Below are 57,671 nucleotides of genomic sequence, written 5' to 3' on the forward strand. Positions count from 1 at the left end.
CGTAGTGTCGATTGATCGAAGCGCAAGCGGAGATCTTAGCGACACTAGAACGCGACTAACAATCAGGGGATAAGGCGTCCTGATTGAATTTTCACTTTATATTCGAGGAGGATGGGAATGACTACTGCAAAGACATTAACTGAGACGCTCCAGGAAAGAAGCAGGGTAATAGAAGCGGGCGGACATCCAAAATATCATGAAAAGAACGAAGCACAAAATAAACTATTTGTCAGAAGACGGCTTGAGCTTTTGTTTGATGACGGATTCTATGAGGAAGATGGAAAATTTGCGAACTGCCAGGAAAATGACCTTCCTGCAGATGGAGTTGTTACTGCAGTTGGAAAGATAAACGGACAGACTGTTTGCGTAATGGCGAATGATTCAACGGTAAAAGCCGGCTCCTGGGGTGCGAGGACGGTTGAAAAGATCATCCGTATTCAGGAGACAGCAGAGAAGTTGAAAGTTCCGATTCTATACCTGGTTGACTCTGCCGGTGCCCGTATTACGGATCAGCTTGAAATGTTTCCGAATAGACGCGGAGCAGGAAGAATTTTTTATAACCAGGTTAAGCTTTCAGGCATGATACCGCAGATTTGCCTCCTTTTTGGACCATCTGCGGCCGGCGGAGCTTATATACCTGCATTTTGTGATATTGTTATTATGGTAGATCAAAATGCTTCTATGTATCTTGGATCACCAAGGATGGCAGAAAAGGTTATCGGGGAGAAGGTAACCCTGGAAGAAATGGGCGGCGCCCGCATGCATTGTTCTGTCAGCGGATGTGGTGATGTCCTTGCTTATAGTGAGGAAGAGGCTATTGAGTCAGCAAGAAGGTATTTGGCATATTTCCCGGCAAGCTTTAAAGAAAAACCTGCGAGGCTGGAAGCCGTCATGCCAAAATCCGGCCGTGCCCTAGAAGAAATCATCCCAAAAAATCAAAATGCCCCATTTGACATGTATGAGTGTATTGATTCCTTGATTGATGAAGGCAGCTTTTTTGAAATTAAGAAGCTTTTTGCTGCGGAACTGATTACCGGACTTGCCCGAATAGGCGGAAGGCCAGTAGGAATTATTGCCAACCAGCCAAAGGTTAAAGGCGGCGTTTTATTTGTGGATTCTGCGGACAAAGCAGCGAAGTTTATTCAGCTTTGTGATGCTTTCCATATTCCGCTGTTATTCCTGGCGGATGTCCCTGGATTCATGATCGGGACGAAGGTTGAAAGAGCCGGAATTATCCGTCATGGTGCCAAGCTTATTGCTGCCATGAGTTCTGCAACAGTTCCGAAAATCTCTGTTGTTGTCAGAAAGGCATATGGAGCCGGATTGTATGCAATGGCTGGTCCGGCATTTGAGCCTGATTGCTGCATAGCATTGCCAACAGCACAAATTGCAGTAATGGGACCTGAAGCAGCAGTAAATGCTGTTTATTCCAATAAAATCAATGCGATTGAAGATCCAAAAGAAAAGATTAAGTATGTTCAGGAAAAACAGCAGGAATATAAAGAAACAATTGATATCTACAAGCTTGCCTCTGAATTAATTGTTGACGATATTGTTGCACCTTCAGATTTAAGAAATGTTTTAATTAATCGATTTACACTTTATGAGACTAAAGAACTGACATTTAGTGTCCGGAAACATCCGGTTTATCCGGTTTAATACTCATCATTAAAAATCCCTTTTTCGATTTTCGAAAAAGGGATTTTTTTTAAAGGATTTAGCTGATGGAAAATGGAATTAAGAAATAACTATTAGATTTCATTTAAAAATATTCCTTTTTACCCATGAATTTATCTTATTTTGTTAAAATATGTTTAAAAAGTAAAAATGGTGGAGTCTATTATGAAAATAGCTATTATCGGAGGAGGCGCTGTCGGCCTTCTGTTTGCCCATTACTTAAATGAAAATCATGATGTGCGTATCTATGTGAGAAACAGCATTCAGCTGAATAAGCTGCACAAAAACGGACTTACAATCGAGAGAAATGGAATCCGCAGCAGTACCCGCGTTAAGTCATGCCATTTTAGTGAGTGGAAGGGGGAAGAGGATTTAACAATCGTTGCGGTTAAGCAATACAGTATTCCTGATTTGACAATAGATTTATTGAAGATGGATGCTTGCAAATCCGGATCATTTTTGTTTCTGCAAAATGGGATGGGGCACTTGAAGTGGGCAGAAATGCTGGGAGCTGATAACCTTTTTGTGGGCAGTGTTGAGCATGGTGCCTTAAAGACAGCGCCTGACACTGTGATACATACTGGGGTAGGAGTCACAAAAGTGGCAGCATTAAAGGGAGATATGGATTTTTTGAAGAAAATATCCGATTCGTCATCTTGTTTTTTTCCATTTGTTTTCGCTGGGGATTATTTGGAAATGCTAATTCAAAAATTAATCGTCAACAGTCTGATAAACCCTCTCACTGCAGTTCTCCGTGTTAGAAATGGTGAACTGCTTTCGAATAAATATTATTATCAGCTGTTTTTAAAGTTGTTTGACGAAGTAAGTGCCATATTAAATATCACTGATAAAGCAGCTGCTTTAAACCATGTGAAAAGTGTCTGTGAGGAAACAGGGATGAACAGATCCTCAATGCTTAAGGATATTGAAGAAGGCAGGGAAACAGAGATAGATGCTATTTTAGGCTATATCCTCAAGGAAGCTGAAATGAAGAAGATGTCTGCTCCTTATACAGAAAGTCTTTATTGTCAGATTAAAGGCAGGGAGAGGGGGAAATAAGTTGAACACTGTGTTCTCAAGCCTGATTGCAACGCTGGTGACCATACCGCTGCTCGGGTATCTGGCTGTTTTTATTATCAGCAAACAAATTACAAAAAAACATAAAAAGTCGGTACATATTGCCTTGGATGTCAGCACTTTTTTATTTATATTGTCGGTTCACTATTTAATTATCGTTATCTGGGATAAATCTTTTCTATGGATGATTATTCTATCCCTGCTCATTACAGCTGTCATTTTTATTATCATTCATTGGAGAATTAAGCATGAAATTAATATGCGTGTCTTATTTAAAGGATTCTGGAGATTTAATTTCCTGCTCTATCTAACAGCTTATATTATCTTGATGCTAATCGGTCTGGTTCAAAGGGTAACTTCCGTTGTTTTCATACCTTAATAAACAGGTTTATAAATATTATAATTTAACATTTAGAATTGAAGCCTTTAGGTAAGCAAAGTTTTTTTCTTTTCAATTAAGACAATGCTATACTCATAAGATGAAAATCAAAATGATCAGCTATGAGAAAGGAAGTTCATTAATGGAGATTCTTAATCTCTCATTACCGGCAACAAACCGGTTTGCAACAGATTATATTGCACAAACAGAAGAACTTATGCAGTTTTTTCACTATCGTTATAATTCGGATTCTGATTATAAAGCAAGGTTAGCTGAACTAAAGGGCCGTTCGTTTATGAGAAATGAACTTTCTCAATATATTGGAGAGTTTATGGATCGTTTTCCTTCTTCCCCAGCAGTTTATGACTCGCTAAATAAGCTTAAGCAAGACAATAGTGCAGTGATTATCGGAGGGCAGCAGGCAGGGATTTTGACGGGACCTCTTTATACAATACATAAAATCATCTCAATCATTCATCTTGCAAAACAGCAGGAAAGTAAGCTGGGCATTCCCGTTGTACCTGTTTTCTGGATTGCCGGCGAGGATCATGACTATCAGGAAGTAAATCACATTTTTATCGAGAAGAATAATAAAATGGAAAAAATGACTTATCCTGAAAAAGTATTAGAGAAGAAAATGGTTTCAAATATCCCTTTGAACCGTGAAAAGTGCAGGGCATGGGTGGAAGACATCATTGAAACTTTTGGAGAGACCGAACATACAAAAAATCTCCTTTTGATATTGGAAGAAAAAATTATGCATTCCCAAACCTATGTGGATTTCTTTGCCGGCATTATCATGCATTTATTTAAAGAAACAGGGCTTCTTCTGGTTGATTCCGGTGACCCAAGGCTCCGCAAACTTGAAAGCAGTATTTTTGGCAAACAGATTAAAGGCTTTGAAGAAATTACAAACCGTGTGAAAAGCCAGCAGCATAACCTGAAGAATGCGGGATTTCCAAATGCCATTGATTTAAGTGAAAATGCTGCCAACCTGTTCTATTATGACGAAAAGCATAAAGAAAGGGTTCTTTTGGAGTTCAATCAGGAGAAAAAGGTATTTACGGGGAAGGAGTGCTTCCATGAGTTTACCATGATTGAGCTTCTGGAGATTGCTGAAAATCATCCGGAAAGACTGAGCAATAATGTGGTGACAAGACCCATCACTCAGGAATGCCTGTTTCCGGTTCTTGCCTTTATAGCCGGGCCTGGAGAAATTGCCTATTGGGCTGAACTTAAAATGGCATTTGAATGGTTTGGGATGAAAATGCCTCCTATTATGCCACGTTTAAATATAACCTTTTTAGAACGGTCTATAGAAAGTGATTTTGGCGAATTAGGACTTGATTTGCAGTCTGTGCTCATATCAGGAACGGAAGCAATGAAGGAAGTTTATTTAAAGAGTATTAAAAATGAAAGCATAGAAGACCAGTTCCGTAAAACAAAGGATCAGTTAATACAAAATTATAAGCTTATTGAAGAGCTTACATTAAAAGATGTTAGTGCCCTTCTTCCACTGTTGAAAAAAAATGAAGAGCTGTTATTAAAGCAGATAGAATTCATGGAGAATAAAATCCAGAAATCCATACAGCAAAAATATGATGTGGTCATAAAAAAATATGAAAAAGCGGAAAACTCCCTGAGACCGGGCGGAATTCCTCAGGAGAGAGTGTGGAATATTCTGTATTACCTTAATAAATATGGGACAGATTTTCTTGAAGAATTACTCCATTTCTCGTTTGATTTTGATGGGACACACAAAGTCATAAAAATTTAATATTCGCCATTATTCTTCGGACCTTATCCATTTGGATAAGGTCCTTTTTTATATAAAAAAGAAGGTGAAACCTCTTTATCACCTGTGATTTCCCCTTTAAAAAACCATGTGTAAAAACAGTAAAGAGTTTAAAGAAAATGTAATAAAAAGACGAACGGATAAAAAGCAAATATCTTATAGGAAGCAGGATTTTAAATGTAGTGGTAGAATAATTAAAAACATGTGGAGGAAAGTGGGGGATTGTGGTACATTTGAGTTAGAAAGTGGGTGCAGTGGGTATGTTCATGGGTGAGTTCCATCACAACGTTGATAATAAAGGCCGTCTCATCGTGCCATCCAAGTTTCGTGATAACCTGGGTGAAACATTTGTTTTGACACGCGGACTTGATCAATGTTTGTTTGGCTACCCATTGGATGAGTGGAGGCAGCTTGAAGAGAAATTAAAAGGCCTGCCGCTAACTAAAAAAGATGCCCGTGCATTTACCCGTTTTTTCTTTTCAGGTGCCACTGAATGTGAAATAGATAAGCAAGGAAGAATAAATATAGCTTCCCCTCTTCTGCAATATGCAAAATTGGAAAAAGAATGTGTAGTGCTGGGCGTTTCCAATCGGATCGAGATATGGAGCAAAAATCTTTGGGAAGATTATTTTGCAGAATCAGAGGAATCTTTTGCTGATATTGCGGAAAATATGATTGGGTTTGATATATAATGGGAATGTTTTAGTAATATAATTTCCCATGAAACAAAGATACTTGTTTAGCTCCAGATGCTTAAAATGCGTCTTGTGCTTCTCTGATTGGAAAGGTGGATTCTTTCAACAATGTTTGAACATACAACAGTACTATTAAAGGAAACAGTAGAAGGCTTAAACATCCATCCTGATGGTGTGTATGTGGATTGTACACTGGGCGGAGCAGGCCACAGTAAATTAATTCTTTCCCAGCTGTCTGAAAAAGGAAAGCTATACGCATTTGACCAGGATGACACAGCAATCGCACACGCAAAAGAAAAGCTGGCTGAATATGGCGACAGAATCACGATTATCAAAAGTAATTTCAAGTATCTTCAGGAAGAGCTTGAAAACCTTGGCGTTTCTAAAGTGGATGGTGTTTTATATGATCTTGGCGTTTCTTCACCTCAGCTGGATACACCTGAAAGAGGATTCAGCTATCATAATGATGCCCCGCTTGATATGAGAATGGATACTGCTGCTGATATTTCCGCTTATGATGTAGTAAACAGCTGGGAATATGGTGAACTTGTAAAAATCTTCTTCAGATATGGAGAAGAGAAATTCTCAAAGCAAATTGCGAGGAAAATTGAAGCGGCCAGGGAAGTTTCTCCAATAGAAACAACAGGCCAGCTGGTAGAAATTATTAAAGAGGCCATTCCTGCACCTGCCAGGCGAAAAGGCGGACATCCCGCCAAGCGTGTTTTTCAGGCAATTAGAATAGCTGTTAATGATGAACTGGGTGTATTTGAAGATTCTCTGCACCAGGCTATTGACATATTAAATCCCAATGGAAGAATCAGCGTAATTACGTTTCACTCACTGGAGGACCGAATTTGTAAAGCTGCCTTTAAAAAAGCCAGCGAAACACCAAATCTGCCTCCCGGCCTGCCGATTATTCCTGATGAATATAAGCCAATCTTAAAGTTAATTAACAGAAAGCCGATTCTGCCTTCAGAGGAAGAGCTGGAACATAATAATCGAGCAAGGTCCGCAAAGCTGAGAATAGCAGAAAAGCTTTAATCGAATAGAGAAAATAAATTACAGGAGGGGAATTATGAGCAATTTAGCCCGAAAAATACAGGAAGAAAAACAATTTGATGTTCAAACCCAGCCCGTACAGGCCCCGAAGAAATTAAAAACAAAAAAGTCCTGGCTATCCCCCGGCGAGAAAATACTGGGACTTGCTTTCACTGGCATTGTTTGTTTTGGTGCAGTGCAAATGGTTTCAAATCAGGCGGCCATTTACGAAGTAAACAAAGAAATTCAGCAAACAGAAGAAGCAATCCAAACGCAGAACAAAGTGAATACAGATCTTAGTATGCAAGTGAGCGAATTAAGTACATACGAACGCATTAAAGCGAAAGCTGAAGCTATGGGTCTCAAATTCAGCGGAAATAATGTCAAGGTCGTGGAAGATTAATGAAGAAACAGCCAAATATCAATTTTGGAGCAGCGATATTATTTTTAATATTCAGCCTGCTCTTTTTTGTATTAATTTTTCGCTTTGTTTCTATTCAGGCAACAGGTGAGGCAGCAGGTCACGCACTTGCGGCTAAGGCTCAGCAGAAATATGAACGCGAAAAGACCATTCAGGCCAAAAGGGGTACCATTTATGACCGAAATGGAGAAGTCATTGCCGAGGATACTATTTCTTACAAGCTTGTAGCAATCCTGGACAAAAGCATGAAACCTGATTATGTGAAAGACCCCGGAAAAACAGCAGCGGCGCTTTCTAAAGCTATTGACCTGGAAGAGTCAGAGATTTACAGGATTTTAACAAAGAAAACAAAAGATGGAGAAAAACCATTCCAGGTTGAATTTGGAAAAGAGGGCCGCGATCTTCCGCTAAAGACAAAAAGAGAAATAGAAGATATGAAATTGCCCGGGATTACATTCATTACAGATTCCAAGCGGTTTTATCCAAATGGAGTCTTCGCCTCACATTTAGTGGGATATGTCGAAAAGAAAAAATCAAAAACAAATAAGACCGATACAGTCGGGATGCTGGGCCTCGAGCAGAGCTTAAATAAGGTGCTCACAGGAAAAGATGGGAAATTCAGCTATGAAAGTGATATATGGGGCTATCTGCTTCCTAATGGAGATCAAAAAATCCAGCCTGCTCAAAATGGCAAAGATGTGTATCTGACGATCGATAAGAAGATCCAGACCTTCCTCGAAGATTCTATGAATAAAGTAGACGAGGAATATAAGCCGAAAAAAATGGTTGCAGTAGTCGCTGATGCTAAAACAGGCGAAATTTTGGCTATGGGACAGAGGCCGTCCTTTCATCCGAAAACTAAGGAAGGCATAGAAGACACTTGGCATAATGAAGTGATTGAAAACTCATTTGAGCCCGGATCAACCATGAAGATTTTTACTTTGGCTGCTGCCATTGAGGAGGGTGAGTTTGATCCGAATGAATGGTATAAATCAGGAAGTTATAAAGTGACCGAAAATTCACCGGCTATACGGGACCATAATCAGGGCCGCGGCTGGGGGTCGATTACTTACCTTGAAGGTGTTCAGCGTTCATCGAATGTGGCTTTTGCGAAAATCGTGAAAGAAAAGCTTGGGTATGAAAAATACAGGGAATATATAACAAAGTTCGGATTTGAAAATCCGACGGGAATTGACCTGCCAAATGAAACGGGTGGAAAGATCGCTTATGAGTGGCCGCTTGATAAGGTAACTACGGGATTCGGACAAGGTTCGGCCATTACGCCTATTCAGCAGATACAGGCAGCTACCGCCATTGCGAATGACGGCAAAATGATGCAGCCACATGTCATCAGCAGTATTGTTGATGGCGATAAAAATGAAGTCGTGAAAAAAACAAAGCCGAAGGTGAAGGGAAATCCCATCTCTGCAGAAACGGCAAAGAAAGCCAGGGATATCCTGGAAACAGTTGTGTCATCTGAAAAAGGAACAGGGTATAAAAGGTATAATATCGAAGGCTACGAGGTTGCGGGAAAAACGGGGACTGCCCAGATCCCCGATCCAAATGGCGGGGGATATTTAACAGGTCATGAAAATTTTATCTTCTCGTTTTTAGGCATGGCGCCAAAAGATGATCCTGAACTGATCATCTATGTAGCGGTCCAGCAGCCGGATATTGACCTCAGTACAAATGGTGCAGAACCTGTTGCTAAGATTTTTACACCGGTAATGAAAAGCAGTCTGCAATATTTAAATATAGAACCGGCAAAAGAACTAAAGGCAAACTCGGAACAAGCGCCTGAAGTGGAAGGAAAAACAGTTGAGGAAGCAAAAGCACAATTGAAAAAATCCGGATTTGAAGCTATTGTGCTGGGAAAGGGCACCAAGGTGCAAAGGCAGGTCCCTGGCAATATGTACAATTTGCTTGAAGGCGAACGAGTGATCTTAAAGACGGATGGCGAATTAACAGTGCCTGATATGTCTGGATGGTCGCTAAGGGACGTCATGAAGGTGGCAAAGCTTGCTGACTTAAAGCTTAATACTGTTGGAAGCGGATATGTGGTGAAACAAAATCTAAAAGCCGGTTCTACACTTAGGGAAGGTGACTATTTAATAGTCGAACTTGAGCATCCTGCTGAGAAATATAATGAGGAGAACGTCAAATCAGAAGAGAAGCAAGAAGAAGAGGAAGCAGTGCTTGATTAAATGGAGAACGTACTGCCGGATGTGCGGCAGTGCGTTCTATTCGTTTTGGTACAAGCATATATTGGAACGAGCCATAATTTAAGGAGGTTCGTCCGTACATGCGTGTTTCAAATGTAACCGTTCGAAAACGGCTGACTGCAGCGTTGTTTGTTGGTATTCTCGTTTTTTTTATAATTGATTTGCGTCTGGGATATGTTCAGTTTTTTCTGGGGAATATGCTTACAGATGGCGCAAAGGAGCTCTGGAGCAGAGATATCCCCTTCGAGCCGGAAAGAGGAGAAATCGTTGACCGAAATGGTGTTCCGCTGGCAACGAATGTCAGTGCTCCAACTGTCTATGTTGTACCCAGACAAATCAAGGATCCTGCAGATGCTGCAGAGAAATTGGCTGCAGTACTGAATATGCCAAAAGAAAAAGCCTATGAGCTTATCACCAAAAGGGCATCAAGTGTGAAGATTCCTCAAGGCAGAAAGATTTCCCATGAAAAAGCGAAAGAAATCCGTGCATTGGGTATTGAAGGAGTTTACATTGGTGAAGATTCAAAACGCCACTATCCTTTTGGTAATTACCTATCGCATGTTTTGGGATTTTCGGGAATTGACAATCAGGGTCTTATGGGTCTTGAATTATATTATGATGAAGAACTAAAGGGAAAAAAAGGATCTGTTAAGTTTTATGCGAATGCAAAGGGTGAACGGATGAACGATATGGCGGATGACTACAAGCCGCCAGTTGATGGAATGGATTTAAAGCTCACCATTGATTCCAAGATTCAGACAATCGTAGAAAGGGAGCTTGATATTGCCCAGGCTGAATACAACCCTGATGGAATAATAGCAATTGCCATGAATCCAAATAATGGAGAAGTTCTTGCCATGGCCAGCAGGCCCGATTTTGACCCTGCAAATTTCAGGAATGTACCCCCGGAAATTTACAACCGCAACCTGCCAATCTGGAGTACATACGAGCCTGGTTCTACATTCAAAATTATCACTCTGGCAGCTGCGTTAGAAGAGGGAAAGGTAGACTTGGAAAAGGATCATTTCCACGACCCGGGATCTGTTGAAGTTGGCGGTGCCAGACTGAGATGCTGGAAAAAGGGAGGCCATGGCAGCCAGACTTATCTGGAAGTAGTCCAGAATTCCTGTAACCCTGGTTTTGTAGAGCTGGGTGAGCGATTAGGCAAAGAAAAACTGTTTAAATATATCCGCGACTTTGGGTTCGGCGAAAAGACCGGTATCGACCTGCAGGGCGAAGGGAAGGGGATTCTATTTAATCTCGATCGGGTTGGTCCTGTTGAGCAGGCAACTACTGCTTTTGGACAGGGAGTTTCCGTTACCCCGATTCAGCAGGTAGCAGCCATTTCGGCAGCCGTTAATGGCGGAACACTATATACCCCTTATATAGCCAAAGAGCTTATTAATCCTGCTACCGGGGAAATATTGATGAAAAAATCACCTGATGCAAAGAGAAAAGTAATCTCAAAGGAAACATCTGATGAAATCCGCAAAGCGCTTGAATCAGTTGTGGCAAAAGGATCAGGAAAAAAAGCGTTCGTTGACGGATATCGTGTTGGGGGGAAAACCGGGACTGCACAAAAAGCCCAAAATGGCCGGTACCTGGAAAATAACCATATCGTATCATTCATAGGGTTTGCACCTGCTGATGATCCTCAGCTCGTCGTGTATGTGGCTGTGGATAATCCAAAAGGAACCGTTCAATTTGGGGGTGTTGTTGCCGCTCCGATTGTAGGAGAAATCATGGGGGACAGTTTGCGGGCAATGGGTGTAAAGCCTCGCAAAGATCAAATTGAAAAAGAGCTGACATGGATGGATTCCCCGATGATTGAGGTTCCGGATATGGTAGGTCTGACAAAGAAAGACCTCGGTGAACTATATCTAAACCTGAAAATTGATGCCAGCGGGACAGGAAATACGGTGGTGAAGCAAACGCCTCAGCCGGGCATTAAGTTAAAAGAAGGTTCAACGATCCGCCTTTATTTTGATGACAAATAAGAATAAGAATGAGGGCGGCTTCCTCCTGCGCCGCCTGAATTTTTTTGTTTGTAAGGAAACTGTAACATATTTTCAAGGTTTGGCTTCTATATATTAAATAGCTAAAAAAGTAATTATCCTGTACAATATATATCGCCATCATTTAGAATGTTATTTTGATTATATTTATTTATCGCAGTCTAACGGGCAGTAAGACCCCACTTCAAGACTCAGAGGAATCAATGGTGATAAGCGGGGGTCAAACTGCCCGTATAGGCCCGATTGGTTCAACTAACAATTAGCGGGGAAAAAGCACTCCCCACTAATTGAAGTTTCACTTTATACTGGCCAGCTTCACTAAAAAAGGAATAGTTTGCTCTGTTTAACATGAGAGGAATGGTAAAGATGGAATTACATAAACTGCTGCGATTTTTACAGCCTTATATGACATATAAAGGGGAAAACCCTGAAATCACAGCGATTGTTAACGATAACCGGAAAGTTCTGCCTGGAAGTCTGTTTATTTGCATTGAGGGCTATACGGTGGATGGCCATGACTTTGCAGCTTCTGCTGCCGAAAAAGGCGCAGCAGCTGTAATTGCCCAAAAAGAGCTGGACTTAGATATCCCGGTTATAGTAGTTAAAAATACAAAACGGGCGATGGCCGTGCTGGCTGATGCTTTTTATGAACAGCCGAGCAAGCAGCTTCATCTAATTGGCATAACAGGGACTAATGGCAAAACAACCACAAGTCATTTAATTGAAAAGATTCTTGCTGATGCAGGAAGGAAAACCGGCTTAATTGGCACGATGTATACGAAGATTGCCGATGAAACTTTTGAAGTGAAAAATACTACTCCTGAAAGCCTGACTTTGCAAAGTACATTTAGAAAAATGGCAGATGCTGGTGTGGATTCAGCTGTAATGGAAGTGTCTTCTCATGCACTTGTTGAAGGCCGTGTTCATGGCTGTGATTTTAATATAGCCGTATTTACGAACCTGACACAGGATCACCTGGATTATCATAAAACGATGGATGAATACAGAAGAGCAAAAGGGCTGTTGTTTGCCCAGCTTGGAAGCGCCTATAATCATGGAGAACCGAAGTATGCCATTTTAAATTCAGATGACCCTGCTTCCGCAGAATATGAAGAATCGACGGCTGCTCATGTCATTTCCTACGGAATTGATCAGGAAGCTGATCTGCGGGCCGTTAATATTCAAATGACTGCTGCCGGTACGGAATTTGACTTAATCTCTCCATTCGGAAAGCATAAAGTTTCTTTAAAAATGATAGGAAAGTTCAGCATCTATAATGTACTAGCAAGTATTGGAGCAGGTATCGCTGCAGGCATATCAATCTCTCAAATCATTAAATCTGCAGAAGAAGTTAAAGGAGTAGCCGGCAGATTTGAAACCGTAGACGCAGGCCAGGATTTTTCTGTGATTGTTGATTATTCACATACACCGGACAGCCTGAAAAATGCGCTGGAAACGGTAAAGCAATTTGCCCTGAAGCGCATTTTCGCCATCGTGGGCTGCGGAGGAGACAGAGACAGATCCAAACGACCGTTAATGGCAGAAATTGCCTGCCAATACAGTACAGACCCAATCTTTACTTCAGATAATCCGAGAAGTGAAGACCCGATCCAAATCCTGAGGGATATGGAAGAGGGAGTAAAAGAAGAAAGTTATAAAATAATCGTCGATCGAAAAGAAGCCATTCACTATGCGGTGAAAAATGCCAGTGCAGGAGACGTTATCTTAATAGCAGGAAAGGGCCATGAGACCTATCAGATTGTAGGCAGCCATGTTTTTGACTTTGATGACCGTCTGGTGGCAAAAGAGGCTATAGAGGAGCGATAAAATGTATTTGACTTATCAGGATTTAGCGGGATTGTTTCCGGCTGTCAAAGGAATAAAGGATAATGAGCTGGAATTTCATACCGTGGCATCGTCCTCTTCTGACCTGCAGCCAAAAGGAATTTATATTCCTTACGAGGAAGACGGAAATCTGAAGGAAGCTATTGAAAGAGGGGCTGTTGCTGCTGTCTGGAATGAGAATGCCGAGACTCCGGCATACACCCCAAATCATTTCCCTATTTTTTATACAAACGACTTAACGAAAGGCTTAAAGGATATCATGGAATTATATATTAATAAATTAAGTAAAGCAGAAGAAAAGATGAACACAACTAATTTCCTTATTTCGGATGAAGAAAGTCTTAAAGAAAACGAAACAACATATGATATTGCTGTAATGGCTGAAAGATTAGCGGAAGCTGCGGGTTATGCCAAGCGCGAAAGGAGGGGATAAGTATGATGGAGCAAGTTATTTTTTTCACAATATTGGCAGGTTTTTTAATTACGGTATTGCTGTCTCCCATATTCATTCCCTTCCTGAGAAGGTTAAAATTTGGGCAAAGCATCCGTGAAGAAGGCCCGAAATCCCATATGAAGAAGACAGGTACTCCGACAATGGGCGGGATAATGATTCTTCTTTCCGTCACGATGACCACTTTATTTATGACCGGTAAATTTTCACAGCCTGCAGTAGAAACATATTTGCTGCTTCTGGTTACCCTGGGGTTTGGACTCCTCGGTTTCCTCGATGATTTTATTAAAGTGGTTTTGAAGCGTAATTTAGGCCTGACTTCAAAACAGAAGCTTCTGGGCCAGATTATTATTTCAGTGATTTTTTATTTTGTTTATAAGCAGAATGACTTTTCAACAGAAGTACATATTCCGCTGACAGATATTTCGATTGATTTGGGCTGGGGATATGTTTTATTTATTATTTTCTGGCTGGTCGGATTCTCTAATGCTGTCAATCTGACAGATGGACTTGATGGACTTGTCTCCGGGACTGCCGCAATCGCTTTTGGAGCATTTGCAGTACTGGCCTGGAATCAATCCCAATTTGAAGTATCCATTTTTTCTGTAGCAGTAGTTGGAGCGGTATTGGGTTTCCTTGTCTTTAACGCCCATCCTGCAAAGGTGTTTATGGGAGACACAGGCTCACTGGCTCTTGGCGGTGCTATTGCGACCATAGCCATCCTGACAAAACTTGAAATCATCCTGATCATTATCGGCGGGGTTTTTGTTATTGAAACATTATCTGTTATTCTGCAGGTGGCCTCCTTTAAAACCACCGGCAGACGGATTTTCCGCATGAGCCCGCTTCACCATCATTATGAATTGGTAGGCTGGTCAGAATGGCGGGTTGTTGTTACGTTCTGGACGGTTGGGTTATTGTTTGCAATCTTAGGAATTTATATTGAGGTGTGGGTGTAAGTGAAAGAAGTCAATCGCTATCGACATAAGAAAATATTAGTACTGGGGCTGGCGAAAAGCGGAGTGAGTGCAGCTTCCCTTTTACATAAGCTTGGAGCATTTGTGACTGTTAATGATTATAAGCCGCTTGCAGAAAATCCTGAAGCACAAGGACTGCTTGAGCAGGGGATTACAGTTATTTGCGGTGGCCATCCCATTGAACTTCTTGAAGAGGGATTTGAACTGATTGTAAAAAATCCCGGTATACCTTATCATAATCCAATGATAAAAGGAGCCCTTGAAAAGGGCATACCGGTTATTACAGAAGTGGAGCTTGCCTATCAGGTTTCTGAAGCTCCTTTTATTGCGATTACTGGCACAAATGGAAAAACGACAACCACTACACTTGTGTTTGAAATGCTTCAGGCAGGGAGCAAGATGCCGCTGATAGCTGGAAATATTGGTACAGTAGCTTCCGAAGTTGCCCAGAATGCCGCGGAAGAAAACAATATCGTAATTGAGCTTTCATCGTTTCAGCTGATGGGCATTCAGGAATTCAGGCCGAGAATTGCCATTTTAACCAATTTATATGATGCCCATTTGGATTACCATGGCACAAGAGAAGAATACCATGCAGCCAAAGCAAACATTACGCTGAATCAGACTGAACAGGATTATTTCATTGTCAATGCCGACCAGGATAAAGTAATGGAAGCGGCTGCCCGGTCAAAGGCTCAGATCATTCCTTTTTCGACTTACAAAGTGCTGTCTGAAGGTGCATATGTGAAAGATGGCTGGATTTATTTTAATGATGAACAAGTGATGGAAAGAAAGGATGTATCATTGCCAGGAGAGCACAACCTTGAAAATATCCTTTCCTCAGTGGCTGCTGCCAAGCTGACAGGGGTGGGCAATGAAGCCATCAGCCGGGTCCTGGGATCGTTTACAGGTGTAAAGCACCGCCTGCAATATGTTGGAGAACATCAAAACAGGAAATTTTATAATGATTCTAAAGCAACGAACATCCTTGCAACGAAGAATGCGGTCGCAGCATTTGATCAGCCTGTTCTTCTTCTTGCAGGAGGTCTCGACCGCGGAAATAGCTTTGATGAACTCATTCCATCTCTTAAAAAGGTAAAGGCTCTGGTAACCTTTGGGCAAACTGCTGAAAAGATTGAAAAAGCAGCAATGGAAGCGGGAATAAAAACAATTGAGCGTGTCGATAATGTTGAAAAAGCCGTACCTGCAGCCTTTAAGCTTTCGGAGCCGGGAGATGTGATTCTGCTTTCCCCTGCCTGTGCAAGCTGGGACCAATATAAAACTTTTGAGGTTCGGGGAGACATGTTTATAGATGCGGTGCATAAACTTAGTTAAGGGCTTGTCTGCGGGACTTAGAAACTTTCAGCAAAGGCATTAATCTTCCTCGCGTGGCATTTAAGGCTTTAAAAAGGAACAAAAAACTGCCGGAAAGCGGGTAAGCTTATTTCGGCAGGGCATATTGTTCTACTTGACAGCCCTAAAACTTGCATTCGAGGTGTTTTCGTTGCCGGCTAAAAAAACCACTCCCGATTTTATATTAATGATCGTCACTTTAACGCTGCTTGCTGTAGGATTGACTATGGTATACAGTGCCAGTGCAATATGGGCAGATTATAAATTTGACGATTCTTTCTTTTTTGCGAAAAGGCAAATGCTTTTTGCCGGAGTTGGAATTATTGCGATGTTTTTTATTATGAATGTGGATTATTGGACCTGGAGAACTTGGGCAAAAGTGTTAATCATCATCTGCTTTGTGCTTTTGCTTCTGGTACTGGTTCCGGGCGTAGGCAATGTGAGAAACGGTTCCAGGAGCTGGATTGGCGTTGGTGCATTTTCCATCCAGCCTTCGGAGTTTATGAAGCTTGCCATGATTGTGTTTATGGCAAAATTCCTCTCCGAAAAACAAAAGCTGATCACTTCTTTCCGGAAAGGTCTTGTACCATCTTTAGGACTGGTGTTTTTAGCATTTGGATTAATTATGCTGCAGCCTGATTTAGGGACTGGAACTGTAATGGTGGGTACCTGTGTTGTCATGATTTTCATTGCAGGGGCCAGAATCAGCCACTTTGTCTGGTTTGCCGCTGCAGGTCTGGCCGGATTTGTGGCACTGGTTCTGTCAGCCCCTTACAGAATAAAGAGGATTACATCCTTTCTTGACCCATGGGAGGATCCGCTGGGCAGCGGTTTCCAGATTATCCAATCCTTATATGCAATTGGGCCTGGAGGGCTGTTCGGCCTTGGTCTGGGACAGAGCAGACAGAAGTTTTTCTATCTTCCTGAACCGCAGACAGATTTTATTTTTGCCATTTTAGCTGAGGAACTTGGGTTTATTGGAGGATCTTTTGTCATATTGTTATTTGCCCTTCTCTTATGGCGAGGCATCCGCATAGCTCTTGGCGCCCCTGATTTATATGGGAGTTTTTTGGCTGTTGGGATTATAGCAATGGTCGCTATTCAGGTAATGATCAACATCGGGGTTGTAACAGGTCTGATGCCTGTTACGGGCATCACACTTCCATTTCTGAGCTACGGGGGGTCTTCCCTGACACTAATGCTAATGGCTATAGGGGTTCTGCTTAATATTAGCAGATATGCAAGGTACTAGCGCATTTATAACATGCATTTTAGGAAACCCTGTGAAGCAGGGTTTCTTTTTTGGAAGCAATAACAAATCCGGCACGCTAAATTATCTAACTTGTTTGCAATTTTGCACATTATTACATTTCTTTAACATTATGATGTTCGTTCCTATCTATTTGTTTTGAATATAGTAGAATAGGGAAATGAGGGGGAGTGTTTGCTCTCCAACGCACTATTGCCCTTCATAAATATTTACCGGGGGCACAATAAATGAACACTATAGATTATTACTCTTTTATGAGGTGAAAGAATGAAAATTGCTGTTAGCGGCGGAGGAACTGGCGGACATATATATCCGGCACTTGCGCTTATAAGACAAATTCAGAAAGAACATAAGGATGCTGAATTTTTATATATAGGAACTGAGAAAGGGCTTGAAAACACGATTGTGAATCGTGAAAATATCCCCTTTAAATCAATACATATAACCGGTTTTAAAAGAAAAATCTCTTTGGATAATGTGAAAACTGTTTTAAGGTTCCTGAAAGGCGTTCGTGACAGCAAAAAGATGCTTAAGGAATTTAAGGCGGATGTTGTCATCGGTACAGGCGGATATGTATGCGGACCTGTTGTATATGCTGCATCCAGGCTTGGGATCCCAACCATTATTCATGAGCAAAACAGCGTCCCTGGATTAACCAATAAGTTCCTAAGCAGATATGTAGATAAAATTGCAGTTTGTTTTGAAGAAGCAAAGGCTTTTTTTCCGGAAACTAAAACCCTCATGACAGGGAATCCGCGTGCCTCAGAGGTATTGGGACAGGATGGAATCAGGGGTAGGCTGTCTGCAGGATTAAAGACAGGTGTTCCTGCTGTGTTGATTTTTGGCGGCAGCAGAGGAGCAAGGCCAATAAATGATGCAGTATTAAAAACACTGGCTGAGCTTGGTGAAAAGCCATATCAGGTTCTTTATATTACAGGGGATGTGCATTATGATGATGTACAAAAAGAAGTAGAACTTGTGGGAAATCCCGAAAACGTAATAATCAAACCATTTATTCACAATATGCCAGAAGTGCTGGCAGGAGCAAGCCTTGTCGTATCACGTGCAGGAGCCACCACATTGGCAGAAATAACTTCTTTAGGCATACCAAGCATATTAATCCCAAGCCCATATGTAACAAATAACCACCAGGAGAAAAATGCACGAGCGCTTAGTGACCATGGGGCTGCTGAGCTATTGCTTGAAAAAGAATTAACAGGCAAAAAACTTATTGATAGCATTGACCGAATTATTCTCAATAAAGATAAAATGGATAGCATGAAGGAAGCTTCGAGAAAGCTGGGAATTCGGGATGCATCAAATAGACTTTACAAATTAATGGCAGAATTGGTTTCAGATAGCGGGAAGTAGCCCTGAATCGTAAATTTGCATAGAATAAATAAATTTAGGATGAAATCAATAGAAAGGGAGGTAAATATGGACGAATTTATCAGCAAACTTAGAGAATTAAACATTGGAACAATCAAAGAAAATGAACCAATGGCTAATCATACAACAATGAAGATTGGCGGTCCCGCCGATTTGTTTATTGAGCCTTCTTCCATAGAAAACCTGGCAAAAGCGATGGAATTGATCCGTCAATTTGAATTGAACTGGAGAGCGATTGGAAGAGGATCGAATCTGCTCGTTTCTGATGGCGGCATAGAAGGCGTGGTCATTAAATTGGGCCGCGGCATGGACCACATGGATCTTAATGGAACAGAGCTGAAAGCTGGCGGAGGTTATTCATTGGTAGCCCTCTCCACCATAATCAGTAAAAAAGGCTTGTCAGGACTTGAGTTTGCCAGCGGGATTCCCGGGTCGGTAGGCGGAGCAGTTTATATGAACGCTGGTGCTCACGGTTCAGATATTTCGCAAATTCTGACCAAGGCACATGTTCTTTTTGAGGATGGGAAAATGGGCTGGCTCACAAATGAAGAAATGGAATTTTCTTATAGAACCTCCGTTCTTCAAAAGAAGCGTCCAGGGATTGTTCTTGAGGCTGTTTTTCAGCTTACAGAGGGAGACCGGGAAAAAATATCTTCCGCAATGCAAAGGAATAAGGATTACAGGAAGGAAACCCAGCCGTGGAACTTCCCATGTGCAGGCAGTATTTTCCGTAACCCGCTCCCTGAATATGCCGGCCATCTCATTGAGAAAGCCGGTTTGAAAGGCCACTCTATTGGAGGTGCTCAAATTTCCAATATGCATGGGAATTTCATCGTGAATGCTGGAGATGGAAAAGCGGAAGATGTCTTGGCGCTTATTCAGCATATTAAGGATACAATCTTTGATATGTACGGAGTAAAAATGGAGACAGAAGTGGAAATAATCGGTCGAAAGTAACGGGAAATAATACCTCACAGATACCATTTATTGTGATATAATGATTAATTAGATAATAGTATATGCAGTGTTAACGGCATGTTTCACATGCCGTTCTCTTCCCTATTTTTTTTATTGCATAAATTGTGCTGGACAAGCCATTTGATTAATTTAATTTATTGTCCTTGCGCTTTTCTTGATGGGGTGATAAATGTGGAGAAAAGTAAGGTTGTCTCGCTTGAGGATCGAATCCCGAAGCTTAAGCAGCAAAGAAAAAAGAAAGCGAACAGAAGGCTGATCTTTTTGCTGCTGCTTTTTTTCTCGCTGATTGTTTTAGTTATCTACTTTCAATCGCCCTTAAGCCATATTAAACAAATTATAGTATCCGGCAATTCAATTTATGATAAAGAAGAAATTATCCAAATCAGCGGTGTTACTGAAAAAACAAATATTTGGAAGGTTGATGAAGAGGGTATGGAGGGTAAGCTTAAAGAGCTGCCTGAAATAAAATCTTCATCTGTTAAGATTCAGCTGCCAAGCACAATCATTATACAGGTAGATGAATTAAAGCGCATTGCCTACATAGCGAAAGAGAAGCACTACCTTCCTGTTATGGAGAATGGGAGCATATTAAAGGATGAAAAAGCTGCAGAGATCCCTGTTAACGCACCAATCCTAAATGGCTTTTCTGAGGGTGACATCCTTGATATGATGATCGGAGAACTGGAAACACTGCCCGAAGAGGTATTAAATTCAATTTCCGAAGTCCACCACTCTCCAAAAAAGACAGATTCCAATCATATTACTTTGTATATGAATGATGGTTTTGAAGTCAGCGCTACACTAAGAAGTTTTTCAGAAAAAATGGCACACTACCCTTCTATCATAAGCCAGCTGGATCCCGAAAAAAAGGGAGTCATTGACTTGGAAGTAGGCTCTTATTTTAAAGCTTATGAAAAAGAGGGAGCTGAAGAGATTGAAGAAGAAAATGAAGGTGAAGGGTAATCATGTAATATTCTCCCTGGTCTTTCTCGTGCTGGGTTACATGATGGCTTTTTCCTATCACCTTACACAGGGAGAAGAAAAGCCGGCATTAAACGGGAAGCAATGGGAAAGAGACCTGGAGCTCCGTAATCAGCTTGTTGAACTTGAGGAAAAAAACAGAGCTCTTCAAAAAGAATTAAATCAAAAGCAGGAAAACGTTCTTGATATTGAAAAGGAGCTTTCACAGGAAGCTCAGGTTTATTTTAACCTAGCCGAGGATGCTGAGAAGTACAGGATGCATCTTGGAAAAGTTAAGGTAAAGGGCCCAGGTGTGGAAGTTACTCTTGCAGATGGCGATTACAATCCGGATGAAGATAACATTAATAATTATATTGTACATGAACACCATGTCTTTAAAGTGATTAATGAGCTCTATATTTCCGGTGCTTCCGCAGTTGCCATTAACGGGCAGAGGCTGTCGCACAGTTCATATATTGTATGCAACGGGCCTGTGATAGAAGTAGACGGCTATCAGCACCCTGCACCTTTTGTCATCACTGCCATTGGTGATGCCGAAGTGCTTTCGTCAGCTCTGAATCTGACAGGCGGAGTGAAAGATACATTGGTAGATGAAAACATCCAATTTACTCTAGAGGAAAAGGGCGAAGTTATCATTGAACCATTACTGGGTTCGTAAAGCCAAACCAGCATTCGTATAAAATTTGTCCACAGAATAATTTATTCGGGAAAGCAAGGTGGAATTAAAGTGGACAGCCAAAAGAAGTTCAGCTTTACCTTTATAACAGTTGTAATTGGCTTTATGATTGCCATACAGTTTCAAACAGTTAAGGAACCGGCTGTCCGGGATACGAGAGATACCTGGGAGCTTAGAGCTGACATCCTTAAAGAAAAGGAACTGCAATTAAAACTTTTGCGTGAAATCAGTTCAAATGAAGAAAAGATTGCCCAATATGAAACAAAGCGCAAACAAAGCAAAGAACAAGTGCTCCGTGAGACGCTGGAGGAATTAAAAATGGAAGCCGGTTTAAGTGAAGTGACGGGACCAGGCATAATCTTAACCATAGAACCGGTACATGAGGAGCTGCTCCTGGGCAAGCAGGCTGATTCTGTTTCCCCTGATTTACTCAAGCGGCTGGTCAATGAGTTAAATATGTATGATGCCATGCACATTTCCATTGGAGGCAGAAGGGTCATCAACACTACCGTCATTAGGGACATTAACAGGGAGACCATGATAGACGGCTATGCCTTAAAATCCCTGCCCATTGAAGTGAAAGTAATCACTGAGAATGTTCAATCTGCCGAGAAGCTTTTTAACCGCATGCAGGTATCAAAATCTGCAGAAGAATTTTTCATTGACAATCTTCGGGTAAAGGTGGAAAAATCTGAAGAGCCAATCACGGTCCCTGCATATGACGAGGCATTGAGAATCAGATATATGGAGCCTGTGAAACCTGATGAAGGAGGCAAATCATGATGTGGCTTCCCGTTTTAGGATTGATCATAGGTGTGATACTTGGACTTATGACAGATATAAAAGTGCCGGATGAATACTCGAATTATCTGTCCATTGCTGTTCTTGCTGCATTGGATACTCTATTCGGGGGGATTCGGGCACAGCTTCAAAACATTTATGATGAAAAAGTTTTCGTTTCCGGTTTCTTTTTTAACATCCTGCTGGCAGCAAGTTTAGCTTTTCTGGGTGTGCATCTTGGTGTAGACTTGTATTTAGCAGCAGTATTTGCTTTTGGGGTCAGGCTATTCCAGAATATTGCGGTCATCAGAAGAATATTAATTGCAAAATGGTCTCAAAACAGAGAAAAAACAGAAAAAAATGATATTTAAAAAAGGGAAAATATTAGTTTTGACGAATAATTTTATAGATAAACTAACTTTTTAAAACAAACAACAGCAAAAAATGATTGTTGTTCAATATTCGGGAATAGCAAAAAAAAGGAGGTGCCAGAGAATGAACAGCAATGAAATATATGTTAGTCTTGACATCGGTACATCCAGTGTAAAAGTAATCATTGGGGAAATGGTCAATGACTCTTTAAATATTATTGGTGTTGGCAATGTACATTCAGAGGGGCTGCGCAAGGGCTCTATTGTTGATATAGACGAAACAGTTCATTCTATTAAAAAGGCAATCGAACAGGCTGAGAGAATGATAGGAATGGAAATAAAAAATGTGATTGTGGGAATAACAGGCAATCATGTTATGCTGCAGCCATCCCATGGTGTTGTCGCGGTCTCAAGTGAAAATAGGGAAATAACAGACGAAGATGTTGCTAGAGTTATAGATGCGGCACAAGTTGTATCAATACCGCCGGAAAGGGATATTATTGATGTCATTCCAAAACAGTTTATTGTCGACGGATTGGACGAGATTAGTGATCCCCGAGGAATGATTGGTGTGCGTCTGGAAATGGAAGGCACCATTATTACTGGATCAAAAACGATTTTACATAACACACTGCGCTGTGTGGAACGCGCTGGCCTTGAAATCATGGATATTACACTTCAGCCTCTTGCGGCAGGTGCATTCGCATTATCCAAAGATGAGAAAAACCTTGGAGTTGCTCTTGTTGATATTGGCGGCGGCTCCACAACCATTGCCATTTTCGAGAATGGCTATTTAAAGGCAACCAGTGTCCTTCCTGTAGGAGGAGACCATATTACAAAAGACTTGTCAATCGGACTCCGCACTTCTACAGAAGATGCAGAAACAATTAAAACAAAGTATGGCTATGCCTTCTATGATCATGCATCTGAAGATGAGGTATTCAGTGTGCCTATCATCGGAAGTGATCAGCATCAGCAATTTAATCAGCTGGAAATTTCAGATATTATAGAAGCGCGAATGGAAGAGATTTTTGATCTTATCCAGCACGAAGTGAAACGTCTGGGTGCAAAAGATCTTCCTGGCGGCTATGTACTATCTGGGGGAGTAGCGAACACTCAGGGGATCCTTGAACTGGCACAGGATGTTTTCCAAAACAGAGTCCGCATTGCAATTCCAGATTATATTGGAGTGAGGGAACCGCAGTACACAACTGCTGTTGGATTGATTAAGTTCGCATATAAGAATGCAAAAATACAAGGCAGAAAAATGGAGCAGCCAGTGACTGTCCCTGAAGCAAAAGAAAACCGAGTGCAAAAACCGCAACCGCAACCGAAAACAAAGCCGGAAAAACAGCCGGAAGAAAAGATCACATCAAGAGTTAAAAAGTTCCTCGGATACTTTTTCGAATAACTTGATTTGATTCGCAAGGGTTAGGGAAACGGAATCGAAAGCCAAACGGCGTATATAAAAAGCACTGCAGCCCCATTATGGGAGTGCGTTAAAAAGCGAATCAAATAAAGGTGTTCTTAGGAATGTCGACGAATTAGGAGGATAAGTCATGTTGGAATTTGATACAAATTTGGATTCATTAGCAACTATAAAAGTCATCGGCGTTGGAGGCGGCGGTAACAATGCAGTAAACAGAATGATTGAGCATGGTGTTCAAGGTGTCGAGTTTATTGCAGTTAACACGGATGCACAGGCGCTGAATTTATCAAAAGCAGAAGTGAAAATGCAAATCGGAGGCAAGCTTACAAGGGGACTTGGGGCTGGTGCCAACCCTGAGGTAGGCAAAAAAGCAGCAGAAGAAAGTAAAGAGCAGGTAGAAGAAGCACTTAAAGGTGCGGATATGGTATTCGTTACTGCTGGTATGGGAGGGGGAACTGGAACAGGAGCGGCTCCAGTCATTGCCCAGATTGCACGCGATTTAGGTGCTCTTACTGTCGGTGTCGTTACGCGTCCTTTCACCTTTGAAGGCCGTAAGCGTTCCACTCAGGCAGCCGGCGGAATTGCTGCAATGAAGGAAGCGGTTGATACACTAATCGTCATTCCAAATGACAGGCTATTAGAAATCGTTGATAAAAGCACTCCAATGCTTGAAGCATTCCGCGAAGCGGATAATGTTCTTCGCCAGGGTGTTCAGGGTATTTCCGATTTAATCGCGGTTCCAGGATTAATTAACCTTGACTTTGCAGATGTAAAGACAATCATGTCCAATAAAGGTTCAGCCCTAATGGGAATTGGTGTGGCTGCAGGAGAAAACCGTGCAGCAGAAGCCGCGAAAAAGGCGATTTCATCTCCTTTACTTGAGACATCCATTGATGGCGCACAAGGCGTCTTAATGAATATTACTGGCGGGTCGAATCTAAGCCTGTATGAAGTACAGGAAGCTGCTGACATTGTTGCTTCGGCATCAGATCAAGACGTAAATATGATCTTCGGTTCCGTTATAAATGAAAATCTTAAAGATGAGATCGTAGTGACGGTCATTGCAACAGGATTTAATGAAGAAGTGATCCAGCCTAAGCCTACGAGGCCAACATTTGGACAGCCTAAATCTGCTCCAAATATGGGAACAGCTATGAAGCGTGAGCCAAAGAGAGAGGAAGCTCCACAGGAAACTGTAAGAAGCAGCCAATCTCATCAGCCTGAAGAAACGTTGGATATCCCGACGTTCCTGCGCAATCGGAACCGCAGAAGATAATATATGAATGAAAAAACACCTGGAATCGAGCTGATTCCAGGTGTTTTTTATGGTTGCTTTTTAATTATATTTACTGAGTTGATTGTAGCGGAAGGTGCGAAATCCTCGAAAATGCATTCGCATTTTCTTCGTGCGGTGTTTACTCAAGGAAGCTTATTCAAAGTCCTGCGGGAGTAGCGGGACAGGTGAGACCCCGCAGACGCGCAGCGTCGAGGAGGCTCACCGCCCGCACCGCGGTTCGCTGAGCAGCCTGGAGCGGAAATCAACGGGCAACATTGATAAGCGAAAAACAACAATTTATACGAAAGTAGACCTGAAAGTTTCTACACATTAAAGCATGGCTCAAAATGATGAGCCATGCTTATTAAACTTATCGCAGTCTAACGGGCAGTAAGACACTCACCTTAGGACTCAGATGAATCAAAGGAGAATAAGTGGGGGTCAAAACTGCCCGTAAAGGCCCGATTGGTTCCACTAACAAACAGTGGGGGATAAAGTACGCCCCCCACTGATTGAAGTTTCACTTTATACTGATTGGGTTTCTTTTAATTGCATTGATGGCCCGAAGAATTCATAGCGGATATTTTCATTTTTAAAACCTGCATCAAGCAATGCTTCATACATAGCCTGCATAAACGGAACTGGGCCGCACATATAAACCATACTTTCTTTATTTGGCACGATTGTTTTTAACCACTCAGAAGTAATATAGCCTTCTTTGCTGTAGACTTTTTCCGTTTTATCTTTATCTGTCGGCTTTTCATAGCAGAAATATGTTTTAACTAATGGATTATTCTTTGCAATCTCCTGAACTTCGCCGGTAAATGCCTGTACATTTCCATTAAGTGCAGCATGAATAAAAATAGTTTCATGACTTACTCCTGCTGCATCAAGATGGCGCAGCATGCTGTGCATTGGTGTAATGCCTACCCCGCCGCTAAGCAGAACCACGGGCTTATCCACATTCTCCAGAACAAATTCTCCGGCAGGGGCACTAATCTCTATCTGATCGCCTTCATTAAGGTCATTGTGAAGATAGCTGGAAACCTTTCCGTCTGGCTTTTCAGAGTAGCCTTCTTCTTTCTTTACAGAAATCCGGTAATAAGATTTTTCCGGGGAATCAGACAGGCTGTATTGGCGAATATGTGTGTATTCTTCACCTGGAATCGTTAATTTCACACTAATATATTGACCCGGAAGGTAACCGGAAATATTTCCTCCATCAGCCGGTGTAAAATAGAAAGATGTAATCACATCACTTTCTTTAACCTTTTTGGCCACAGTGAAAGTTCTGAAGTCATCCCAGCCTCCTGGCATATGTGCTGCATCCTCATAAAGGTTTTTTTCCAATCCGATGAATGCATCAGCTATCACACCATATGCTTTAACCCACGCATCAATAATTTCTTCAGTTGCTGCCTCTTGCAGTACTTCCTTAATTGCAAGAATTAAGTGTTCTCCCACAATTGGATAATGTTCAGGTTTAATGCCTAATGATCTGTGCTTATGTGCGATTTGTGTGACAACCGGAATAATAGCTTCGAGGTTATCGATATATTTAGCCGCAGCATATACTGAGTTTGCAAGTGCTTTTTGCTGACGGCCCTGTTTTTGATTGGCATGATTGAAAATGTTCAGCAGTTCAGGGTGATTTGTAAACATCAGTTTATAGAAAGTTTTCGTAATATCTTCACCGTGTTTTTCAAGTACAGGTACAGTGCTTTTAATAATTTCGATTGTTTTTGTGTCTAGCATATCAGCAAAACTCCTTTTTATTATTTTCACTGTCATTATAGTTGATAATGAAAACAAAAAATGTGATATAAATCACACCCTTTGAAATAGGAGGGGCAATGAATAGAAAAATAATGACAAAATCCGTTGGGAATAGGGAAAATTTCTATCTTTTTGCATACAGAAAGCGACACACTTTCTTTACTGAAATGCGCTATACTTTTTTCTAACAGAATCATAGCACTTTAACTATAAAAGAGAATTAGAACCTCACGTCAATCTATCAGATTCTGATTTTATAAAGGAGGAAGATAATTGACGGTCTATTTGGATGTTATCTGGGCATTGAATTTTATGTTTGACAGCCTGCTCCTTTATTTAACAGCCATAATTCTAAAAAGAGAAACTGGATTATGGAGGATTTTTGCGGGCGGCTTCATAGGATCCATCATTATTTTATTAGCATTTACACCTTTTAATGAATATTCAGGTCATCCGTTCACTAAGCTGCTATTCTCGATTGTAATGGTACTGGCTGTTTTCGGCTTTAAGCGTTTGCAATATTTTGTAAAAGCTCTCATGACTTTTTATTTTGCTACTTTTTTAGTTGGAGGCTCCTTAATAGGAATTCATTATTTTATCAATTTTGATTTTAAGCTTTCTTCATCTGTCATGATGGCCAGTATTAAAGGCTTTGGTGATCCAATCAGCTGGCTGTTCGTGGTTATTGGGTTTCCTCTTGCCTGGCATTTTTCAAAGAGAAATGTTGAGGGAATTGAGATGACAAAAATTCAGTATGACTCTTTAATCCTGGTGCGTGTTGTGATCAATGAAACTGAATATTGTTTCAAAGGCCTGATTGACAGCGGCAACCAGTTATACGATCCCATTTCAAAAATGCCTGTTATGTTCATATCCATAAAAGACAGGCTTGATGAGTTTCCGACTGAAATTAGTAAAATGGCAGGAAACCCGGAGGATATCATTATGGGCAGCGAGTCAATTGGAGTGGATTGGGAGCATAAAATGAGGGTCATTCCATGTAAGGTTGTTGGACAAGAACACCAATTAATCATAGGGTTCAAGCCTGACCGGATTCTCTTTGAAAAAGAGAATGAAATAATTGAAGCAGAACGCGGATTAATATCATTTTCCATGCAGCAGCTTTCATCAGACGATTCGTTTCAGTGCATCGTACACCCCAAGATGCTTACAGGCAGAAGTACAATGAAGCCGGATGCAAAAGTAAGTTAATATACTATACTCTGCACGAACTTAATTTAGAAGGAGGACAATTCATGAATAAGTTAAAACTTCGCTTATCCTACTATTGGTATAAATTGTTGATTAAGCTGGGGATCAAAACAGATGAAGTATATTATATAGGCGGCAGCGAAGCATTACCTCCTCCACTCAGTAAGGAAGAAGAAGAAATGCTCCTGATTAAGCTTCCAAAAGGAGATAAAGCGGCAAGGTCCATTTTAATTGAAAGAAATCTTCGTCTTGTTGTGTATATTGCCAGGAAGTTTGAAAATACAGGCATTAATATAGAGGACCTAATCAGTATTGGAACGATTGGGCTTATTAAAGCAGTAAATACATTTAACCCGGAGAAAAAAATCAAACTGGCTACATATGCATCGCGCTGTATTGAGAATGAAATTCTCATGTATTTAAGAAGGAACAATAAAATTCGTTCTGAAGTTTCCTTTGATGAACCACTAAATATTGATTGGGATGGCAATGAACTTCTTCTATCTGATGTTCTGGGCACTGAGGATGACATTATTACGAAAGATCTCGAAGCAAATGTTGATAAAAAGCTGCTGTTAAAGGCATTGCATCAGCTTTCAGATCGTGAAAAACAGATCATGGAGCTTAGGTTCGGCCTCGGATCAGGTGAAGAAAAAACTCAAAAGGATGTGGCGGATATGCTGGGAATTTCCCAGTCCTATATTTCACGCCTGGAAAAAAGAATAATAAAAAGACTTAAAAAAGAATTTAATAAGATGGTTTAGAAGTTTAAAGCCCGGAATATTTTTTACAAAATTTTGCAAGGTGAAAACCTAGTGTTAATGATGCTTTGACCATTTCCCCATCCGGAAGCCCGATTAGCCGGTGCATATTTTTCCTTTCCAAGGAGATACTGTTTTTTGTACAGCAGCTCCTGTGAGGAGGGAAATGGATTGACTCGAAATAAAGTAGAAATTTGCGGTGTTGATACTTCAAAGCTTCCAGTTTTAAAAAACGAAGAAATGAGAGAGCTCTTCAAGCAAATGCATAAGGGGGATATAACCGCACGGGAAAAACTCGTCAACGGCAATTTGCGCCTCGTATTGAGTGTGATTCAGCGTTTTAACAACAGAGGCGAATTTGTTGATGACCTTTTCCAGGTCGGCTGTATCGGTCTGATGAAATCTATTGATAATTTTGATTTAAGTCAAAACGTTAAGTTTTCCACCTATGCCGTTCCGATGATTATTGGAGAAATACGCAGGTATCTGCGTGATAATAATCCGATCCGTGTTTCTCGTTCTTTAAGGGACATTGCTTATAAAGCTCTGCAAGTAAGGGAACGCCTCATGAGTAAAACATCCAGGGAACCTACGGCTGAAGAAATAGCTAAAGAGCTGGATGTGCCTCATGAAGAAATCGTTTTTGCATTGGATGCCATCCAAGATCCTGTTTCCTTATTTGAGCCGATTTATAATGATGGCGGGGATCCAATTTATGTGATGGATCAGCTTAGCGATGAACGGAACAAAGATATTCAATGGATTGAGGAAATAGCGCTCAAAGAGGGAATGAGAAGACTGAATGAACGGGAAAAACTGATCCTCAGAAAACGCTTCTTCCAGGGCAAGACTCAAATGGAAGTGGCAGAGGAAATCGGCATTTCCCAGGCACAAGTTTCAAGGCTTGAAAAAGCGGCCATCAAACAAATGAATAAAAATATTCAAAGCTAGCAGCCAATTTGGCTGCTTTTTATATTTACTGAACATTTTTCTTGTAGAAGCAAACATATATTAAATAAGAACATAAATTGGGAGTGAAGTGTCGATGGTGAAAATATCTGAATTTCAAATGAAGGATGTTGTAAATGTAGCTGACGGCAAAAAGCTTGGAAATATTGGGGATATAGATATTAATATTAATACAGGAAAAATTGAAGCGGTCATTATCGGAGGAGCGGGGAAAGTATTAGGCTTCTTTGGCAGAGACGCAGATATTGTCATTCCCTGGAAAAATATCATAAAAATCGGTGAAGATGTCATACTTGTCCGCTATCAGGATGCGATTGAGCCGAAATATATAGAGGATGAAGCCTAAGAGTTGTTAATGGTGTCATCACTGCCTGCCTTGTGGTAAACTATAGAAAAATAAAATGGGGTTAATCGCATGGAACCATTTTCTTTAAAAAAGGAAGAGTATTTTGTCATAAAAAAGTGGGCGGATCGTTTTCCTAATATAATGGCTGGTTTTACAACAAAAAATGGCGGCTTCAGCCGCAATCAATATGAAACTCTAAATGCAGGATTACATGTAAATGACAGCTATGAAGCAGTCAGCCAAAATCGGCAGCATGTGGCTGACTTGCTTGGCTTTTCAATTGAAAATTGGGTTGGCGCTGAACAAACACATGATGTAAATATAAAAAAAGTTACTGAAAATGATAAAGGAAAAGGTGCTCTTGTTTATGAGGATTCCTTTTCAGGTACCGACGGCTTTTTCACATATTCTAAAGATGTCCTGATGACCCTATGTTATGCCGATTGTGTGCCCCTTTATTTCCTGCATGAAAAGACAGGAGCCATAGGCATTGCCCACGCCGGCTGGAAAGGCACTGTTGGCGGGATTGGCAGGAATATGGCTGAACTGTTTGCAGGTGAAGGCATAGACTTAAGAGAGGTCCAAGCCGTGATTGGCCCTTCCATTTGCGGAAACTGTTATATTGTTGATGATCGTGTTATTTCAAAAGTGCAAAAAATACTAGAAGATGTCGATATAAAGCCATATAATCAAATTAGTGACAATCAATTCCAGCTTGACCTAAAAGAACTAAATAGGAAAATCCTTTTAAACGCAGGGATTCCACATGAAAATATCATAATGACTGATTTTTGCACAAGCTGTCATGCAGACTATTTTTTCTCCCACCGAAGAGATAGGGGGAATACCGGCAGGATGATGAGTTTTATTGGCTGGAAGGAGGAAGCAGGGAACTAAATGAGAGTAGAGGAAAATTTAAATCAAATAGAGACTGCCATCCACGAAGCGTGCATAAAGGCGAACCGCAAGCGGGAAGAAATTACCGTAATTGCTGTTACTAAGTACGTTTCAGCGGAAAGGGCACAGGAAGCCTTTGAAGCAGGTATTCATCATTTAGGTGAAAACAGGGATGAAGGACTTCTTGCTAAATGGGAAGTTTTAGAGGACAGGCCAACCTGGCATTTTATCGGAACACTGCAAACGCGCAAAGTAAAAAATATTATAGATAAAGTTGACTATATTCATTCACTGGACAGGCTATCCCTTGCGAAGGAAATCGACAAGCGGGCGGATCGAAAGATAAATTGCTTTGTACAGGTCAATGTCTCAGGCGAAGCGTCGAAACAGGGAATAAATCCTGAAGAGGCAGGTGACTTTATTTCAAGCCTGGCAGATTATAAAAATCTCAATATCATTGGCCTGATGACAATGGCGCCACATACATCAGACAAGGATTTGCTGCGTGCCTGTTTCCGGAAGCTCAAGGACCTTCAAAAACAGGTTAAAGATCAGGGATTTGATTTTGCTCCTTGCACTGAGCTTTCAATGGGCATGTCCAATGATTTTTCCCTGGCAATTGAAGAAGGTGCCACAATGGTTAGGATTGGGACAGCTTTAGTAGGTCAAGAGGGTCAGGAGGTTTAATAAAATGAGTATAAAATCAAAATTTAAAACATTTTTCTTCCTGGATGATGAATATGACTATAAGGAAGAGGAAATCATCGAAGAAGAAAGAGAGCCGGTGAAGCAGGTGCAGAAACAGCAGCAGCCAGTTCAAAAACAGAACATTGTCAGCCTTCAAAGTGTGCAGAAATCTTCTAAAGTAGTTCTTGTTGAACCGCGGGTATACGCAGAAGCGCAGGATATTGCGGATCAGCTGAAGAACAGAAGAGCTGTTGTAGTCAATCTGCAGAGAATAGAAAAAGATCAGGCAAAGCGCATTGTTGACTTCCTAAGCGGAACCGTTTATGCCATCGGCGGAGACATTCAGAAGATTGGTACTGATATTTTCTTGTGTACACCTGACAATGTTGAAGTATCTGGGAACATCTCTCAGCTGATGAAAGAACAAGAATTAGAAAATACGAGGTGGTAGCACTTAATGGAATTAGTATTTGGAATATTGTCATCTGCAATTTATTATTACTCATGGGCACTGATTATTTATATTCTGCTGTCCTGGTTCCCTAATGCAAGGGAATCGGCTTTTGGCCAATTTCTGGCAAGGATCTGTGAACCGTACCTTGAGCCTTTCCGCAAAATCATTCCGCCGCTTGGAATGATTGATATTTCTCCGATTGTGGCTATCTTAGTTTTGCGATTTGCCACAGGAGGCTTGCAGCAGCTTTTTTATTGGATTTCATAAGACTGACAAAACTGGGCTATCAAAATGGCCCTTTTTTATTTGTGTAAAAGGAGGCCCGCAAAAATTTGTCTATTTATCAGCACTTCCGGCCGGAAGAAAGAGAATTTATTGACCAGGTCCTTAACTGGAAAAATCTTGTGGAAAATACATATGCACCAAAGCTTACTGATTTTCTTGATCCAAGGGAGCAGCAAATCCTAAAAAGCATCATAGGACAGGATTCGGGAATCTTATTTGCTTTATTTGGCGGAACAACAGGTGCTGAGAGAAAGAGAGCACTGATATTTCCGGATTATTATGAAAGCGATGAAGAAGATTTTAACATTCGGCTGTTTGAATTGGACTATCCAAAGAAGTTTGTTACCATTGAACACCCGCAAGTCCTCGGCAGCCTGATGTCACTGGGACTAAAAAGAGGAAAGTTTGGTGATATCCTATTTGAAGAGGACAGAATCCAGTTTTTTGCAGCTCAAGAAATTGAAGAGTACATCAGCCTGCAGCTGCAGTCAATTGGCAGAGCGACAGTATCTTTGAAAAAACAGCCTTTTTCTCAGGCGATTCAATCATCAGAAGTGTGGAAAGAAAGCTCCATCACTTCTTCATCCCTGAGGTTGGACACAGTCATCTCAGCCATCTACAACATCTCAAGACAGAAATCCCAGCTCTATATCCAACAGGGACTCGTTAAAGTCAATTGGACACAAATTGAAAACCCCTCATTTGAATGTCAGCAAAGCGACATCATCTCAGTCAGGGGCCAAGGCCGATCCAAAATCATAGAAATAGATGGGAAAACAAAAAAGGACAAATGGAGAATAATTGCCGGAAGGCAGAGGTAGTAAAGCAGGAGAGGGTTTTAACAAGCCTATATTGAGACTGTTTTTTTAGTTTATTGTTAAAATGCAACATGGTTAATCTGCTGAGTAGATCCTCGCTGTGGGCACTTGATCCTCGTAATGCTGAAGCATTTCCTTCGTGCGGTGTTCATTCGAGGAAGCTTATTCAATGTCCTGCGGGAGCCAGCGCGACAGGTGAGACTCCACAGGTGCAAAGTGCCGAGGAGGCTCACCGCCCGCCCCGCGGAAAGTAAGTGTCCGCAGTGGAAATCAACGGGCAACATTTATGAGCCAAAAATAATTAATAGAGAGTTAAAAGAATTAATTTTATTTGAAGGATTTTGAAACAACCTGTCGAATAAATAATCAAAAGACAGCGGAGTCTGCTATAATTAAAAAGAACCAGCAGGCTCAAACAAATGTACATAAGATCAACAGACCTGGGAGGTGGCACTAATGCCATTAACACCGTTAGATATTCATAACAAGGAATTCAGCAAAGGATTCCGAGGTTATGACGAAGATGAAGTGAACGAATTCCTCGACCAAATCATAAAAGACTATGAAATCCTGATCAGGGAAAAAAAAGAGCTAGAAGAAAAGCTCAATGAAACGAATGACCGCATTGGCCACTTTACCACAATTGAAGAAACACTTAATAAATCTATTGTGGTTGCACAGGAAGCAGCAGAAGAAGTCAAACGCAATGCTCACAAAGAAGCAAAGCTTATCATTAAAGAAGCTGAAAAAAATGCTGACAGGATAGTGAATGAATCCCTATCCAAAGCAAGAAAAATCGCATTGGATATTGAGGATTTAAAGAAACAGTCCAAGGTATTCCGAACACGCTTCAAAATGCTTGTTGAAGCACAGCTTGATATGCTGAATAACGATGATTGGGATCACTTAATGGAATATAAGCTGGACTCCACTGAACTCAAATCATTAAGAGAAGAAGAAGAATCACTGGCTTGACGAAAGCTGGAAATATCGCATATAATTTTAAAACAAAGTAAATACAATGTTTATCAACAATGAGAGGGACAGTACAGTCTTTTCAAATAGCTTATGTTCAGAGCGGCATACTCACTCTGTAAGCGAGCCGGGGATGGTGGAAGCCCGGGTATAAGCAAAAGCTGGAAAATCACCCTTGAGTTCCTTGCCGAACGTTAAGCAATCAGTAGGCCAAGGCGGATCATTCACGTTAAGAATGCTTTGAGCGGATGAAATTTCATTATATTTCATCTACAAGGGTGGTACCGCGGGAGAATAAAACCTTCTCGTCCCTTTTTGGGATGAGAGGGTTTTTTGTATTTTCCCGAGGTTTTTCTAAGCTCTCATTGGCTATCATGGTATTTAATGAGTTACAAACAGGAGGAAAAGGAATGGATTACAAAGATAGTTTATTAATGCCAAAAACTGAATTCCCAATGCGCGGCAATCTTCCAAAGCGCGAACCTGAAATCCAGGAGAAATGGGAAGAGATGAACATTTATGAAAAGGTCCAGGAACGGACAAAAGGCCGTCCGATGTTTGTTCTGCATGATGGCCCTCCATATGCAAATGGTGACATCCACATCGGCCATGCGCTGAACAAGATCTTAAAGGATTTTATCGTCCGCTCTAAGTCGATGACTGGCTATAATGCTCCTTATGTTCCTGGCTGGGATACACATGGTCTGCCAATTGAGCAGGCGCTGACAAACAAAGGCGTAAAGCGTAAAGAAATGAGTGTTGCTGAGTTCCGCGAGCTATGTGAAGAATACGCATATGAGCAGATCGACAGCCAGCGCGGACAATTTAAACGCTTAGGTGTCCGCGGTGATTGGGAGAACCCATACATCACACTTAAGCCGGAATATGAAGCTCAGCAAATTAAGGTTTTTGGGGAGATGGCAAAAAAAGGCTATATCTATAAAGGCAAAAAGCCTGTTTATTGGTCTCCGTCATCTGAATCAGCTTTGGCAGAAGCGGAAATTGAATATAAAGACAAACGTTCGCCATCCATTTATGTTGCATTTAAAGTAAAAGATGGCAAAGAAGTATTGGATCAAGATACTCATATCGTCATTTGGACTACAACTCCATGGACCATTCCGGCAAACCTTGGAATTTCAGTTCATCCGGACCTTTCTTATACTGTAGTTGAGGCAAACGGCAAAAAGTTTATGGTTGCAGAAGATTTATTGGCAGCTGTTGCTAAAGAGTTCGAATGGGAAGGTTATCAAGTTGTCCAGACGGTTAAGGGGACTGACCTTGAGAATGTAATTGCTGAACATCCGCTTTATGACCGTGATTCTCTTGTCATGCTGGGTGAGCATGTTACAACTGATGCCGGTACAGGATGTGTTCATACTGCTCCCGGACATGGGGAAGATGATTTCCAAGTCGGCATGAAGTACGGGCTTGACGTATTATGCCCGGTAGATGATAAAGGAAACATGACAAATGAAGCTCCCGGCTTTGAAGGGTTATTCTATGATGCAGCCAATAAGCCGATTACTGAGAAACTTGAGGAAGCAGGAGCATTATTAAAACTGACTTTTATTACGCACTCTTATCCGCATGACTGGAGAACGAAAAAGCCTGTTATTTTCCGTGCTACTGCCCAATGGTTTGCATCCATTAAGGATTTCCGCAATGAGCTTTTGGAAGCTGTTAAGGAAACAAATTGGTATCCTGCATGGGGTGAGACCAGACTTTTTAATATGGTCCGGGATCGCGGAGATTGGTGCATCTCCCGCCAGCGTGTATGGGGAGTGCCTATTCCGGTCTTTTATGCGGAAAATGGCGAAGAAATTATCACAGATGAGACGATTGAACATGTTTCAAACCTTTTCCGTGAACACGGTTCAAACATCTGGTTCGAGAAAGAAGCGAAAGAATTGCTGCCTGAAGGTTTTACACATCCAGGAAGCCCGAATGGCCAGTTTTCAAAAGAAACGGATATCATGGATGTTTGGTTTGATTCCGGTTCTTCCCACCAGGCAGTTCTTTTAGAACGCGATGATTTACAGCGTCCAGCAGATCTATACCTTGAAGGTTCTGACCAATACAGAGGCTGGTTTAACTCTTCACTTTCAACTGCGGTAGCAGTGACAGGGAAAGCGCCTTACAAAGGAGTGCTGAGCCACGGTTTCACCCTTGATGGTGAAGGAAGGAAAATGAGTAAATCAATTGGAAATGTAGTTGTTCCGGCAAAAGTTATGAACCAGCTTGGTGCGGACATTTTGCGTTTATGGGTGGCTTCAGTTGATTATCAGGCTGATGTCCGGGTATCTGATGCAATTCTGAAGCAGGTTGCAGAAGTGTATAGAAAGATTCGCAATACTTTCCGCTTCTTGCTTGGAAATCTGGATGATTTTAATCCGGCAGCAGACTTGGTATCCTTTGAGAATCTGCGTGAAGTAGATCAGTTTATGCTAGTGAAGCTGAACAAGCTAATCAAGAGTGTTCGCGAGTCCTATGATCGCTATGAATTTGCCAGCATCTACCACGCTGTCAACAATTTCTGCACATTGGACCTTAGTGCATTTTACCTTGATTTTGCAAAAGATGTCCTTTATATTGAAGCAAAAGATAATGCAGAACGCCGTGCAATCCAAACTGTTCTCTATGAGAGCCTGATTGCTCTTACGAAGCTTGTTGCACCTATTCTTTCCCATACATCTGATGAAGTTTGGAGCTTTATACCGAATGTGAAAGAAGAAAGTGTTCAATTAACAGATATGCCTGAATATACGGAGCTTCCGAACGCTAAACAGCTGGAAGATAAATGGACTGCATTCATGAAGCTTCGCAATGATGTCCTTAAGGCATTGGAAGAAGCACGTAATGAGAAGGTGATCGGCAAATCACTTACTGCTAAAGTAACCCTTTATGTAAATGATCAAGCCAAGAACCTTCTGGATTCAATTCAGGAAAATCTTCAGCAGCTCTTTATCGTATCTGGATTCGAAGTAGCAGGAAGCCTTTCAGATGCTCCTGAAAATGCCGTGAAATTTGAAAACACTGCTATTGTTGTTTCCAAAGCAGAAGGCGAAACATGCGACCGCTGCTGGACAGTCACTCCAGAAGTTGGCAAGACAGAAGGATATGACACGCTTTGCCCTCGCTGTGCTGATGTTGTAAAAAATAATTATAGCCACTTGGCTTAAATACCGGCAGTCCCTCAAATATTGGGGGACTGTTTTTAATTAACTTCTTCAAATCCTTTTTATAAATAATTCCACCTTCACTAAATGTTGTGCCGTTTGCTAAAAGTTTGTCCGTGTCTGAAATCCGTTTCGAGAAAATAATAAAGTAAACATCTCAGAACGGAGGAAAAAGCATGGATGCAAAAGCAGAAGGGCTATATACAGAACTCCGTAATACAAGACAGGAAATATTGGAAAAGCTTATGGAAGGCAACAGTTCCCCTTTGATAAAGCCTATTTTATTGGAAGAGCTGCATGATATTGAACAAACACTTGCCAAAATTGAATCAGGAAAATTCGGCAAGTGTGAAATTTCGGGTGAGCTCCTGCCGGAAGATTTGCTGCAGATGATTCCTACTTTAAAAACAATGGAGGATTGCAGCAGACTGGGGAATTTCTACAGAAAGTCTATTTTCCACTGAGTTTAAGCGTGTGCTGTGTTTTTTATTCAGATTGTGCTAAAATGCAAAGGTAATGATATGAGATATGGGGGTTGCCTTTGTGTTTTATTACATAATTGCATTGTTCGTTATTGCACTTGATCAGTTTACGAAGTGGCTGATTGTAAAGAACTTTGAATTAGGGGAAAGTGTTAAAGTTATTGAGGACTTTCTTTATATTACATCGCACCGCAACCGTGGCGCTGCCTGGGGCATCCTGCAGGGGCAAATGTGGTTTTTCTACGTTATAACCGTTATTGTCATAATTGGTATCATTTATTACATTCAAAAAGCAGCCAAAGGCAAATTGCTTCTTGGAGTCTCTTTGGGCCTGATGCTGGGCGGAGCAATTGGAAACTTTATTGACAGGGTATTTCGAAAAGAAGTGGTGGATTTCGTAAACACTTATATTTTTGGCTATGACTTTCCCGTTTTCAATATTGCTGACTCGGCGCTGGTCATTGGGGTAGGACTATTGATGATTCAGATGGTGCTTGAAGAGAGAGAAGCAAAGAAAAAGGAGAAATCTTATGGAGAAAATGGAACACATCATTCCTGATGAACAGGCAGGAGAAAGAATAGATAAAGTGTTATCCACATTGAATGCGGATTGGTCAAGAACTCAGGTACAGCAATGGATCAAGGATGGCAATGTTTTGGTGAATGGCCAAAAGCCTAAAACTAATTACAAATGTTCCGCAAACGATAAAATTGAAATATCAATACCTGAACCAGAAGAACTGGATGTAGTGCCGGAAGAAATGGATTTGGATATTTATTATGAAGACCAGGATGTCCTCGTTGTAAATAAACCGAAAGGAATGGTTGTCCATCCTGCAGCCGGGCATGGAACTGGAACACTTGTAAATGGTCTTATGGCTCATTGCAAAGACTTATCAGGAATTAATGGGGTCATGAGGCCCGGAATAGTTCATAGAATCGATAAAGATACGTCGGGACTTCTCATGGTTGCAAAGAATGATATGGCACATGAGAGTCTTGTGAACCAGCTGATGAACAAAACTGTTACACGTAAGTACCGGGCCATTGTCCATGGAGTTATTCCACACGACTACGGTACTATTGATGCGCCAATCGCCCGCGATCCCAAAGATCGTCAAAGTATGAGTGTTGTGGACAATGGAAAACATGCGGTTACGCATTTTCAGGTCATTGAGCGTTTCAGGGATTTCACACTGGTGGAATGCCAGCTGGAAACGGGAAGAACACATCAAATCCGGGTTCATATGAAATACATCGGCTATCCTCTTGCAGGGGATCCTAAATACGGTCCCAGAAAGACACTTGATATCGGAGGACAGGCACTTCATGCAGGCGTTCTTGGCTTTGAACATCCACGTTCTGGCGAGTACCTTGAATTTGAAGCACCTGCACCTGCTTATTTTAAGGAACTAGTAGAGAACCTGGCAAATAATCGTTGACAATTGTCCAATTGTGCTATATGATGACTATAGTTGAATAAGTCCTTTAAAACAGTCCCGTGAGGCTGGGAAGGAAACGGATTGAATAAGGAGAATTGTGTCCTTATTCTGCAGTTTACCCTCTCACCTGATCGGTGAGAGGGTTTTTTGTATATAAATCTGATAATAGGGGTGATCATGATGCAGCAGCAAAAAGCAATTGTTTTGGATGACCAGGCAATCAGGAGAGCGCTGACAAGGATTGCTCATGAAATCATAGAGAAAAATAAAGGGATTGAAAATTGCATTCTGATTGGCATCCGGACCAGGGGGATTTACCTGGCGAACCGCCTGGCGGAAAGAATTGAACAAATCGAGGGAGCCAAAATTGATGTAGGCGAACTTGATATCACTCTCTATAGAGATGATCTTACGAAAAAGACTGAAAATCAGGAGCCGCTTGTCAAAGGCTCGGATGTTCCAAAAGATATTAACGATCAGAAGGTGATCCTGATCGATGATGTTCTTTATACAGGAAGAACAGTTAGAGCTGCCCTTGATGCGCTGATCGATATTGGGAGGCCATCTCAGATTCAGCTTGCAGTCCTTGTGGACCGCGGCCATAGGGAGCTTCCGATAAGAGCTGATTATGTAGGAAAGAACATTCCAACCTCCAGTTCGGAAAAAATTGTCGTCGAGCTGAAGGAAGTGGATGAAAACGACCAGGTAAGTATATATGAAAATTAAATAGCCCTTTTAAATGCAGTCCAGAGAGGCTGGCAAAGGGGAACACAGCAGAATCGGTCTGTCTTTTGCTGTGCTCTTGCACCCTCTTTGCACTCCTGCAAAGAGGGTTTTTTAATAAAATGCAGAGGAGAGATCGTATGAATAAGCCTATTTTAGATATAAAAGATGTACCAAAACCAGCCCATTGGCTGACATTAAGTTTACAGCATTTATTCGCTATGTTCGGAGCCACTATACTTGTACCATACTTAGTAGGATTAAATCCTGCCATTGCACTAATCTCAAGCGGACTGGCAACGATAGCCTTTCTAATCATTACAAAATGGCAGGTGCCTGCATACCTTGGTTCATCTTTCGCATTCATTGCCCCGATCTTAGCTGCCAAAGCTGCCGGAGGCCCGGGTGCTGCCATGATCGGCAGCTTCATGGCTGGACTTGTGTATGGGGCAATAGCCCTGATCATCAAAAAAGCAGGCTACCGCTGGATTATGAATTTGCTTCCGCCAATTGTGGTAGGACCTGTAATCATTGTAATCGGATTGGCATTAGCAGGGACAGCGGTCGGGATGGCTATGAATAATCCTGAAACTGGTGAATACAGCATGCTGCATTTCTCAGCAGCGCTTATCACTTTAGGTGCAACAATCATCTTTTCCATCTATGCAAAAGGTATGCTCAGTATGGTGCCGATTCTGGCAGGGATCATCATCGGCTATGTTTACTCACTGGCTGTGGGCCTGATCGACTTCTCGCTTGTACAGCAGGCCGCCTGGTTCGAAATGCCGGAATTCTTATTCCCGTTCGCAGATTATGAAGTGAGGATAACCCTGGATCTTGCGCTTCTAATGATTCCAGTAGCTGTTGTGACAATCTCTGAACATATCGGCCATCAGCTTGTCCTTGGAAAAGTAGTTGGAAAAGATTACATTAAAGAACCGGGTCTTCACCGCTCCATCCTTGCTGATGGAACAGGAACAATGATCTCGGCATTAATCGGGGGTCCGCCAAAGACAACTTACGGTGAAAACATTGGTGTACTCGCCATCACGAAAATTTACAGTGTCTATGTACTTGCGGGTGCTGCAGTCATCGCCATCATCTTCGGATTCATTGGCAAGGTGACAGCACTGATCAGCTCGATCCCTACTCCAGTAATGGGCGGCGTATCGATCCTGCTGTTCGGGATCATCGCTTCATCAGGATTAAGAATGCTGGTTGACAGTAAAGTGGATTTTGGAAACAACCGCAATCTGGTTATCGCATCAGTCATCCTTGTCCTGGGAATTGGGGGAGCTCACATCGAGATTTGGGCATTCAAACTGGAAGGAATGGCACTGGCAGCAATCAGCGGTGTTCTCCTGAACCTGATTCTCCCTGGCAGGGAAGAGACTAAGGAAGATATATTTGAAACAGAAAACGAAAAAAAAAATAAAGTAGCTTAATGCTTTTTAACTAAGTCCCGAGAGGCTTAAAAGGGTGTTGGCGGCAAACCTGGCTATACGGTATCAGTTTATCCGTATATCCGGCTGCCTCAACTTTGCAGCACCCTGACCAAATCGGCAGGGTGCTTTTTTTGAAGGGGAGGATAAAAAATGAAACATTTGCTCACTACCTCAGAGTTGGAAATTAAAGAAATCAATAAAATTCTTGAAGATGCGCAATATTTTTTAAACGGCGGAACATGGACTCCTGAACAAAAGGTTTTTGTCGCTAACCTTTTCTTTGAGAATAGCACTAGAACCAAATGCAGCTTTGAAGTGGCGGAAAGGCGGCTTGGATTGGACATAATTCCTTTTGAAGTCAGCACATCAAGTGTATCCAAGGGTGAGTCATTATACGACACAGTCAAAACGCTGGAAGCGATCGGTGTGCATGCAGTCGTCATCCGCCATAGCGAGGATCGCTACTTTGACGAATTGGCAGACAAAAGCGGTGTGTCCATCCTGAATGCAGGGGATGGCTGCGGGCACCATCCAACACAATCACTGCTTGATCTGCTGACGATTAAACAGGAATTCGGATCCTTTGAAGGATTAAAAGTAGCCATCATTGGTGATATCGCACATAGCCGTGTCGCAAGATCCAATGCAGATGCACTTGTCCGGCTCGGTGCAAAGGTTGTTTTTTCAGGTCCAAAAGAATGGTTCGATGAAGAAATGCTTGTGAATGGAATGTATGAAGATGTTGACACAGCTATAGAAACTTCTGATGTTGTCATGCTGCTGAGAATCCAGCATGAGAGGCATGAATCGAAAGCTGACCAATCTGCTGAAGAATACCACCTGGCATACGGCCTTACAGAAGATCGTGAAAGAACAATGAAGCCAAACAGCATTATTATGCATCCGGCACCTGTAAATCGGGGTGTTGAAATAGCAGATTGTTTAGTGGAATGCGGGCGTTCCAGGATTTTTAAGCAGATGCAAAATGGTGTGTACATCCGAATGGCAGTATTAAAACGATCAATTGAACATATTGAAGGGGGAGCTAAACATGTCAACATTGATAAAAAATGGCCAGTTGCTTACTAAGGAAGGGAATTTTGAAAAAACGGACATTTACATAAAGTCAGGAAAAATCGCTGAGATAGGTGCAGGTGTGGGGAGAGAGGCGCAGGAAGTGATTGATGCAGAAGGATTGCTGATTGCTCCAGGTTTTATAGACCTGCACGTCCACTTGCGTGAACCAGGCGGTGAAAAGAAAGAAACAATCGAAACTGGCACAAGAGCAGCTGCTAAAGGCGGTTTCACAACGGTTGCTGCGATGCCGAATACCCGGCCGGTACCTGATACAAAAGAACAGCTTGAAAAATTGAACAGCCGTATTGATGAGACTGCGGCGGTCAAGGTTCTGCCTTATGCATCGATTACAATCCGTGAGCTTGGCCAGGAATTAACCGATTTTAAAGCTTTGAAGGAAGCTGGGGCGTTTGCTTTTACAGATGATGGAGTAGGGGTGCAATCAGCAGCCATGATGCTTGAGGCAATGAGGAATGCCGCAGATCTTAACATGCCTATTGTTGCCCACTGCGAAGAAAATACACTCATTAACAAAGGCTCCGTACATGATGGAGTTTTTGCTAAAGAGAACGGTTTAAATGGTATTCCTTCTGCCTGTGAATCAGTGCAAATCGCAAGGGACGTTCTTCTTGCAGAAGCTGCCGGCTGCCATTATCATGTCTGCCACATCAGCACGAAAGAGTCTGTCAGGGTGGTAAGAGATGCAAAGCGTGCAGGCATCAAGGTAACAGCCGAGGTGACACCTCATCACCTCCTTCTATGTGAAGAAGATATCCCGGGTCTGGATGCTAACTTTAAAATGAATCCTCCATTAAGAGGCGCAGATGACAGAGCTGCCTTAATCGAAGGATTGCAGGATGGCACAATAGATTTTATTGCCACCGACCATGCACCACATACAGCAGCAGAAAAAGAAGAGGGGATGGAACTGGCGCCTTTCGGGATTGTCGGACTTGAAACTGCCTTTCCGCTTCTTTACACCCACTTCGTTGAGAAGGGGATATTCACTCTAAAGCAGTTGATTGATTACTTAACAATCAAGCCAGCAGAGGCATTCGGCATTCAATCAGGGAAATTGGAAGCTGGTGAAATAGCAGATCTTGTCCTGCTTGACCTGAACCGTCAGGAAAAGATTGATCCAGCTCAGTTCTTATCAAAAGGGAAAAACACGCCATTTACCGGCTGGGATTGTAACGGCTGGCCGGTAGTGACAATAGCAGGCGGGAAAATTGTTTGGGACAGAGGGAGTGTAAAAGCATGAAAAAACAGCTGATTCTGGAAGACGGAACAATTTTTATTGGAAAGGGATTCGGAAGTGATACGAATTCAATTGGAGAAGTAGTATTCAATACAGGAATGACGGGTTATCAGGAAATCCTGTCTGACCCATCCTACTGCGGCCAAATCGTAACCTTGACATACCCTTTAATCGGAAATTATGGGATAAACAGAGACGATTTTGAATCGATCTCCCCGGCAATCTCCGGTTTCATTGTGAAAGAAGCGTGCGAGTTTCCTTCAAACTGGAGAAATGAACAATCGATTGAAGAATATTTTAAGATGAAAAACATCCCTGGAATTGCTGGCATAGATACCAGGAAATTAACAAGAATTATCAGGCAGCATGGTACGCTGAAAGGTGCTATTTGCAGCATAAGTGAAAACCCGGAAGTAATCATTGAAAAACTGCGGGCAACCAAGCTGCGAAACGATCAGGTTAAGCAAGTGTCAACTAAGACACCTTATCCAAGCCCTGGCCGCGGCAGAAGGGTAGTCCTTGTGGATTTCGGCATGAAACACGGGATCTTAAGAGAACTGAACAAACGGGATTGTGATGTGATTGTTGTGCCTTATAATACACCAGCTGAAGATATACTCAGCATGAGCCCGGATGGAGTTATGCTTTCAAATGGCCCTGGAGACCCGAAAGATGTTCCGGAAGCCATCACAATGATTAAAGGACTGCTGGGAAAAGTACCGATTTTCGGAATTTGTCTGGGACATCAGCTTTTTGCCCTTGCTTGCGGTGCCAATACAGAAAAACTGAAATTCGGCCATCGCGGTTCAAACCATCCGGTGAAAGATCTGCAAACCGGAAAAGTCGCTTTAACATCTCAAAACCATGGATACTCAGTAGAAGAAAATTCAATTACTGGTACGCCGCTTAAAGTAACACATATCGCCTTAAACGATGGAACAATTGAAGGCTTAAAGCATAAAGAAGTCCCTGCATTCACTGTTCAATATCATCCTGAAGCTTCACCGGGACCCGAGGATGCAAACGGATTATTTGAACAATTCTTGCAAATGATTGAATCACATAAAGAGGAAGGTGCTGCAGCATGCCAAAGCGTACAGATATAAAAAGTATTTTAGTAATCGGATCAGGACCAATTGTCATCGGGCAGGCAGCAGAGTTTGATTATGCCGGAACACAGGCCTGCATTGCTTTGAAAGAGGAAGGCTACCGCGTAATTCTTGTAAACTCAAATCCTGCCACTATTATGACAGATACCGAGATTGCTGACGCGGTATATATAGAGCCGCTTACGCTGGAATTCGTCAGCCGCATTATCCGGAAAGAACGTCCTGATGCGCTCGTTCCAACTCTTGGGGGACAGACGGGATTAAACCTGGCAGTAGAGCTTGCTGAATCAGGTGTTTTGGAAGAATGCGGGGTTGAAATCCTCGGTACAAAATTATCTGCTATCCAAAAGGCGGAAGACCGGGACCTTTTTAGAAACTTGATGAATGAACTTGGCGAACCAGTGCCTGAAAGTGAAATTATTCATAACCTGGATGAGGCATATGAGTTTGTAAAAAGGATTGGCTATCCGGTCATTGTGCGCCCTGCTTTCACATTGGGGGGAACAGGCGGGGGCATCTGCCACGATGAAGAGGATCTGATTGAAATTGTGACTAGCGGCTTAAAGAACAGCCCTGTTACACAGTGTTTGCTTGAAAAGAGCATTGCGGGCTTTAAGGAAATTGAGTATGAAGTGATGAGGGATTCCAATGACAATGCGATTGTTGTCTGCAATATGGAAAACTTTGACCCGGTAGGGGTTCATACGGGAGATTCAATTGTTGTAGCGCCAAGCCAAACTTTGAGTGATCGTGAATATCAGCTGCTGAGAAACACTTCATTAAAAATTATCCGCGCCCTCGAGATTGAAGGAGGATGCAATGTGCAGCTGGCGCTTGATCCGGATAGCTTCAATTATTACATTATCGAAGTCAACCCGCGTGTAAGCCGCTCATCTGCGCTGGCTTCAAAGGCGACAGGTTATCCGATTGCCAAACTGGCAGCCAAGATAGCGGTAGGGCTGACACTTGATGAAATGATGAATCCTGTGACAGGAAAAACATATGCCTGCTTTGAACCGGCATTGGATTATATTGTCTCAAAAATTCCACGCTGGCCGTTTGATAAGTTCGAATCTGCAAACCGTTCGCTTGGCACCCAAATGAAGGCTACAGGAGAAGTAATGGCGATAGGACGGACATTTGAAGAATCTCTCCTGAAAGCAGTACGTTCACTTGAAGCAAACATTTATCATCTTGAGCTGAAGGATGCCGGCCAAATTTCTGATGAATTGATCGAAAAGCGAATCCGTAAAGCTGGAGATGAACGTCTGTTTTATATCGGTGAAGCCATCAGAAGGGGAGTCACTATCGAGACGATCCATGAATGGAGCAAAATTGATTTATTCTTCCTTTATAAGATTAAGAAAATCATAGATTTTGAGAATGTACTAACTGAAAATCCTTTTGACCCTGAAACAGGGAAAGCTGCAAAGGAAATGGGCTTTGCCGATCTGGTAATTGCCAGGCTGTGGGATTCAAATGAGTTGGAAGTATACAGCTGGAGAAAAGAACATGCGATTGAACCGGTTTATAAAATGGTTGATACATGTGCAGCGGAATTTGAATCGGAAACTCCGTATTTCTATGGAACTTATGAAGATGAGAACGAATCGGAAGTATCCGGCCGCAAAAGTGTTGTCGTTCTGGGCTCAGGACCAATCCGGATCGGGCAGGGAGTGGAGTTTGATTATTCAACTGTTCACGCGGTATGGGCCATTAAGGAAGCAGGATATGAAGCAATCATCATTAATAATAATCCTGAAACAGTCTCTACTGACTTTAGCATCTCCGATAAGCTCTATTTTGAGCCGCTAACGATTGAAGATGTCATGCACATTATCGATCTTGAGAAACCGGAAGGTGTAGTTGTGCAATTTGGCGGACAAACGGCTATTAATCTTGCAGCAGATCTGGTTGAAAGAGGCGTAAAAATTCTGGGAACTTCGCTTGAAAGCTTAGACCGGGCAGAAGACCGGGATAAATTTGAGCAAGCTCTTGCTGAGCTTGGCATCCCGATGCCTAAAGGAAAGACTGCCCTGTCAGTGGAGCAGGCAGTAGCAATTGCCGGTGAAATCGGATATCCAGTAGTCGTCCGACCATCATATGTACTTGGCGGAAGAGCCATGGAGATCGTTTATAAAGAAGATGAGCTACTATACTATATGGAAAATGCTGTAAAAGTAAACCCGGAGCATCCAGTATTAATTGACCGATATTTGACTGGGAAGGAAATTGAAGTGGACGCTATCTCGGACGGGGAAAATGTGCTTATTCCAGGCATCATGGAGCATATAGAAAGAGCTGGAGTACACTCAGGAGATTCCATTGCAGTCTATCCTCCGCAAAATATATCAGAAGCAATCAAAAACAAGCTTGTTGAGTACACGGAGAAGATGGCCAAAGGCCTTGGCATTATAGGTCTGCTAAATATCCAGTATGTAGTGGCTAAAGGGGAAGTATATGTCCTGGAAGTCAACCCGCGTTCAAGCCGGACAGTTCCGTTCTTGAGCAAGATTACAAATGTGCCAATGGCTAAAATCGCCACAAAGGTTATCATGGGCCAAACTCTTGCTCAGCAGGGCTTTGGATCCGGACTTGTTCCGGAGAGAAAAGGCGTGTTCGTAAAAGTGCCGGTGTTCTCTTTCGCGAAATTAAGAAGAGTAGACATCACTTTAGGGCCTGAAATGAAGTCAACAGGTGAAGTTATGGGGAAAGATTCCACACTTGAAAAAGCCCTTTATAAAGGCCTTGTTGCTTCCGGCATGAAAATCCAGCCGTTTGGAACTGTACTAATGACTGTCGCCGACAAGGATAAGGAAGAAGCTCTGCAGCTGGCAAAAAGATTTGTATCCATCGGCTACAGACTAATGGCGACAAGCGGAACGGCTTTATTCCTGAAAACTGAAGGCATCCCTGTAAAAGTAACTGGGAAAATCGGCTCAGAAGGGCCTAACCTTCTGGATGTCATAAAAAATGGCGAAGCGCAATTTGTTATTAACACTTTAACAAAAGGAAAACAGCCTGCCAGAGATGGCTTCCGCATCCGCCGTGAATCAGTGGAAAATGGCGTGCCATGCCTAACTTCACTTGATACGGCAGAAGCAATCCTTCAAGTAATCGAATCAATGAATTTTTCAGCAGACGCGATGGATAAGCCAGAAGAAGTCCGGGAGGCGGTTTTATCTTGATCAGACAGGAACAATGTAAAGTAATATCACAAATTAAACTGGCCGAAAACATTTACGAGCTCACCCTTCAAGGTGAGCTTGTTCATGAAATGAAAGAGCCCGGGCAATTTGTCCATTTGAAAATATCGGAGGGCTATGATCCAATGCTGAGAAGGCCAATCAGCATTGCAGAAATTTCACCTGATGAAAGCCAGTTTAAAATGATTTACCGTGCTGAAGGCAGAGGAACGGCATTGCTTTCAGAAAAAAAACATGGTGATTACACTGATGTACTGGGACCGCTTGGAAATGGGTTTCCGATCAGTGAAGCTGGCCGGGGAGAGACGGCACTTCTTGTAGGGGGAGGAATCGGAGTCCCCCCTTTATATGAACTGTCCAATCAGCTTTTAAACCGTGGCGTTAAGGTGATTCACGTCCTGGGTTTTCAATCGGCGGGCGCAGTATTTTATGAGGAAAAGTTTTCCCGGCTGGGCGAGACCTACCTGGCTACAGTTGATGGAAGCGCAGGAATGAAGGGTTTTGTTACAGATGTTATTAATCGGTTGAATATTGATTTCGATGTTTTATATTCCTGCGGCCCGACGCCGATGCTGAAGGCGCTTGAAAATCAATTCCCTCATAAAAAGGTATTCCTGTCATTGGAAGAACGAATGGGATGCGGCATCGGGGCATGCTTTGCATGTGTCTGCCATACAGGGGATGACCCGGAAGGTTACAGTTATAAAAAAGTCTGCAGTGACGGACCGGTCTTTAAAGCAGGGGAGGTAGTTCTATGAATTCATTAAACGTCAGTCTGCCTGGGCTGGAATTGAAAAATCCAATCATGCCTGCATCCGGATGCTTTGGCTTCGGCAGGGAATTCAGCCAGCTGTATGATTTGAGCCAATTGGGCGCAATCATGATAAAGGCGACGACTTTAGAGCCCCGATTTGGAAATCCAACACCAAGAGTGGCTGAGACATCTGCAGGGATGTTAAATGCAATTGGTCTGCAGAATCCCGGCCTGGAAAAAGTGGTAAATGAAGAATTGGCATGGCTTGAACAATACGATGTACCGATCATTGCCAATGTAGCCGGTTCGCAGGAAGAGGATTATATTGCGGTTGCCAGTAAAATTTCTGCAAGTCCGAATGTACATGCACTTGAACTCAACATCTCATGCCCGAATGTGAAAACAGGCGGGATTGCATTTGGCACTATTCCGGAAATTGCAAAAAATCTAACGAAAAAAGTAAAAGAGGTTTCTGAAGTACCTGTCTATGTGAAGCTTTCGCCAAATGTCACAAATATTGTAGAAATGGCTAAAGCAGCAGAAGATGGCGGAGCGGACGGTTTAACAATGATCAACACGCTTGTTGGCATGAGAATCGATCTAAAAACCGGCAATCCGATTCTGGCAAATAAATCAGGCGGACTTTCAGGGCCTGCCATCAAGCCAGTCGCACTCCGGATGATATATGAAGTGAGCCAGCAGGTATCCCTTCCGATTATCGGCATGGGAGGAATTGAATCTGCAGAGGATGTCATCGAATACTTCTACGCAGGTGCAAGTGCAGTAGCGGTTGGGACAGCTAACTTTGTAGATCCCTTTGTGTGTCCTAAAATTATCGGTGAGCTGCCAGAACTTATTAAGAAGCTCGGGTATGAACATATTAGCGAATGCACAGGAAGGAGCTGGAAGAAACATGAAAAAAAAGCCGCTCATTATTGCTCTTGATTTTCCAGGAAAAAAGGAAGTTCATCATTTTCTGCAGGGCTTTGAAAATGAAAAGTTATTTCTAAAGGTCGGCATGGAGCTATTTTACCAGGAGGGACCTTCCATTGTTCACGATTTAAAGGAACAAGGGCACGATATTTTCCTTGATCTCAAGCTTCATGATATTCCGAATACTGTAAAAAGTGCCATGAAGCGTCTTGCCGGGCTTGGCTGCGATATGGTAAATGTGCATGCCGCAGGAGGAAAAGCCATGATGGAAGCAGCATGTGAAGGACTTGAAGCAGGAAGCACTGGGAAAAGGCCATCTTGTATTGCTGTGACGCAGCTGACAAGCACATCCGAACAGCAAATGAAATCAGACCAATTAATCGCTGTTTCTTTAAATGAATCTGTTCTTCATTATGCCAATCTTGCCAAAGAAGCAGGACTTGATGGTGTAGTATGTTCAAGCTTTGAGGCGAGGGAGATAGGATTGCAAATAGGCTCTTCCTTTTTGACTGTAACACCGGGAATACGCCTGTCCTCTGACGATAATGGAGACCAGAAGAGAGTGGCCACACCTGAATTCTCAAGAAAAGAAGGGGCTTCTGCCATTGTGGTGGGAAGGTCGATTACCAGAGCGGAAAATCCATTCGAAAAGTATATTCAATGCAAGCAATCCTGGGAGGGTGTTCTGAATGAAGCATAAAATAGCAGAAAAATTACTGGATATAAAGGCTGTAGCATTAAACCCAAACGATCCGTTTACATGGTCCTCAGGACTTCGATCCCCCATTTATTGCGATAACCGTTTGACACTGTCTTTTCCTGAAATCAGAAAAGAAATTGCTGCCGGCCTTCAGGCTATCATATTAGATAAATTTCCTGAAGCAGAACTAATTGCAGGGACAGCCACAGCGGGCATTCCGCATGCAGCCTGGGTCAGTGACAATATGGAACTGCCAATGTGCTATGTCCGCTCTAAGGCCAAGGGCCATGGAAAAGGAAAGCAAATTGAAGGTAAAGCTGATAAAGGCCAGAAGGTTGTTGTTGTTGAAGATCTGATCTCAACTGGTGGAAGTGCCATTACTGCTGTCAAGGCTTTAAGAGAAGCAGGCTGTGAAGTGCTGGGTGTGGCGGCGATCTTCACATACCAGCTTCAAAAAGGAAAAGAAATGCTGGCCGAAGAGCACATCGAAGCATATACTCTGACTGATATTGAAGCTCTGACAGAAGTAGCTGTTGAAAAGGGCTATATCCAGGAAGAAGATATGAATAAGCTGATTGAATGGCGAAAAGACCCGGCTGAGTGGGGAAAAGCAATTCAACTTTAGTCAATGAAAAAAGCAAGCATCGGAGCTTGCTTTTTCATTTCTTTACAGATTTTGTTTTAAGGACAGAACCGTTTCTTCATCAGGTGTAACGTAAACTGTCTGCTGATTGTCATATATGACAAATCCGGGTTTGGCACCGCTTGGTTTTTTCACATGCCTGACTTGGGTGAAGTCAACAGGTACGGAACTTGAATTGCGTGCTTTGCTGAAGTAAGCAGCGAGTGATGCAGCTTCAAGAATGGTGTTTTCTGCTGGTTCCTTGCTTCGGATTACTACATGTGAACCGGGAATATCCTTTGTATGCAGCCAGATTTCATCCCTTGCAGCTAATTTGTTCGTTAAATAATCATTTTGCTTATTGTTTTTCCCGACTAGTATTTCCGTTCCGTCCGTGGCAGCATAGCGGTCAAGAACAGGCTTAAGATTCTGCTGTTTCTTGTTTCCCCGTTTCTGCCTTTCGCGAATATAACCGCCTTCAGTAAGCTCTTCTCTTATTTCGGCAATGTCTCTTGTAGATGCAGTTTCTACTTGCTGAAGAAGAGACTCGAAGTATGCTGCTTCCTCTTCTGCTTTCTTGATTTGCTCTTTTACTGCAATTACGGCATTTTTTGCTTTTTGATATCTTGTAAAATATTTTTGTGCATTCTCGGAAGGAGTCTTCTGAGGATCCAATGGAATGATAACTGAAGCGCCATTTTCATCGTAATAATTGATGACTTCGGTTTCCTTCATTCCCTTCTGAATAGCATAAATATTGGCCGTGATCAATTCCCCATATAATTGATGTATATCGGCATTTTCTGCTTCATGAAGGGTTCTTTTCAACTTCTCAATTTTCTTCTCATTCTTTTCTTTCTCATTTATTATAAACCGTTCAAGATCATTGGATTGCTGTTTGACCCGGTCTCTTTCGGCTTTGCCGAAATAAAAGCGGTTCAGCATTTCACTCAGGGAATTAAACTCCCTGCTTTCCCCTTTTATATGCTGGAGGGGCAATAAATAAAAGCTTTCTTTATGTTCCCCTTCTGTAATGGCAGGCCTTATTGTATGGTCTTTCAGCAAGTCAATAAAATGCTGGAAACTTTTAGGGACAGTTGTCCTGTTAACAAGACCTGCATGGTGCATCACTTCTTTGGCAAAAAGCGGTGAGATTCCGGCGAATCCCGCCACAAGCTGTTTATCAACTTTCCCGCTGTTAAAATCAATCTTGCGCAGTATAGCTTCTTCATCCGCCTCGAAGGGATTCAGTTTATCCTGAGATGGAGGGAGTATGTACTCCTGTCCGGGCAAAATTGCACGATGGCTATTAACGGCATAAGAAACGTGCTTGATGCTGTCGAGAATGATATTTCGGGATTTATCTACCAGCGTAATATTGCTGTGCCTGCCCATAATCTCAACAATCAGCTGTTTATAGGATGTATCGCCAATCTCATTCCTGCCTTTCACCTCAAACACGATTATACGGTCAAGCCCGATTTGATGGACATCTTCAAGTATGTAGCCTTCCAGGTGCTTTCTTAAAAGCATGCAGAACATCGGCGGCTCTGAAGGGTTTTCGTGTGTTTCATTCGTCAGCTGGACTCTCGCATAGCTTGGATGGGCTGACAGCAAAAGCCTGTGATTCTTTCCATTTGCCCGCACAACTAAAATGATTTCATTTTTATATGGCTGCTGAATCTTATTGATTCTGCCGCCCTTTAAAGTATCTATGAGCTCTTTCGTCATAGCTCTTGTGAACAAACCATCAAATGACATATCGGAACATCCTCTTCTATTAAAAATAACATTAGATATACATTATTCTTTCATTTATTAAATAAAAATCAAGTTTTACTGCTTGGTCTTTCTATTTTCAGGCGTCTTCCGCTTTTCTAATGCTGTCTAGCTCCAGGCGCCATCGGCTCGAGGTCATAAGCTTGTCTAGTTTCGGCTCTTAGGGACTCTCGGGTCTAAGCCGTTCCCTTCCAGAAGGAAAAAACACCTTCTTACAGGGACCGTCTTATGCTTGAGGCCCGCAGGACAAGGAAGGCTTCGTCAGCATAATCATCGCACGACCGAAAGCGACAGCTTTTGGGAGGATGCGGGTCATGCAGACGTTGCCACAGGACGTGGCGGTTTTAGTCTGCTTTCCTTCGTGGGCAAGGCGCTTCCGCTTTTCTAATTTTGTCTAGCTCCAAGCGCCATCGGCTCGAGGTCATAAGCCAATCCGTCCAAAAGGTTAAAAAACAACCTTTCAGCCGGCTCGTCTTATGCTTGTCGCCGATAAGCGGGCGCCTTCCGCTTTTCTAATATTGTCTAGCTCCAGGCGCCATCGGCTCGAGGTCATAAGCCAATCCGTCCAAAAGGTTAAAAAACAACCTTTCAGCCGGCTCGTCTTATGCTTGTTGCCGATAAGCGGGCGCCTTCCGCTTTTCTAATATTGTCTAGCTCCAGCGCCTACCCCCTCGAGGTCACAAGCCTGACCTCCCAAAAAGGCAAAGGACGCCTTTCCGGGAGCCCCGTCTTGTGCTTGTCGGGGGTGGGCAAGGCGCTTCCGCTTTTCTTTTTAATAATAGCATTTTTTTGGACAGGGCTGAATATGCTTTCTTTAGAGTGAGATTGGACAACTCTGCCTTGTTTTAGCAGAAGAGGAAAGTCTGCCATCTGGCGGATTCCCTTAAAGTCTGGCTGTGAGTGCCTACGGGATTTTTCTCGGTGATATTACCCTGCACCCAGGCACTCATGGCTTTTCTCAAACCACAAAGGAGGAAGTGTGATGTCCGGATGAAGTTCCATGAAATGAATGAAAGGGAGGTTGAGCAGGCCTTAAATACCGACATTAAGGCAGGCTTAACAGAGGACGATGTAAAAAAACGCCACAAACAATATGGCTTTAATGAATTGAAAGAGGGAGAAAAGCAGTCTGCTTTACTCTTATTTTTTAGTCAATTTAAAGATTTCATGGTTCTTGTTTTATTAGCTGCCACCTTGATTTCGGGGCTGCTTGGTGAATATATTGATGCGATTGCCATTATTGCAATTGTAATCTTAAATGGGTTTCTGGGCTTTTTTCAGGAAAGGAAAGCGGAAAAGTCGCTAAGTGCACTAAAAGAATTATCCGCTCCCCAAGTAATTGCTCTCCGGGAGGGAGAGTGGAAGAAAATCCCTTCCAAAGAAGTGGCAGTCGGGGATCTGCTTAAATTTTCTACGGGCGACAGAGTGGGTGCCGATGTAAGAATAGTAGAATCCAATAGCCTTGAGGTTGAGGAGTCTGCTTTAACGGGAGAGTCGCTGCCAGTTCAAAAGAGGACCGGATCCCTGAAAACGCCTAACCTCGCTATTGGAGATATGGAAAATATGGCTTTTATGGGTACAATGGTTACCCGCGGCAATGGATTGGGTGTAGTTGTCGGTACAGGGATGAATACCGCCATGGGACAAATTGCTGATCTTCTGCAAAACGCCGAAACCATGACAACACCGCTTCAGCGGAGATTGGAACAGCTCGGCAAAATCCTCATTACGGCAGCGATTTTCCTTACAGTTCTCGTTGTTGCGGCAGGTGTGATGCAGGGACAGGAATTATATACAATGTTCCTTGCTGGTGTCTCATTGGCTGTTGCGGCAATTCCCGAAGGGCTGCCTGCCATTGTCACGGTGGCGCTCTCGCTTGGTGTTCAAAGAATGATCAGGAAAAAGGCAATCGTACGGAAGCTTCCTGCAGTTGAAACACTTGGCTGTGCGTCTGTTATTTGTTCAGACAAAACCGGAACCATGACCCAAAACAAAATGACCGTTACCCATCTCTGGAGCGGAGGGAAAGAATGGAGAGTAGATGGAGTCGGGTATGAACCGCAAGGGCAGTTTTATCGAAATGAGAGCCAAATTGAACCGAAAAGTGATAAAGCGCTCCAGCAGATGCTGATGTTTGGCATGCTATGCAACCATGCGGAAATACAGCAGAAAAACAATGAGTTTGTGATTGACGGGGACCCAACTGAAGGTGCTCTCCTAGTAGCAGCCATGAAAGCTGGTTATAACAGGAGCAGTCTGCTGAATCAATTTCAGATTATTAATGAATTTCCGTTTGACTCTGCCAGAAAAATGATGAGTGTTGTGGTAAAGGATCATAATGGAAGACAATTTATTGTTACCAAAGGTGCTCCCGATGTCTTAGTCGGGAAAAGCGAATCGGTTCTTTGGGAGGGAAGGCGGCAGATTCTTTCGAGGGAGCTTTCAGGTGAAATTCAGGCAGCCATAGAAGATCTGGCTTCACAAGCATTGAGAACGATCGCGATTGGCTATAAAGAAATCCCATCTAAAAATGTCATTCTTGATGAAAAAGAGGCGGAGAAGGGATTAACTTTTATCGGACTGCAGGGGATGATTGATCCGCCAAGGCCGGAGGTTAAAGAAGCAGTCAAGGAGTGCAGGGAAGCAGGAATCAAAACGATCATGATCACAGGAGATCATGTGATAACAGCACAGGCCATTGCCAAACAGTTAGGCATTTTAACAGAAGGTTCCAAAGTACTTCAGGGCAAAGACCTGGCAGAGATGTCTGTAGAAGACCTGGAAGAAGTGGTTGAGGATGTCACAGTATTTGCCAGAGTATCACCTGAGCATAAATTGAAAATTGTCAAGGCTCTCCAGAATAGAGGTCATATCGTTGCCATGACAGGTGATGGAGTCAATGATGCTCCTGCCATTAAAGCAGCAGATATTGGCATTTCAATGGGCATTACAGGCACAGATGTTGCTAAAGAGGCATCTGCACTTGTATTGCTTGATGATAATTTTGCTACCATAAAAGCCGCGATAAAAGAAGGAAGAAATATATACGAAAATATTCGCAAGTTCATCAGGTATTTGCTGGCATCAAATGTTGGCGAGATTCTGGTTATGCTGTTTGCTATGCTTCTAGCCCTTCCACTGCCATTAGTGCCAATTCAGATTCTCTGGGTGAACCTCGTAACGGATGGACTTCCGGCAATGGCTTTGGGCCTTGATCAGCCTGAGGAAAATGTGATGAAGCGGAAACCAAGGAGCCCTAAGGAAGGTGTCTTTTCAAGAGGGCTTGGCTGGAAAGTGGTTTCAAGGGGATTTTTAATTGGCCTTGTGACATTACTGGCGTTTATTTTTGCCTACCGGGCAAATCCGGATCATCTTGCATACGCACAGACAGTAGCGTTTGCCACATTGGTAATGGCTCAGCTGATCCATGTATTTGATTGCCGAAGTGAAAAATCCGTGTTTTCAAGAAATCCATTTGGCAATAAATATTTAGTCTGGGCAGTCATCTCTTCCCTGGTTTTAGTGCTGATTGTCATATACTATCCGCCGCTTCAGCCAATTTTCCACACTGTCCCTATTGAATTGCGCGACTGGTTTATGATTACAGGACTCTCAGCCATTCCAACATTTTTACTTGCAGGCACATTTTTGGCAAGAAAAACAAAATAAAATATGTTATAATCCTTTAGGTAGTAGAGAAGAACTCTATTACCTTTCTTTTTTGCGCAAACATATAAATCTCCATCACTACTTGATTTTTATACATAAAATGCACAGGCACCATGCCGCTAACTGAAAGTAAGTGCTTTTTATAAGCTGTGCTTTTCCCAAAAGGAAGTGTGAGAAATGGCAGTAAGCATGACCGGTTATGGCAGAAGCAAGAAAGATTCCGGGCAAGGCTCCATTACGGTTGAAATCAAAACTGTAAATCATCGTTTTTCCGAATTTCAAATAAGAATGCCCAGACAGCTGATGCATATTGAAGACAAAATAAAGAAAAAGCTTAATAGGCATATCAAAAGAGGAAGAATCGAGGTTTTTATCACCGTTGACGGTGATGTCCTGGCCAGCAGGAAAGTAAATGTTGACTGGGAACTATTAGATGAATATTATCAATACATAACTGCAATTCAAGCAAAGTATCAAATTCAAACGGATTTATCCATCGGGGATGTCATTCGTGAAGAATTAATTGGCATTGAAGAGAAAGAGTCCGGCAATGAGGAAATGAGCCAGCTGGTACTTTCTGCTGCTGAAGAGGCATGCCTGCAGTTAATGCAAATGAGGAAAGCAGAGGGCGATGAGCTGGAAAGAGATCTTCGCAGCCATCTTAATCTTTTAAGCAATAGTGTCAGCAAACTGAGAGAGTATGCGCCAAAGGTTGCTCAGCTTTACCAGGAAAGATTGCATAAGCGTATGAAGGAATTTCTTGATGGCCAGGTGGATGAACCGAGAATTTTGACAGAGGTAGCAGTTTTCGCTGATAAAGCGGATATCAGTGAAGAACTGATAAGGCTGCAAAGCCATATAAGCCAGTTTGAGCATACACTTCAGCTTACAGATCCGGCAGGCAGAAAGCTGGACTTTATTCTGCAGGAAATGAACCGGGAGGCCAATACGATCGGCTCCAAGGCAAATAGTGCAGATATAGCTGCCGAAGTCGTAGAAATAAAGAGTTTATTGGAAA

At 42.3% G+C, this 57,671-nt stretch carries 51 protein-coding genes and 1 other annotated feature (1 of these 52 cut by a window edge); of the genes, 49 read left to right on the forward strand and 2 right to left on the reverse strand.

The window, feature by feature from the left end; translation table 11 throughout:
* Positions 1-117: 117 nt before the first annotated feature.
* The 23 genes from CE058_RS12790 (at position 118) to CE058_RS12900 (ending at position 25,272) form a co-directional block, all read left to right on the forward strand.
* A complete protein-coding gene (locus CE058_RS12790) occupies positions 118-1,659 on the forward strand; it encodes an acyl-CoA carboxylase subunit beta (RefSeq protein ID WP_163143082.1) in 1,542 nt (513 codons plus the stop codon).
* A gap of 183 nt (positions 1,660-1,842) precedes the next feature.
* On the forward strand, positions 1,843-2,736 hold the full coding sequence (locus tag CE058_RS12795; RefSeq protein ID WP_163143085.1) for a 2-dehydropantoate 2-reductase: 894 nt from the start codon (positions 1,843-1,845) through the stop codon (positions 2,734-2,736).
* A 10-nt stretch (positions 2,737-2,746) separates the two neighbouring features.
* Positions 2,747-3,133, forward strand: a complete 387-nt coding sequence (locus CE058_RS12800; protein WP_309486291.1) for a DUF3397 domain-containing protein — start codon at positions 2,747-2,749, stop codon at positions 3,131-3,133.
* Between the two features lie 142 nt (positions 3,134-3,275).
* A complete protein-coding gene (gene bshC, locus CE058_RS12805; protein WP_163143088.1) occupies positions 3,276-4,910 on the forward strand; it encodes a bacillithiol biosynthesis cysteine-adding enzyme BshC in 1,635 nt (544 codons plus the stop codon).
* Between the two features lie 278 nt (positions 4,911-5,188).
* The gene (gene mraZ, locus CE058_RS12810; protein ID WP_048011616.1) at positions 5,189-5,620 is read left to right on the forward strand and encodes a division/cell wall cluster transcriptional repressor MraZ; all 432 of its coding nucleotides are present in this window, start codon (positions 5,189-5,191) and stop codon (positions 5,618-5,620) included.
* Positions 5,621-5,731: 111 nt separating this feature from the next.
* On the forward strand, positions 5,732-6,664 hold the full coding sequence (gene rsmH / locus CE058_RS12815; RefSeq protein WP_048011615.1) for a 16S rRNA (cytosine(1402)-N(4))-methyltransferase RsmH: 933 nt from the start codon (positions 5,732-5,734) through the stop codon (positions 6,662-6,664).
* Positions 6,665-6,698: 34 nt separating this feature from the next.
* Positions 6,699-7,064: a cell division protein FtsL gene (ftsL, locus tag CE058_RS12820; protein WP_163143091.1), complete on the forward strand. Its 366-nt coding sequence runs from the start codon at positions 6,699-6,701 to the stop codon at positions 7,062-7,064.
* A complete protein-coding gene (locus CE058_RS12825) occupies positions 7,064-9,286 on the forward strand; it encodes a penicillin-binding protein (protein ID WP_163143094.1) in 2,223 nt (740 codons plus the stop codon). Before ftsL ends, CE058_RS12825 begins: the two co-directional genes overlap by 1 nt.
* A 98-nt stretch (positions 9,287-9,384) precedes the next feature.
* Positions 9,385-11,301 carry a stage V sporulation protein D gene (locus tag CE058_RS12830; protein ID WP_048011612.1) on the forward strand — a complete coding sequence of 639 codons (1,917 nt, stop codon included), beginning with the start codon at positions 9,385-9,387 and terminating at the stop codon, positions 11,299-11,301.
* Positions 11,302-11,685: 384 nt separating this feature from the next.
* Positions 11,686-13,146 (forward strand): UDP-N-acetylmuramoyl-L-alanyl-D-glutamate--2,6-diaminopimelate ligase, encoded by a 1,461-nt coding sequence (locus tag CE058_RS12835; protein ID WP_163143097.1) that lies wholly within the window; start codon positions 11,686-11,688, stop codon positions 13,144-13,146.
* 1 nt (position 13,147) lies between these two features.
* Complete coding sequence (locus CE058_RS12840) at positions 13,148-13,597, forward strand: hypothetical protein (protein WP_163143100.1); 450 nt, start codon at positions 13,148-13,150, stop codon at positions 13,595-13,597.
* A gap of 2 nt (positions 13,598-13,599) precedes the next feature.
* Positions 13,600-14,574 carry a phospho-N-acetylmuramoyl-pentapeptide-transferase gene (gene mraY / locus CE058_RS12845; protein ID WP_048007888.1) on the forward strand — a complete coding sequence of 325 codons (975 nt, stop codon included), beginning with the start codon at positions 13,600-13,602 and terminating at the stop codon, positions 14,572-14,574.
* On the forward strand, positions 14,575-15,927 hold the full coding sequence (murD, locus tag CE058_RS12850; protein WP_163143104.1) for a UDP-N-acetylmuramoyl-L-alanine--D-glutamate ligase: 1,353 nt from the start codon (positions 14,575-14,577) through the stop codon (positions 15,925-15,927). It abuts the gene before it with no gap.
* 169 nt (positions 15,928-16,096) lie between these two features.
* Positions 16,097-17,197, forward strand: a complete 1,101-nt coding sequence (gene spoVE / locus CE058_RS12855; protein ID WP_048007890.1) for a stage V sporulation protein E — start codon at positions 16,097-16,099, stop codon at positions 17,195-17,197.
* Between the two features lie 285 nt (positions 17,198-17,482).
* A complete protein-coding gene (murG, locus tag CE058_RS12860) occupies positions 17,483-18,586 on the forward strand; it encodes an undecaprenyldiphospho-muramoylpentapeptide beta-N-acetylglucosaminyltransferase (RefSeq protein WP_163143107.1) in 1,104 nt (367 codons plus the stop codon).
* Positions 18,587-18,652: 66 nt separating this feature from the next.
* Positions 18,653-19,561, forward strand: a complete 909-nt coding sequence (gene murB, locus CE058_RS12865; RefSeq protein WP_048007892.1) for a UDP-N-acetylmuramate dehydrogenase — start codon at positions 18,653-18,655, stop codon at positions 19,559-19,561.
* 192 nt (positions 19,562-19,753) lie between these two features.
* Complete coding sequence (locus CE058_RS12870) at positions 19,754-20,545, forward strand: cell division protein FtsQ/DivIB (protein ID WP_048007893.1); 792 nt, start codon at positions 19,754-19,756, stop codon at positions 20,543-20,545.
* Positions 20,493-21,221 (forward strand): DUF881 domain-containing protein, encoded by a 729-nt coding sequence (locus CE058_RS12875; protein WP_163143109.1) that lies wholly within the window; start codon positions 20,493-20,495, stop codon positions 21,219-21,221. The genes CE058_RS12870 and CE058_RS12875 overlap by 53 nt, the downstream gene beginning before the upstream one ends.
* A 69-nt stretch (positions 21,222-21,290) precedes the next feature.
* Positions 21,291-22,022, forward strand: coding sequence for a DUF881 domain-containing protein (locus CE058_RS12880; protein WP_163143113.1), 732 nt, complete (start codon positions 21,291-21,293; stop codon positions 22,020-22,022).
* Positions 22,022-22,390: a small basic family protein gene (locus CE058_RS12885; protein WP_019381715.1), complete on the forward strand. Its 369-nt coding sequence runs from the start codon at positions 22,022-22,024 to the stop codon at positions 22,388-22,390. The genes CE058_RS12880 and CE058_RS12885 overlap by 1 nt, the downstream gene beginning before the upstream one ends.
* Before the next feature lie 124 nt (positions 22,391-22,514).
* On the forward strand, positions 22,515-23,801 hold the full coding sequence (gene ftsA / locus CE058_RS12890; protein ID WP_163143116.1) for a cell division protein FtsA: 1,287 nt from the start codon (positions 22,515-22,517) through the stop codon (positions 23,799-23,801).
* A gap of 148 nt (positions 23,802-23,949) precedes the next feature.
* Positions 23,950-25,095, forward strand: a complete 1,146-nt coding sequence (gene ftsZ / locus CE058_RS12895) for a cell division protein FtsZ (RefSeq protein WP_048007897.1) — start codon at positions 23,950-23,952, stop codon at positions 25,093-25,095.
* 3 nt (positions 25,096-25,098) lie between these two features.
* Entirely contained in the window at positions 25,099-25,272 is a 174-nt protein-coding gene (locus tag CE058_RS12900; protein WP_156185091.1) for a hypothetical protein, read from the forward strand.
* Positions 25,273-25,620: 348 nt separating this feature from the next.
* Here CE058_RS12900 and hmpA read toward each other — a convergent pair whose 3' ends face one another.
* Positions 25,621-26,850 (reverse strand): NO-inducible flavohemoprotein, encoded by a 1,230-nt coding sequence (hmpA, locus tag CE058_RS12905; RefSeq protein WP_048007898.1) that lies wholly within the window; start codon positions 26,848-26,850, stop codon positions 25,621-25,623.
* A 294-nt stretch (positions 26,851-27,144) separates the two neighbouring features.
* Between hmpA and spoIIGA the strand changes: the two genes are divergently transcribed.
* The 24 genes from spoIIGA to pyrE all read left to right on the forward strand — a co-directional run bounded on the left by spoIIGA (position 27,145) and on the right by pyrE (position 51,208).
* The gene (gene spoIIGA, locus CE058_RS12910) at positions 27,145-28,083 is read left to right on the forward strand and encodes a sigma-E processing peptidase SpoIIGA (protein ID WP_048007899.1); all 939 of its coding nucleotides are present in this window, start codon (positions 27,145-27,147) and stop codon (positions 28,081-28,083) included.
* A 44-nt stretch (positions 28,084-28,127) separates the two neighbouring features.
* Positions 28,128-28,847, forward strand: coding sequence for an RNA polymerase sporulation sigma factor SigE (sigE, locus tag CE058_RS12915; protein WP_048007900.1), 720 nt, complete (start codon positions 28,128-28,130; stop codon positions 28,845-28,847).
* A 168-nt stretch (positions 28,848-29,015) separates the two neighbouring features.
* Positions 29,016-29,795, forward strand: a complete 780-nt coding sequence (gene sigG, locus CE058_RS12920) for an RNA polymerase sporulation sigma factor SigG (protein ID WP_026041699.1) — start codon at positions 29,016-29,018, stop codon at positions 29,793-29,795.
* A 94-nt stretch (positions 29,796-29,889) separates the two neighbouring features.
* Entirely contained in the window at positions 29,890-30,159 is a 270-nt protein-coding gene (locus tag CE058_RS12925; protein WP_095242286.1) for a YlmC/YmxH family sporulation protein, read from the forward strand.
* A gap of 69 nt (positions 30,160-30,228) precedes the next feature.
* A complete protein-coding gene (pgeF, locus tag CE058_RS12930) occupies positions 30,229-31,056 on the forward strand; it encodes a peptidoglycan editing factor PgeF (RefSeq protein WP_048007902.1) in 828 nt (275 codons plus the stop codon).
* Positions 31,057-31,743, forward strand: a complete 687-nt coding sequence (locus CE058_RS12935; RefSeq protein ID WP_159344832.1) for a YggS family pyridoxal phosphate-dependent enzyme — start codon at positions 31,057-31,059, stop codon at positions 31,741-31,743.
* Between the two features lie 4 nt (positions 31,744-31,747).
* Positions 31,748-32,194: a cell division protein SepF gene (locus CE058_RS12940; RefSeq protein WP_048007904.1), complete on the forward strand. Its 447-nt coding sequence runs from the start codon at positions 31,748-31,750 to the stop codon at positions 32,192-32,194.
* A gap of 6 nt (positions 32,195-32,200) precedes the next feature.
* Positions 32,201-32,464 (forward strand): YggT family protein, encoded by a 264-nt coding sequence (locus tag CE058_RS12945; RefSeq protein ID WP_009330847.1) that lies wholly within the window; start codon positions 32,201-32,203, stop codon positions 32,462-32,464.
* Positions 32,465-32,529: 65 nt separating this feature from the next.
* Complete coding sequence (locus CE058_RS12950) at positions 32,530-33,303, forward strand: YlmH family RNA-binding protein (protein WP_159344831.1); 774 nt, start codon at positions 32,530-32,532, stop codon at positions 33,301-33,303.
* Between the two features lie 453 nt (positions 33,304-33,756).
* Positions 33,757-34,275 carry a DivIVA domain-containing protein gene (locus tag CE058_RS12955; RefSeq protein WP_048007906.1) on the forward strand — a complete coding sequence of 173 codons (519 nt, stop codon included), beginning with the start codon at positions 33,757-33,759 and terminating at the stop codon, positions 34,273-34,275.
* Positions 34,276-34,325: 50 nt separating this feature from the next.
* Positions 34,326-34,591, forward strand: a binding site (T-box leader).
* Positions 34,592-34,685: 94 nt separating this feature from the next.
* Positions 34,686-37,457 (forward strand): isoleucine--tRNA ligase, encoded by a 2,772-nt coding sequence (gene ileS, locus CE058_RS12960; protein WP_163143120.1) that lies wholly within the window; start codon positions 34,686-34,688, stop codon positions 37,455-37,457.
* Between the two features lie 173 nt (positions 37,458-37,630).
* Positions 37,631-37,918 (forward strand): hypothetical protein, encoded by a 288-nt coding sequence (locus tag CE058_RS12965; RefSeq protein WP_163143123.1) that lies wholly within the window; start codon positions 37,631-37,633, stop codon positions 37,916-37,918.
* Positions 37,919-37,997: 79 nt separating this feature from the next.
* The gene (gene lspA / locus CE058_RS12970; protein WP_163143126.1) at positions 37,998-38,495 is read left to right on the forward strand and encodes a signal peptidase II; all 498 of its coding nucleotides are present in this window, start codon (positions 37,998-38,000) and stop codon (positions 38,493-38,495) included.
* Positions 38,467-39,378, forward strand: a complete 912-nt coding sequence (locus CE058_RS12975) for an RluA family pseudouridine synthase (RefSeq protein ID WP_163143129.1) — start codon at positions 38,467-38,469, stop codon at positions 39,376-39,378. Before lspA ends, CE058_RS12975 begins: the two co-directional genes overlap by 29 nt.
* Before the next feature lie 177 nt (positions 39,379-39,555).
* Entirely contained in the window at positions 39,556-40,104 is a 549-nt protein-coding gene (pyrR, locus tag CE058_RS12980) for a bifunctional pyr operon transcriptional regulator/uracil phosphoribosyltransferase PyrR (protein ID WP_197087565.1), read from the forward strand.
* A 137-nt stretch (positions 40,105-40,241) separates the two neighbouring features.
* Positions 40,242-41,546 carry a solute carrier family 23 protein gene (locus tag CE058_RS12985; protein WP_163143132.1) on the forward strand — a complete coding sequence of 435 codons (1,305 nt, stop codon included), beginning with the start codon at positions 40,242-40,244 and terminating at the stop codon, positions 41,544-41,546.
* Positions 41,547-41,696: 150 nt separating this feature from the next.
* Positions 41,697-42,635, forward strand: a complete 939-nt coding sequence (locus CE058_RS12990; RefSeq protein WP_163143135.1) for an aspartate carbamoyltransferase catalytic subunit — start codon at positions 41,697-41,699, stop codon at positions 42,633-42,635.
* Positions 42,598-43,884 carry a dihydroorotase gene (locus CE058_RS12995; RefSeq protein WP_163143138.1) on the forward strand — a complete coding sequence of 429 codons (1,287 nt, stop codon included), beginning with the start codon at positions 42,598-42,600 and terminating at the stop codon, positions 43,882-43,884. Before CE058_RS12990 ends, CE058_RS12995 begins: the two co-directional genes overlap by 38 nt.
* On the forward strand, positions 43,881-44,987 hold the full coding sequence (locus tag CE058_RS13000; RefSeq protein WP_163143140.1) for a carbamoyl phosphate synthase small subunit: 1,107 nt from the start codon (positions 43,881-43,883) through the stop codon (positions 44,985-44,987). The genes CE058_RS12995 and CE058_RS13000 overlap by 4 nt, the downstream gene beginning before the upstream one ends.
* Complete coding sequence (gene carB, locus CE058_RS13005; RefSeq protein ID WP_163143143.1) at positions 44,966-48,178, forward strand: carbamoyl-phosphate synthase large subunit; 3,213 nt, start codon at positions 44,966-44,968, stop codon at positions 48,176-48,178. The genes CE058_RS13000 and carB overlap by 22 nt, the downstream gene beginning before the upstream one ends.
* A complete protein-coding gene (locus CE058_RS13010) occupies positions 48,178-48,954 on the forward strand; it encodes a dihydroorotate dehydrogenase electron transfer subunit (protein WP_286167972.1) in 777 nt (258 codons plus the stop codon). The genes carB and CE058_RS13010 overlap by 1 nt, the downstream gene beginning before the upstream one ends.
* Positions 48,951-49,895: a dihydroorotate dehydrogenase gene (locus CE058_RS13015; protein WP_048007917.1), complete on the forward strand. Its 945-nt coding sequence runs from the start codon at positions 48,951-48,953 to the stop codon at positions 49,893-49,895. The genes CE058_RS13010 and CE058_RS13015 overlap by 4 nt, the downstream gene beginning before the upstream one ends.
* On the forward strand, positions 49,864-50,583 hold the full coding sequence (pyrF, locus tag CE058_RS13020; RefSeq protein WP_163143149.1) for an orotidine-5'-phosphate decarboxylase: 720 nt from the start codon (positions 49,864-49,866) through the stop codon (positions 50,581-50,583). Before CE058_RS13015 ends, pyrF begins: the two co-directional genes overlap by 32 nt.
* Complete coding sequence (pyrE, locus tag CE058_RS13025; RefSeq protein WP_163143152.1) at positions 50,573-51,208, forward strand: orotate phosphoribosyltransferase; 636 nt, start codon at positions 50,573-50,575, stop codon at positions 51,206-51,208. Before pyrF ends, pyrE begins: the two co-directional genes overlap by 11 nt.
* Positions 51,209-51,250: 42 nt before the next feature.
* Here pyrE and CE058_RS13030 read toward each other — a convergent pair whose 3' ends face one another.
* Complete coding sequence (locus tag CE058_RS13030; protein WP_163143155.1) at positions 51,251-52,966, reverse strand: Rqc2 family fibronectin-binding protein; 1,716 nt, start codon at positions 52,964-52,966, stop codon at positions 51,251-51,253.
* 1,008 nt (positions 52,967-53,974) lie between these two features.
* On the opposite strand from CE058_RS13030, the gene CE058_RS13035 reads away from it, so the two are divergent.
* Both CE058_RS13035 and CE058_RS13040 read left to right on the forward strand, forming a co-directional pair.
* Positions 53,975-56,653, forward strand: a complete 2,679-nt coding sequence (locus CE058_RS13035; RefSeq protein ID WP_163143158.1) for a calcium-translocating P-type ATPase, SERCA-type — start codon at positions 53,975-53,977, stop codon at positions 56,651-56,653.
* Between the two features lie 177 nt (positions 56,654-56,830).
* On the forward strand, positions 56,831-57,671 hold the 5' portion of the coding sequence (locus CE058_RS13040) for a YicC/YloC family endoribonuclease (protein WP_048007922.1). 32 nt of this gene lie beyond the right edge of the window; 841 of the gene's 873 nt are visible here — the first part of the coding sequence; its start codon is at positions 56,831-56,833; its stop codon lies beyond the right edge, outside the window.

This window comes from Bacillus sp. 22-7 (assembly GCF_010628845.1).
In the GTDB taxonomy this organism is placed as follows: domain Bacteria; phylum Bacillota; class Bacilli; order Bacillales; family Cytobacillaceae; genus Cytobacillus; species Cytobacillus firmus_B.

Bases quoted from the DNA above. Each gene is read 5' to 3' on its own strand.
- ftsA (WP_163143116.1), top strand. From the start codon at position 22,515: ATGAACAGCAATGAAATATATGTTAGTCTTGACATCGGTACATCCAGT.
- CE058_RS12885 (WP_019381715.1), top strand. From the start codon at position 22,022: ATGTGGCTTCCCGTTTTAGGATTGATCATAGGTGTGATACTTGGACTT.
- CE058_RS12795 (WP_163143085.1), top strand. From the start codon at position 1,843: ATGAAAATAGCTATTATCGGAGGAGGCGCTGTCGGCCTTCTGTTTGCC.
- CE058_RS12945 (WP_009330847.1), top strand. From the start codon at position 32,201: ATGGAATTAGTATTTGGAATATTGTCATCTGCAATTTATTATTACTCA.
- CE058_RS12830 (WP_048011612.1), top strand. From the start codon at position 9,385: ATGCGTGTTTCAAATGTAACCGTTCGAAAACGGCTGACTGCAGCGTTG.
- CE058_RS13015 (WP_048007917.1), top strand. From the start codon at position 48,951: ATGAATTCATTAAACGTCAGTCTGCCTGGGCTGGAATTGAAAAATCCA.
- pgeF (WP_048007902.1), top strand. From the start codon at position 30,229: ATGGAACCATTTTCTTTAAAAAAGGAAGAGTATTTTGTCATAAAAAAG.
- mraZ (WP_048011616.1), top strand. From the start codon at position 5,189: ATGTTCATGGGTGAGTTCCATCACAACGTTGATAATAAAGGCCGTCTC.
- mraY (WP_048007888.1), top strand. From the start codon at position 13,600: ATGATGGAGCAAGTTATTTTTTTCACAATATTGGCAGGTTTTTTAATT.
- pyrR (WP_197087565.1), top strand. From the start codon at position 39,556: ATGATGCAGCAGCAAAAAGCAATTGTTTTGGATGACCAGGCAATCAGG.
- CE058_RS12965 (WP_163143123.1), top strand. From the start codon at position 37,631: ATGGATGCAAAAGCAGAAGGGCTATATACAGAACTCCGTAATACAAGA.
- CE058_RS12825 (WP_163143094.1), top strand. From the start codon at position 7,064: ATGAAGAAACAGCCAAATATCAATTTTGGAGCAGCGATATTATTTTTA.
- CE058_RS12940 (WP_048007904.1), top strand. From the start codon at position 31,748: ATGAGTATAAAATCAAAATTTAAAACATTTTTCTTCCTGGATGATGAA.
- ileS (WP_163143120.1), top strand. From the start codon at position 34,686: ATGGATTACAAAGATAGTTTATTAATGCCAAAAACTGAATTCCCAATG.
- CE058_RS12790 (WP_163143082.1), top strand. From the start codon at position 118: ATGACTACTGCAAAGACATTAACTGAGACGCTCCAGGAAAGAAGCAGG.
- CE058_RS12955 (WP_048007906.1), top strand. From the start codon at position 33,757: ATGCCATTAACACCGTTAGATATTCATAACAAGGAATTCAGCAAAGGA.
- CE058_RS13000 (WP_163143140.1), top strand. From the start codon at position 43,881: ATGAAAAAACAGCTGATTCTGGAAGACGGAACAATTTTTATTGGAAAG.
- CE058_RS12975 (WP_163143129.1), top strand. From the start codon at position 38,467: ATGGAGAAAATGGAACACATCATTCCTGATGAACAGGCAGGAGAAAGA.
- pyrE (WP_163143152.1), top strand. From the start codon at position 50,573: ATGAAGCATAAAATAGCAGAAAAATTACTGGATATAAAGGCTGTAGCA.
- CE058_RS12835 (WP_163143097.1), top strand. From the start codon at position 11,686: ATGGAATTACATAAACTGCTGCGATTTTTACAGCCTTATATGACATAT.
- bshC (WP_163143088.1), top strand. From the start codon at position 3,276: ATGGAGATTCTTAATCTCTCATTACCGGCAACAAACCGGTTTGCAACA.
- CE058_RS13035 (WP_163143158.1), top strand. From the start codon at position 53,975: ATGAAGTTCCATGAAATGAATGAAAGGGAGGTTGAGCAGGCCTTAAAT.
- CE058_RS12935 (WP_159344832.1), top strand. From the start codon at position 31,057: ATGAGAGTAGAGGAAAATTTAAATCAAATAGAGACTGCCATCCACGAA.
- rsmH (WP_048011615.1), top strand. From the start codon at position 5,732: ATGTTTGAACATACAACAGTACTATTAAAGGAAACAGTAGAAGGCTTA.
- carB (WP_163143143.1), top strand. From the start codon at position 44,966: ATGCCAAAGCGTACAGATATAAAAAGTATTTTAGTAATCGGATCAGGA.
- CE058_RS12900 (WP_156185091.1), top strand. From the start codon at position 25,099: ATGAATGAAAAAACACCTGGAATCGAGCTGATTCCAGGTGTTTTTTAT.
- CE058_RS12875 (WP_163143109.1), top strand. From the start codon at position 20,493: ATGAAAAAGAGGGAGCTGAAGAGATTGAAGAAGAAAATGAAGGTGAAG.
- CE058_RS12990 (WP_163143135.1), top strand. From the start codon at position 41,697: ATGAAACATTTGCTCACTACCTCAGAGTTGGAAATTAAAGAAATCAAT.
- CE058_RS12840 (WP_163143100.1), top strand. From the start codon at position 13,148: ATGTATTTGACTTATCAGGATTTAGCGGGATTGTTTCCGGCTGTCAAA.
- ftsZ (WP_048007897.1), top strand. From the start codon at position 23,950: ATGTTGGAATTTGATACAAATTTGGATTCATTAGCAACTATAAAAGTC.
- murG (WP_163143107.1), top strand. From the start codon at position 17,483: ATGAAAATTGCTGTTAGCGGCGGAGGAACTGGCGGACATATATATCCG.
- murB (WP_048007892.1), top strand. From the start codon at position 18,653: ATGGACGAATTTATCAGCAAACTTAGAGAATTAAACATTGGAACAATC.
- sigE (WP_048007900.1), top strand. From the start codon at position 28,128: ATGAATAAGTTAAAACTTCGCTTATCCTACTATTGGTATAAATTGTTG.
- pyrF (WP_163143149.1), top strand. From the start codon at position 49,864: ATGAAAAAAAAGCCGCTCATTATTGCTCTTGATTTTCCAGGAAAAAAG.
- CE058_RS13030 (WP_163143155.1), bottom strand. From the start codon at position 52,966: ATGTCATTTGATGGTTTGTTCACAAGAGCTATGACGAAAGAGCTCATA.
- CE058_RS12995 (WP_163143138.1), top strand. From the start codon at position 42,598: ATGTCAACATTGATAAAAAATGGCCAGTTGCTTACTAAGGAAGGGAAT.
- hmpA (WP_048007898.1), bottom strand. From the start codon at position 26,850: ATGCTAGACACAAAAACAATCGAAATTATTAAAAGCACTGTACCTGTA.
- CE058_RS12925 (WP_095242286.1), top strand. From the start codon at position 29,890: ATGGTGAAAATATCTGAATTTCAAATGAAGGATGTTGTAAATGTAGCT.
- CE058_RS12985 (WP_163143132.1), top strand. From the start codon at position 40,242: ATGAATAAGCCTATTTTAGATATAAAAGATGTACCAAAACCAGCCCAT.
- ftsL (WP_163143091.1), top strand. From the start codon at position 6,699: ATGAGCAATTTAGCCCGAAAAATACAGGAAGAAAAACAATTTGATGTT.